The 45,109-nt window shown below is 42.0% G+C and carries 31 protein-coding genes and 1 pseudogene; 7 read left to right on the top strand and 25 right to left on the bottom strand.

All coding sequences use genetic code 11. The features are described from left to right. The 4 genes and pseudogenes from HMPREF1321_RS06330 to HMPREF1321_RS06315 form a co-directional block, all read right to left on the bottom strand. Positions 1-242, bottom strand: a pseudogene (locus tag HMPREF1321_RS06330) (hypothetical protein); the annotation flags it as partial. Between the two features lie 26 nt (positions 243-268). After that, complete coding sequence (locus HMPREF1321_RS06325; RefSeq protein ID WP_009417366.1) at positions 269-592, bottom strand: type II toxin-antitoxin system YafQ family toxin; 324 nt, start codon at positions 590-592, stop codon at positions 269-271. Beyond that, positions 585-842 (bottom strand): flagellar motor switch protein FliM, encoded by a 258-nt coding sequence (locus HMPREF1321_RS06320; protein WP_015782214.1) that lies wholly within the window; start codon positions 840-842, stop codon positions 585-587. The genes HMPREF1321_RS06325 and HMPREF1321_RS06320 overlap by 8 nt, the downstream gene beginning before the upstream one ends. A gap of 62 nt (positions 843-904) precedes the next feature. After that, a complete protein-coding gene (locus HMPREF1321_RS06315) occupies positions 905-1,627 on the bottom strand; it encodes a tRNA1(Val) (adenine(37)-N6)-methyltransferase (RefSeq protein WP_034575800.1) in 723 nt (240 codons plus the stop codon). Positions 1,628-2,372: 745 nt separating this feature from the next. On the opposite strand from HMPREF1321_RS06315, the gene HMPREF1321_RS06310 reads away from it, so the two are divergent. The 3 genes from HMPREF1321_RS06310 (at position 2,373) to HMPREF1321_RS06300 (ending at position 4,414) form a co-directional block, all read left to right on the top strand. Continuing rightward, positions 2,373-2,780 (top strand): hypothetical protein, encoded by a 408-nt coding sequence (locus HMPREF1321_RS06310; protein WP_009420164.1) that lies wholly within the window; start codon positions 2,373-2,375, stop codon positions 2,778-2,780. Beyond that, entirely contained in the window at positions 2,780-3,292 is a 513-nt protein-coding gene (locus HMPREF1321_RS12400; RefSeq protein WP_009410997.1) for a J domain-containing protein, read from the top strand. The genes HMPREF1321_RS06310 and HMPREF1321_RS12400 overlap by 1 nt, the downstream gene beginning before the upstream one ends. 201 nt (positions 3,293-3,493) lie before the next feature. After that, complete coding sequence (locus tag HMPREF1321_RS06300) at positions 3,494-4,414, top strand: acyltransferase (protein WP_009421840.1); 921 nt, start codon at positions 3,494-3,496, stop codon at positions 4,412-4,414. 12 nt (positions 4,415-4,426) lie between these two features. Here HMPREF1321_RS06300 and HMPREF1321_RS06295 read toward each other — a convergent pair whose 3' ends face one another. Continuing rightward, positions 4,427-4,636 (bottom strand): twin-arginine translocase TatA/TatE family subunit, encoded by a 210-nt coding sequence (locus HMPREF1321_RS06295; RefSeq protein ID WP_009421854.1) that lies wholly within the window; start codon positions 4,634-4,636, stop codon positions 4,427-4,429. A gap of 102 nt (positions 4,637-4,738) precedes the next feature. Here HMPREF1321_RS06295 and HMPREF1321_RS06290 point away from each other — a divergent pair, with 102 nt between their 5' ends. Then, entirely contained in the window at positions 4,739-5,599 is an 861-nt protein-coding gene (locus HMPREF1321_RS06290) for an oxidoreductase (protein ID WP_009421835.1), read from the top strand. Positions 5,600-5,789: 190 nt separating this feature from the next. Here HMPREF1321_RS06290 and HMPREF1321_RS06285 read toward each other — a convergent pair whose 3' ends face one another. Continuing rightward, entirely contained in the window at positions 5,790-6,023 is a 234-nt protein-coding gene (locus tag HMPREF1321_RS06285; protein ID WP_015782219.1) for a twin-arginine translocase TatA/TatE family subunit, read from the bottom strand. Between the two features lie 129 nt (positions 6,024-6,152). On the opposite strand from HMPREF1321_RS06285, the gene HMPREF1321_RS06280 reads away from it, so the two are divergent. Genes HMPREF1321_RS06280 through HMPREF1321_RS06270 form a run of 3 tightly spaced genes read left to right on the top strand, consistent with a single transcriptional unit; the run spans position 6,153 to position 8,291 of the window. Then, complete coding sequence (locus tag HMPREF1321_RS06280; RefSeq protein ID WP_002675822.1) at positions 6,153-7,127, top strand: M23 family metallopeptidase; 975 nt, start codon at positions 6,153-6,155, stop codon at positions 7,125-7,127. Between the two features lie 36 nt (positions 7,128-7,163). Beyond that, the gene (locus tag HMPREF1321_RS06275) at positions 7,164-7,943 is read left to right on the top strand and encodes a DUF695 domain-containing protein (protein WP_009421829.1); all 780 of its coding nucleotides are present in this window, start codon (positions 7,164-7,166) and stop codon (positions 7,941-7,943) included. Between the two features lie 15 nt (positions 7,944-7,958). Then, positions 7,959-8,291: a MerR family transcriptional regulator gene (locus HMPREF1321_RS06270; protein WP_009411004.1), complete on the top strand. Its 333-nt coding sequence runs from the start codon at positions 7,959-7,961 to the stop codon at positions 8,289-8,291. Between the two features lie 332 nt (positions 8,292-8,623). Here the strand turns inward: HMPREF1321_RS06270 and HMPREF1321_RS06265 are convergent, their stop codons facing one another. The 19 genes from HMPREF1321_RS06265 to HMPREF1321_RS06175 all read right to left on the bottom strand — a co-directional run bounded on the left by HMPREF1321_RS06265 (position 8,624) and on the right by HMPREF1321_RS06175 (position 44,708). Continuing rightward, positions 8,624-10,690, bottom strand: a complete 2,067-nt coding sequence (locus tag HMPREF1321_RS06265; protein WP_009421828.1) for a beta-galactosidase — start codon at positions 10,688-10,690, stop codon at positions 8,624-8,626. A 43-nt stretch (positions 10,691-10,733) separates the two neighbouring features. Then, on the bottom strand, positions 10,734-14,777 hold the full coding sequence (locus tag HMPREF1321_RS06260; protein WP_009421851.1) for a hybrid sensor histidine kinase/response regulator transcription factor: 4,044 nt from the start codon (positions 14,775-14,777) through the stop codon (positions 10,734-10,736). 627 nt (positions 14,778-15,404) lie between these two features. Further along, a complete protein-coding gene (locus tag HMPREF1321_RS06255; RefSeq protein WP_009421837.1) occupies positions 15,405-18,464 on the bottom strand; it encodes a glycoside hydrolase family 2 TIM barrel-domain containing protein in 3,060 nt (1,019 codons plus the stop codon). A gap of 24 nt (positions 18,465-18,488) precedes the next feature. Then, on the bottom strand, positions 18,489-20,801 hold the full coding sequence (gene bglX, locus HMPREF1321_RS06250) for a beta-glucosidase BglX (RefSeq protein WP_009421844.1): 2,313 nt from the start codon (positions 20,799-20,801) through the stop codon (positions 18,489-18,491). A gap of 147 nt (positions 20,802-20,948) precedes the next feature. Next, on the bottom strand, positions 20,949-22,361 hold the full coding sequence (locus HMPREF1321_RS06245) for a cellulase family glycosylhydrolase (RefSeq protein WP_009421834.1): 1,413 nt from the start codon (positions 22,359-22,361) through the stop codon (positions 20,949-20,951). 93 nt (positions 22,362-22,454) lie between these two features. Then, positions 22,455-22,844 (bottom strand): hypothetical protein, encoded by a 390-nt coding sequence (locus tag HMPREF1321_RS06240; protein ID WP_009421842.1) that lies wholly within the window; start codon positions 22,842-22,844, stop codon positions 22,455-22,457. Positions 22,845-23,045: 201 nt separating this feature from the next. Continuing rightward, entirely contained in the window at positions 23,046-23,534 is a 489-nt protein-coding gene (locus tag HMPREF1321_RS06235) for a hypothetical protein (protein WP_009421836.1), read from the bottom strand. Between the two features lie 942 nt (positions 23,535-24,476). After that, on the bottom strand, positions 24,477-26,933 hold the full coding sequence (gene galA, locus HMPREF1321_RS06230; RefSeq protein WP_009421839.1) for a beta-galactosidase GalA: 2,457 nt from the start codon (positions 26,931-26,933) through the stop codon (positions 24,477-24,479). Further along, positions 26,934-27,719, bottom strand: a complete 786-nt coding sequence (locus HMPREF1321_RS06225; RefSeq protein ID WP_009421833.1) for a glycoside hydrolase family 16 protein — start codon at positions 27,717-27,719, stop codon at positions 26,934-26,936. A gap of 154 nt (positions 27,720-27,873) precedes the next feature. After that, positions 27,874-29,430: a DUF1735 domain-containing protein gene (locus HMPREF1321_RS06220; RefSeq protein ID WP_009421838.1), complete on the bottom strand. Its 1,557-nt coding sequence runs from the start codon at positions 29,428-29,430 to the stop codon at positions 27,874-27,876. 140 nt (positions 29,431-29,570) lie between these two features. Further along, positions 29,571-31,271, bottom strand: a complete 1,701-nt coding sequence (locus HMPREF1321_RS06215; RefSeq protein ID WP_034575798.1) for a RagB/SusD family nutrient uptake outer membrane protein — start codon at positions 31,269-31,271, stop codon at positions 29,571-29,573. Positions 31,272-31,275: 4 nt separating this feature from the next. Further along, the gene (locus tag HMPREF1321_RS06210) at positions 31,276-34,029 is read right to left on the bottom strand and encodes a SusC/RagA family TonB-linked outer membrane protein (protein WP_009421852.1); all 2,754 of its coding nucleotides are present in this window, start codon (positions 34,027-34,029) and stop codon (positions 31,276-31,278) included. A 24-nt stretch (positions 34,030-34,053) separates the two neighbouring features. Beyond that, a complete protein-coding gene (locus HMPREF1321_RS06205; protein ID WP_009421850.1) occupies positions 34,054-35,802 on the bottom strand; it encodes a RagB/SusD family nutrient uptake outer membrane protein in 1,749 nt (582 codons plus the stop codon). 12 nt (positions 35,803-35,814) lie between these two features. Next, complete coding sequence (locus tag HMPREF1321_RS06200; protein ID WP_009421832.1) at positions 35,815-39,099, bottom strand: SusC/RagA family TonB-linked outer membrane protein; 3,285 nt, start codon at positions 39,097-39,099, stop codon at positions 35,815-35,817. Positions 39,100-39,851: 752 nt separating this feature from the next. Next, positions 39,852-40,310: a CopD family protein gene (locus tag HMPREF1321_RS06195; protein WP_009421831.1), complete on the bottom strand. Its 459-nt coding sequence runs from the start codon at positions 40,308-40,310 to the stop codon at positions 39,852-39,854. Between the two features lie 19 nt (positions 40,311-40,329). Beyond that, positions 40,330-40,896, bottom strand: coding sequence for an aminoacyl-tRNA hydrolase (gene pth / locus HMPREF1321_RS06190; protein WP_009421849.1), 567 nt, complete (start codon positions 40,894-40,896; stop codon positions 40,330-40,332). A 27-nt stretch (positions 40,897-40,923) separates the two neighbouring features. Then, positions 40,924-42,225 (bottom strand): 30S ribosomal protein S12 methylthiotransferase RimO, encoded by a 1,302-nt coding sequence (gene rimO, locus HMPREF1321_RS06185; RefSeq protein ID WP_009421848.1) that lies wholly within the window; start codon positions 42,223-42,225, stop codon positions 40,924-40,926. Between the two features lie 106 nt (positions 42,226-42,331). Beyond that, the gene (locus HMPREF1321_RS06180) at positions 42,332-43,516 is read right to left on the bottom strand and encodes a hypothetical protein (protein ID WP_009421846.1); all 1,185 of its coding nucleotides are present in this window, start codon (positions 43,514-43,516) and stop codon (positions 42,332-42,334) included. A 7-nt stretch (positions 43,517-43,523) separates the two neighbouring features. Then, positions 43,524-44,708 carry a hypothetical protein gene (locus tag HMPREF1321_RS06175; RefSeq protein WP_009421843.1) on the bottom strand — a complete coding sequence of 395 codons (1,185 nt, stop codon included), beginning with the start codon at positions 44,706-44,708 and terminating at the stop codon, positions 43,524-43,526. Between the last annotated feature and the right edge of the window lie 401 nt (positions 44,709-45,109).

Genomic DNA, 45,109 nt, shown 5'->3' with positions numbered 1-45,109 from the left:
GAGCCAGCTCCTCTATGATCAATATCAGTACTTTCGGTATCGTGAATAGAAAACGAAAAGTTGAGGTTGCGTAAGGTGAGTAAGTCGAGAATAAAGCGTTCGGGCAAGCTCTTGAATATAGCCGAGAGACGTGCGATATCAAACTTATAGCGTGAAGCACCAGGAAGTGCATTGAGGTGCACGCCACGACGGTTACCCACTTTCAGTTTGTTTTGCAGAGCAGTAAATACTTCTTGGTTCATTTTTCAGTGCTAAAAGAGGAAGTGTTTTATTTCTTGTTTTTATAGAAAAGTTCAGAATGGCTACCTATTCTTTGAAGTATAATAGCCATATTTTCATCGTTTTGTTCCCAAATTAGTAACAAATCAGACTCTATATGGCATTCCCAACAACCTTTGTAATTTCCTGTTAAGAGATGTGGAAGGTTTTTCTTGGGAATACCTTCAGTTCCTTTGTACATCAGGATTTTTATAATTTCTTTTATAGCCTTTTTCTTAGCTTCCTGATTAGAGAATTTTTTGTATTCTTTTTTATAGGTAGTTGTTATAAAAATAGAATATTTAGGAATTTCTTCTTGCTCTGTATTATTCATTGTCTAAATCACTAAATAATTCATCAAGATTTTTATAACCTTTTAGTAGTCCTTCTCTATACTCTCTTCTTCCCTCCTCAATAGCTCTTATAGTTTCCTCGTTAGGAATATACTCCTCTACGGGTTCTGCTACTACAGTAGGTTCGGCAATTACATTGTATTTCTTGAAAAGTGATTCAAACATAGGAGCATTTTCCTTAGGAATACTCACATTATAATTAACCATTTCGTTATATTTTACAGTTCTCATATTTCTTTTTTTGGCAAAGATAAAGCATAATTATCAAATCACCAAATTACTCCCCTTAGTCCTTAGTCCACTTCATTTCCTAAATTCAAATAAAAATCCTTTGTGAGCGACCTGTACGCCTCAGTATAAACCCCACGTTCCTTCTCAATAATAAGCATATCGATAGGGTAGGAGGACAGCTCTTTTCTACTCAGTAGTAGCATACTCCGTTTTAGTTCAGCCGTAGCATTGCCTCGTGTATGAGTGATTTTCTGAGGAAAAAGACCATAACCCGACGCAAGAGCGATAAACCCTTCGGTTTCACTATAAGGCAAAATAACACTGAAAACACCCTCGTCCGACAGTAATTGGCTTACCCCTTCTAAGAGCTCCGAAAACGAAAGCGTATCAGTAAACCGAGCTGTGTTGCGCGCTTTTTCAGCTGTTTTATAATCAGCGGTATAGAAAGGCGGATTAGAGATGATAAGGTCGTACACTTCATCTATCTCCAAAGCAAATTCCTGAAGCGAAGCGTGATAGCAAAACAAGCGGTCGCCCCATTGGCTCTCTTCGAAGTTCTCCGTGCATTCTATATAGGCTTTTTCGTCTATTTCCACGGCGTCAATCACAGGAGCGTCAGAGCGTTGAGCTAACATTAGCGACAATAAGCCCGTCCCCGCCCCAATATCCAGTATACTTTTAGGATTCTCAATAGGCGTCCACGCCCCCAATAGCACTCCATCGGTGCCTATCTTCATCGCACTTTGTGCTTGCTTTACGTTAAATTGCTTAAACTTAAACATCATATTTTCTTTACTCCTTCCTCCGAGGTTATCAGAACTTTTCACAGATACTCCGGTTGACTCCTATTCTCTTTTCTGTTAAAAACTGACAAAAGTTTCTTGATTTTTTATGATTTCACTCATAATCTTCCTGTTTTTAATACAAAAAAGTCGTTCTACCCCTTTTTCAACCTCTTTTTTTTAATTCAAGCAAAGATACAAAATAATTACCAACCAGCAACCCCCCTCCGAATATTTTTTTGACTTTCAGAGTTGGCACCAGTCACATAGGAAATATATTCTACCTATCTACCAATAAAGCAGAATATATTACCATAGAATCTCCTTTTTATAGATTCCCACCTTTCAAAAAAGCACCTTTTATCCTATACCAATCGTCCAAGATTCGTTCAAGGTTCGTATAAGGTACCTATATCATAGTATATTTTTCTTTTTGAAAATCCCTATTTTATTTTTCTAATTTCCCCTTACCTAATCGCTTTTTCGTCACCATTCCTAGTGCCTGTGGCCTATGGTCTGAGGCCTCACATTTAATTTCCCAATTTCCTAATTTTCTAATTTCCCAATTTTCCCCCTGCCTATGGCCTAAAGCCTCACATCTATCGCTTTTTCGTCGCCATTCCTAGTGCCTGTGGCCTATGGCCTGAGGCCTCACATTTAATTTTCTAATTTCCCAATTTGTATATTAAAAATTGTTTTTGTAGTTTTGCACCCTCAGTGAAGAATTATATAATAAAATAAGCATACAATGATATATTATTCTATTCTCACAATAAGCGTAGCGTACCTCATTTATATACTTGTAATGCAGGCAACTACCAACTTAAAAAGAGAAAAATCCATTGAAGAAAAACGCCAAAAATGGCAAAATGCTTTGGTAGACGAAGAAGATACCAAAGACAGAATTATGGAACTCATCAAAAGTGAATACGGTGAGCCCACCACAAGTTCCGTCGAAAAAGGCGTATATACCGAAGGTATGCCCGACTTTTTGGTGAAAATGGCGCTCGGTAAGCCGTTAGAAGTCCAAAGTGCAGGATTCAAAGGCTCTACTACCGAACGTTGGCATTACAAAACCCTTACCCTCACATTCCAAAATAACAAACTTATCGGCTGGGAAAGCCACGATAACACCTCTCAAAAACCAAGATTATAATGTTAAAGGATTACTACGAAATATTAGGAGTTAGCCAAAAGGCTTCTGACGACCAAATACGCGATGCCTACAAAAAGCTCGCAAAAGCCTATCACCCCGATAAACATCAGGGTGACGATTTCTTTGCCGAAAAATTTAAAAGCCTACAAGAAGCTTACGCAGTCCTTTCCGACCCCGAAAGTCGTAAAGACTACGACGCCGACCTCGCCGCTGAGTTAAAAGGACAAAAGAAAACCGAAGAACCTAAAAAACAAGCTAAAAAGAAAACCTCACAAAAAAATAGCGCCTCCTCAAAAGCTCGTACCGTAAAGGATTTGCCCTCTTTGATAGATATTTATTTCGAACAGAAAATCGCTACCGTAAAAACCCGAAAAGAGTACGACACTTTCTTAGCATCTCCCAAAAAACAGTACTCCTCTTGGGTGAAAATTGTGCTTGTAGCCCTTGTCATCATTCTAAGCACCATCTTGCTAAACCCTTCTTTTGGTCTCCTAAAAGGACTTTTGCCTTAATTAAGCACAGTTGATAAATATAAATTGAATAATCAATAAAATTTGCGATATACACTTTGCCAAAGTGCTAAGCCTTTGATAAAGTCTATCAATGAGTCAAAAACTTAATTTTTTGATTAATTTCTATAGCCCAAGCGATACTTCACTTTAACGAACGACAAAATTCAACTATCAGCAAACATAGATTTTACAGCTGTTGCCTTGGATACTTTTCGTTATCAATACGAAAACAACGAGGTATACCATCGCTTTTGTACCCTATTGAACTGCCTTCCTAATAAGGTAAACACACTCGAAAAAATACCTTTTCTTCCTATCGAATGTTTTAAAACTGAAAAAGTGTATTGTGGCAATGCGCCTCACCAGCAAATCTTCACCAGCAGTGGTACAACAGGCGCACAAACCTCCCGACACTATGTGAAAGACCTTAGCTTGTATGAACAAAGCTTCCGTAAAGGCTTTGAACATTTCTACGGCAACGTTGAAGATTATGTAGTTTTAGCCCTTCTTCCCTCGTATTTAGAACGCACCGGCTCTTCCCTCATCACTATGGTAGCCGACCTCATTGAGCGCTCAGGTAGTGAGTATAGCGGTTTCTATCTCAATGAATACGACCTCTTAGCTGAGCGTTTGCAAACCCTCGATGCTTCGGGCAAGAAAGTACTGCTCATAGGGGTATCCTTTGCGTTACTCGACCTTATAACCGAGCATACTTTCTCTTTGAAAAATACGATTGTAATGGAAACTGGCGGAATGAAAGGTCGTCGCAAAGAACTCGTGCGCGAAGAATTGCACGCGCTCCTCTGCAAAGGCTTTGGTGTCGAAATGATTCACTCCGAATACGGAATGACCGAACTGCTCTCGCAAGCCTATTCTGCTGGTAAGGGAATTTATAAGTGTGTACCTTGGCTCAAAGTCCTTATACGCGATACGAATGATGCACTTAGCTATCTGCCTACTGGCAAAACCGGCGGACTCAATATCATCGATTTGGCTAATAGAGAGTCGTGTAGTTTTATTGCTACTCAAGATTTAGGCAAACTATACCCCGATGGTACTTTTGAAGTATTAGGACGCTTCGACAACGCCGATATCAGAGGTTGCAATTTGCTCATTAGCTAATTTGCCAATTTGCTAATTTTCCAATTTCCCTATCGAATCTTTCATTTTTTCAATTTCTTTTTGAGTCTCTTCTACGATTTTAGTATCTACGCCTGCCTTTTCAGCACCCCGTTGTATTTCGGTTTTAATCTCATCGGTAGCATCGCGCAGTTGGCGCATTGCCTTTCCTAAACCACGCGCAATACTTGGGAGCTTATCAGCCCCAAAAAGCATTAAAACCATATCAAATTTAACTTCAACAGAATTTTAACATTGCTTTAACTTGCTAAGAGAAATCTAATTTATATCTTTGCTTCATTATTAAAATTATAATTTAATTACAGAATGAAAAAAGTGTATTTTATAACAGGAGCAAGCAGTGGTTTAGGTAAAGCAATTGCTTTGCAAACTTTGAAAGAAGGCAATGTAGCAGTACTTGCTGTTCGCAATCCAGAAAAAGTAACTGATTTAGTAAATACTTTTAGAGAAAACACATTGGTTGTCTCATTAGAAATTACTAATGAAAAAGAAAGACAAGAGGCAATACAAACAGCTATAGCTAAATTTAGTAGAATAGATGTGTTAGTAAATTGTGCAGGAAGAGGCGATTTAGGAGCTTTGGAAGAATTTTCAAGTCAGCAAATACGTGCTCAAATGGAAATCAATTTCTTTGCAACTATTGAGCTTACTCGTTTGGTATTACCTATAATGCGCCGACAAAAAAGTGGTAATATTGTAAATGTATCAAGTATTGGAGGACGCGTAAATATTGGTGGATTTTCACTTTATGGAGCTGCAAAATATGCTTTAGAGGGCTTTTCTGAAGCACTTTACCACGAAGTAAAACCTTTAGGTATCAGAGTAACAATAGTAGAACCAGGAGCTCTTAGGACTCATTTTGCTGGAGCAGGTAATTTACGCCCTGAAAATCATATTGTTGATTATGACGATACTATTGTACCTCTGCGCAATTATCTTTACGGAAGTGATGGAAAACAACAAGGAGATCCAGAGAAAGCAGCAAAGGTTATTATCAAAGCTATCAATGATAAGGAACCTCCTTTGAGACTCGTATTAGGAAAAGATGCTTATGACCTTTTGGAAGCTAAAAGAACAGAAGAAAAGGAAGAACTTAATAAATGGCGTCCTTTAGGTGAAGCTATAGCTTTTGATGATGCTGAGTTTGTTGCTATTGGTAAAAATTAAAGTTATTTATTGATTATTATAAAAGCCCTTTCTTAATTTCTAATAAAAAGGGCTTTTATAGTATCTTATCCTTATATTGTGAGAAATTCCACAAATATTGAGTTTGTAGGAGTCTATTGTTTATATTATAAAAGTTTCATCTCACGCCTTATATCTCTTAGAGATTTTCTAAAAAACTCAAAAAAAACTTCTAACCCTTAAAATCTTCTTTCATTTTTTCAATTTCTTTTTGAGTCTCTTCTACAATTTTAGTATCTACACCTGCCTTTTCGGCACCGCGTTGTATTTCAGTTTTAATCTCATCGGTAGCATCGCGCAGTTGGCGCATTGCCTTTCCTAAACCCCGCGCAATACTTGGGAGCTTATCAGCCCCAAAAAGGATTAAAACCATAAAAAGTATGAATATAATTTCTGAAAACCCCATAAAATCAATTAACAATTGATAATTAACACTATGGCCTATGACCTAATGCCTATGGCCTATTCACTGCAAAATTACATTTTTTTTGTCATAAAACAGCAAATATCATATTTTTTTTATACTTTTGCCCGTATGAAAAAGGTAAAATATTATTACGACCCCGATACGCTTTCGTATAAACGCATCCTCTCCCGAAAGCGTACAAAGGTGCGCAATGCTTTGATTTTTCTTACAGCTGCTGCACTCTTCGGGATTTTATTCTCTTTTATAATGATTAACTCGCGTTTGTTTTTCACCCCTCGCGAGGTGGTATTGGCACGCGAGATTAAAACCTATGAAACCAACTACCAAATCCTGAACAAAAAGATGGAATTGGCGGAAGATGTGCTTGCCGACCTTGAAGAACGCGATAATAATATGTACCGCCTTTACTTCAATGCGCCTATTATCCCCGATAGTGTTCGCAAAAGCCTCAAAGACCCTAACCGCTATAAAAACCTCGAAAAATACGGAAACTCCAAACTTGTTGCCAATACAAACAAACGCTTAGATATATTGCGAAAACAGTTGGTCGTACAGTCGAAATCGCTAGATGAGATTGCTAAACTTTCTAAAGCAAAGGAAAAATTCCTGTCTTCTATTCCTGCCATTCAGCCTATTAATAATAAAGATTTAAAGCATATGGCATCGGGATATGGTTGGCGTATCGACCCTTTTACCAAAGCGCGTAAGTTCCATTATGGTATGGACTTCACTGCACCCCAAGGCACTCCTGTATATGCTGCGGGCGATGGTGTAGTAGCACGTGCCGATAGCAATGCCTCAGGTTATGGTAATCACATTCGCATCGACCACGGTTATGGCTATGTAACTCTCTACGGACACCTTTCGGCTTACAATGTGCGTGCAGGACAACACGTCAAGCGTGGCGACCTCATAGGAAGGGTAGGAAGTACCGGTCGCTCCGAAGCTCCACACTTGCACTACGAAGTGATAAAAAACGGCGAACACATCAACCCGATACACTTCTATTATGGCAACCTCACCCCGAGCGAATACACCGAGATGCTACACGTTTCTACCCAAGAAAATCAATCGCTTGACTAAGATGATTGGAAATAGTATTTTGTTAATTAAACCCATATGACTCACCATAATCTTCCCCAGAATTGGGACTTCTTTATGTGCCATATCGAAGGCGTCCCAGCTTCTATACGCACCAATTTAGCCTTGTTTGAGCTTGCTCCTCTCGAGGGCTTATCGCAACGTTTACAGTTTTATATAAAAATGAAAAATCCTACTCCTGATGGATTTCCTTCAAAGGAGGAGTATCCTATCCTCTGTGATATAGAAGATGCCATAAGCGAGAAAGCCGAAGCCACAGGAGCAGTATTGGCAGGTGTGGTAAAATCCGAAGGCTTTTTAGAGCTTTGGTTTTACTGTAATAATGCGGAAGTTTTAGCACAGACTTGCGAAGAAGCGTTACAAGCTTTTGAGGGGTATAAATCGGGATATAATACCGCTGAAGATGCCCAATGGGAAGATTATTTCGACTTCCTTTATCCTGATGAGTTTTCTTATCAAACGATGCAGAACAGAAAAGTGCTAATGCAACTTGAGAAGAAAGGGGATAAGATGGAAGTGCCTCGTGAAATCGACCATTTTATCTACTTCAAAAGTGAGGCACAACAACAAGGTTTTGCCGAGAAAATAGCCGAAAAAGGCTATAAAGTGCGTTTGAGTGATGAAAAAACAGTAGAGGAACGAAAATCCGAAGGTCATACTTTCCCTTACACCGTCGAAGCCACACGTGAGGACAGCCCGTTAGATATCAACAATATCGTATGGGAACTGATAGAGCTCGCTTCTTCTTTTGAAGGAGAATACGACGGCTGGGGCTGTGTGAATGTAACTGATAACTGATAATTTCTTAGAGAAATGGATATTGTATTACCCGATAAACTGTATTACACCATAGGAGAAATAGCCAAGGCATTCAATGTGAACGCTTCTCTTATTCGCTTTTGGGAAAAGGAATTTTCTATTATCAGCCCGAGAAAGACGAGTTCGGGAAGCAGGAAATTCTCTCCCGATGATGTTAAGAAACTCCAGCTTATCTATCATTTGGTAAAAGAACAAGGCTACACCCTTGAAGGGGCGCGTCAACGTCTTAAAGAAGACAAGCAGAAACCTCTTACAAACCTTGATGTGGTTACAAAGTTAGAGCGTGTAAAGCAAATGCTTATCGATATCAAAGAAAATCTTGAATAATGTCAGTTCGATATATACAATATTGATTTACAATTATATTTTGTATTACAATCTGTGTAAATCTCCAGTAGCAAAGCTACCAATCCGTGCGCATCACAACTGATAATAAAAGAGATTTATCTGTGTCAAATCCGTGTAATTCGTGAAATCTGTGCGAGACATTTAAAACAGCAAAGCTATCCATTTGTTTGATTTTTTTAAGATTTGTAAGATTTCTGTAGCGTAAGCTACACTTTTCTAACATCGAATTCACATTGAATAACAAAAAAGCTGTACGATGTAACTATACTCGTACAGCTTTTTTAGGAAAAAACATCAATATTAATTTGTATCTATTTCCAAAGAATCACCAACGTTTCTTCAGAGGATAGGCGTGCGGTATTAGCTGTTGCACTTCCTCCCTTATCGGCAAAAACGACTGAAGGATTTACTCCTTTGAGGCAACGCAATGCCACTGAGGTAGTTTGTGGACGTTTGTTGATGAGGATAGTAAGGTATTGATTGCCTTTTTGCATCGTATACATTTGCACTCCTTTTTGGTAAGATTCAAACTGAAAAGGAACTACAGCTTGTACTTCGGCGAGTAGCAAACGCGAAAGCGCTTCCCCTTTGTCACTTCGCAAAGCGCCCAACCCCAATAGCGATGGAAACCAAAAAGTCTCTCCCCTCATAAAGCGATGTTTCGTTGCCAACACACTATTCCCCTCTTGGGCGACTATTTGTCCTTGGGTATTGTAGATACTTCCTTTCCAAAGGTGGGCGGGCAGGGGTGCGTTTTGGTAATTTACACTGAAATCGGGAGGGAGGCATTTTACTTCTTTCAGCGCTCCCCCCAATACATCTTGTAGCGGAAATCCCGTGTGATGTAGGGCAAACATATTTTCGTCGTAGAACGCGCTGAGTCCTTCTATTATCAGTTTGCCACCATTGCGTACAAAGTTGCGCAGGGGTTCCCAATAACGCGATGGGAGGCTTATTTGTCCTGATAAAATAATCGTTTCGCCTTTGTAAGAGGGTTTGTTCCAGTTGAACTCATCAAAGCACTGAAACTGACTATTGATACCGTTTTCAAGAAGGGTTTCGTACATTGCAAACGCCGATTTCATAGCTCCTCCCATGTTTCTGCCCTCGTAATCATTGTTGGTATTATCATTTAGTTGCGCTTTCTTTTCTACCCAAAGAGTTTCACGGGTATAGAGGATATGAATGTTAGCTACTACAGGTTTAAATTTGCTGCTGTTGATTTTTCGGAGTGTTTTGGCAACTTCAGAGGCAGCAGTGAGTCGGTCGGTGGGTTGGTTTTGGAAATCTACGAGCGCCCATTCGCCTGCTTCATCACCCACAGCACGAGGGTTTAAGCACCAAAATAAGATGTGTTCAGCACCATTGCCAATGCTCGTCCACAGCCATTGGGTGATTTCTTCTTTGGTAGGGCAGAAGGCTTTATAACCGCTGTAAGTGTTGTTGCCTCCTTGCAATTCGGTTACCCAAAAAGGCAATTCGCCTGCTCCCGAACGTATGATAGCACAATTTGCCGCCAAAGCCGTAGCGTACTGATTTCTGTGAAGCATAGTGTAATGCCAACTGGGGTGAGCTGAAGCACCTAACGAATTGAGGAAGTTGCGCCAAGCGGGGAAGTTGTATTCGGCAATATTGCTGAATATTTGGTGAGAATTGACGTGCAAATAGGCATTAGGGTCGTATTTTTTTACCTCGTTGGCAATCCATTGCAGGTACCAAGTGTTGTAGTGCAGCAAGAATTGTTGAGGGGTGAAATCTACTATTTGTGGGTAGCCTTTGCTGTTGTAGGCAGTAGGTTGTAGTGTTTTGAGCCATTCACTTTTTTGGGCATTGGCAAAAGCATCGTTAGGCACCCAACCCCCAGTGCCAGGTTCGTTCATTAGCACCCAACCATAGAGGGCGGGAGAGGTTTTGAAATGGGTTACTACTTGCTTGATATAGGTAGCAATTTCTTGTAGATGTGCCTGCGAATAAGGGTGCTTAAAGCCACCTAATGAATTGTCGGGGGCAGCGGGGAAGAGCGTGCCTACAATCTTTACATTGTACCGCTCTGCTGCTTTAAAAGCCTTGTCGAACAGCGAGAAATCCCAAGTACCGTCGGGGCGCTTCATATAGTTTTCGAACATACGAATACGACAACAGTTCATTTGGTGCTCGCTGAGGAGTTTGAACCAAGTATTTATCTCCTCATCAGTTTGCCCAGGTTCGATAAATACCTGTGCACCAATGGGAGATACATAGGGTTGCGCTTTCACAGTGGTAGTGATGGAGGCAACCCCAAGTAATAAAAGCCATATATAACTTCTTAAAAACATACAAATACTTTTTTGGTGGTACATTTTGTGGTGCAAAGGTAAGACAATAAAGTCTTTATCCACTTATCTTTTCTTTTAGAAAACTTATCAAATTAGCTTATACGCTTCATATTTCACTTTCCCCTTTCAAATACTCTCTCGGTGAGGCATTGTAGAACTTCTTAAACGAGCGACTGAAGTTCGATAGTTCTTGGTAACCCACCTTATAGGCTACTTCCGAAATGTTCAAATTGCCTTGCTTCATCAGTTGGGCAGCAGCGGTCATACGTATTTGTACAATCACGTTGTAAGGGGTGGTGTTCATAATGGCTTTTACCTTTTTGAAGAGTTGGTTAGTGCTCATATTTAGGGCATCGGCGAGGGCATCGATACCAAACTCGGGGTCGCTGAGGTGTTCCATTACAATGTTGTTCACTTTGTCTACAAACTCTTTTTTCCAAGGTTGCCCGATGAGTTTTTCGCGGTATACATTCAGGTTAGGGGAGGAGCTGTACTGTTCCCACAGTTTCTTGCGCGAAAGCAGTATATTTTCGATGCGCTTGCTGAGGATTTTAGCCGAAAAAGGTTTGGTAATATAGTCTTCCACCCCCAAACTGTAGCCCTCTACCACTTGCGATTCCTTGTCTAAGGCAGTGAGCAAAATGATAGGGATATGGTTTGTTTTTTCGTTGGCACGCAGTTCTTTTACCATTGAAATGCCATCGCGTTTAGGCATCATAATATCCGATACGATAAGGTCGGGGATGTGGGCGATTGCCAATTCTAAGCCCTCTTCGCCATCGCGTGCCAATAGTACGTGGAAATGCTCGTTGAGAATGTGCTGTATATAATCGCGCATATCGTCGTTGTCTTCCACTACCAAAATAGTCTCTTCCTTGTCGGTCGGATTTTCTTGTGGAGCTATTTCTCTTACCGTTTGGGTAGTGTCTATCTGTTGCAAGGTGATAGACGCCTCGTCGTGGAGTTGTGGCACATCTAAGATAGGCAACAATACCGTGAAGGTAGCCCCTTGTTTTTCTTCACTTTCCACCTCTATATGTCCTTGGTGTAGGTCGACGAGGTCTTTGGTGAAGGCGAGCCCTAAGCCAGCCCCCTCGTTGTGGAGTTCTTTTTGGCGTTTGCCTTGCAAGAAAGCGGTAAAGAGCTGTTTTTGTTCTTCTTTGGAGATGCCAATGCCTGTATCGGCTATCTTTATTTGCAAAAACTTCTGTTGGTTTTGCATCACAGTGGCAATGAGCACCGTGATTGCGCCTTTTTCGGGGGTATATTGGAAGGCATTTCCGATGAGATTGTAGAGAATTTTGTCTAATTTATCGGCATCAAAAGGCATCCACAAGCTGGGCATTGTACTCTTGATAGTGTATTGTATTTGTTTTTCTAAAGCGAGATAAGCAAAGGTTTCACTCACTCCTTTCACAAATTTCACCACATCGTCGTATTGCAAATTCAGCTCTAATTTGTTCTTTTCTAACTTTCTAAAATCAAGTAATTGGTTGATGAGGCGCATCAGTTTTTGGGCGTTGCGCAACATCATTGTATATTTCTCTTTGTGCTGTTTAGGAGAATTCTCATCATCTACCATTTGGTTTAGCGGACCTACAATCAGCGAAAGCGGTGTTTTGAACTCGTGAGAGATGTTAGAGAAAAAGTTGGTTTTCATCTCGTTGATTTCGTACATACGCTGTGCTTCCAATTGCGAGATACGCAGGTTCTGCTTGTCTCTTTCCTTGATGGTGTAATACTTCACGATAAGCACAAGCAAGCCCACTCCCAGCAAGGCATAGAGGATATAAGCCCAAGTTGTTCGCCAAAGCGGAGGGGCTACTATTATCTTAACAGTAGTAGGTTTTTCGCTCCACACCCCGTCGTTGTTAGTGGCTTTTACTTTAAAAATGTAAGTACCTGGGTTGAGGTTTGTATAGGTAGCGATGCGCTCAGAAGTGTCGTAAATCCAATCGCTGTCGAAACCTTCGAGCATATAGGCGTATTGGTTTTTGAAAGAAGCGCGGTAGTTCAATGCCGAAAAACGGAACGATATTACCGATTGCCAATGTTTGAGGTGAATGCTTTGGGTCTCATCTATTACCTCAGTAAGCACCCCGCCTTCTTCTGGTCGTACCGATTTGTTGAATATTTGAAAATCGGAAATTACTACTTTGGGTTGGGTTTGGTTAAGGGTAAGCTGTTGAGGATAGAAAGTATTAAAACCGTCTTTTCCTCCAATAAGCAGTTCGCCGTCTTTGGCTTGTGCAAAAGCTCCTAATTGAAAACCCGAATTTTGCAAGCCATCGTACTCGTTGAACACCTGAAACTGTTGGTTTTTTGGGGTGTATTTCAGTACTGCCGAAGGGGTACTCATCCACAGATTGCCCTTATTGTCTTCTGCCAAACCGAAAATAGGGTCACCATAGTCGGTGCCTTTACGGCGAATGAGTTCAAAGCGTTCGGTTTTCTTGTCGAACTTGTGTAGCCCTCCTTTGGTGCCTATCCACAAGGAGCCGTCCTTGCTCTCGTGAATAGCCGTAATAAAGTCGTTGCTCAGGGCGTGTGTGTTGTTTTTTAGGGCTGTATAGGTGTGTTTGAGTTTTAGGTCGCGGGTGTAACAACGCAAGCCTTTTTCGGTGCCTATCCACAAAAGAAGGTCTTGGTCGCGGTGAATTACGTGGGTTTTATCTTCGGGGTAGATAATGTTTTTACTTTCGAATAGCGGGGTAAAAACCCCCGTAGCGGGCTGGTAGTTGATTGCCCCCAACTCGGTAGCAAGCCAAAAGGAATTATCCCAATCTTTGGTAATTTGATAAACGTTGCGGTAGGTGTAGTTCGTACCGGTAGACACTGGAATGGGTACTTGACTAAAACTGTTGGACGAAGGGTTGTACTTAATGAGGTAATTGGCGTAGTTACCTATCCAAATATTGCCTTCGGCATCTTCACAAAAAGCCTGATAGAGCTGAGTATTAGGGTTGTAGGATTGGTTGCTAAAAGCAGTGAGTGTCTTTCTGTCGGGATTGAGTTTATCAATATGGTTTAAGCCTCCTATCCAGAGGTTGCCTTTGCTGTCCTTAAAGATAGCGCGCACTTGTTTTTCCGAAAGAAAATTCTTGTACCTCACCCATTTGAATTGGGCAGGGGTAGGGCTAAAATAGTAAATCCCTGAGGCGGTACTCACCCACATCAGCTGACTTTTATCTCGGTAGATGTGATTCACACTTTCATTAGCGAGTTGCGGGTTTTGCAAGTCGGTAATGGTGTGAGTGTTTTTGTTGAGGAGTTTGATGCCTTCGTTGGTCTCTATCCAAATGTTGTGCTGACCGTCATCGGCTACCGAAAGCACATTTACATTATGCGTGCAATGGGTCGCGTCACATACGGCATAACGTTGGTAGTTTTTCGTTTTTTCATTTAAGCTATACAAACCACCGTGAGCCGATGATACCCAAACAGTGCCTTCTGGGTCTTTGTAGAGATTGAAAATGTGCTTGCATACCTTCTCATCAGTGTCGTTTGTATGCCAATAAGGGTGTAGCTCAAACTGTTTTTCCTTGCGGTTAAAACTGTACACCCCGCCACCCCACGAACTGAGTATGAGCGTGCCATTGGTCGCTACCATACCCGTAAGGGCGTTGTTCAGGGGTTGGGAAGTGCCTTTTTCTCGAATGTCGTAATGAGTGAAAACTCCTGTTTTTGGGTTGAGCATATCCAGTCCGCCACGGTCTACGGCTATCCAAATCATACCCGCTTCGTCCTCTACTATGCCCGCTACATCGTTATAGCTAAGGCTATTACTCCCTTTTTGATGTTTGTAGGTGGTGAAGATACCCGTGCGCAGGTTCAGTTTGCTGAGTCCTTCGCCTTTTAAGCCAACCCAAAGGTTGTGCTGACTGTCTTCAAACAAACACCTGATAGAGTTCCCTGCTAGGCTGTTTTTCTGGGTGCTATTGTGCTTATACACAGTGATATCATAGCCGTCGAACTTGTGCAAACCGTCATCAGTGCCTATCCATATAAAACCTTTTGAGTCTTGCAGCATACTGGTAACCTCATTGCTTACCAATCCGTTGTGGGTAGTGATTTTGGATAGATACGCCCAGTCCTGCGCTGAGAGCAACGCAGGAAATAACGCCCATATTATGTAGAGTAGTTTTCTCATTTCCAAATTTGCTAATTCTCTAAATTCTCTCCCCCTTTTCCTTCATACTCCGCCCTATTACCTATGACCTAATACTTCACACCTCCCCATTTTCTCATTTCCAAATTTGCTAATTCTCTAATTTTTCTTCCCCTTTTCCGTCCCTACACTCCCCCTCTCCTTGGGAGAAGTCTCCGAATAGGAGAGTATGTGAACGGGGTGAGGATTCTTTTTCTTTCGCCTCGAAACCCTATTTTTGGCATTTTTGACACTGTTGTATTGTGCTATTAATCAACTTTTTACATACCCTTTCTATACCAATCGTCCAAGATTCGTATAAGCTTCCTATAAGCTCTCTATAAGCTAACCCCACCCTCCTTACAGTCTTTTTTCACCAAAATTCCTCTCAACTCTCTTCCGAACTTTTCCGTTTCCTTCCGTATGACTCAATCCTCCCATTTGCTATTCAAATCACTTTTGCGGTATACACTTTGCCAAAGTTTCAAACTTTGGCAAAGTTAATGTTCCAAAAAGTTACTCCACGGGGTAAAGCCTTGATTTGAATAATTAACCGTCGTGCTACGACTGCCTGTATAACTGGCACCTCCTCATTTTCTCATTTCCCCATTTTCAAATTTCAAAATTTTCTCATTTCCCCCCTACCTGAATGCTAAATTCGTAATGATAATACGGTTGGTTGAGCAAAAATTCTTTATGTACGCGTGGCGACCAACTGTCGTCACCTCCTACACCCATTTGAGCCTCATCGATGTGCAAATAAGTGTGGTCTCCACGGCGCAGTTCTTGGGTTTCTTTGGATTGGTTCAGCGCGTCGTCTGAATAGTCTTGCACGTTGAAATTAAAGAGTTTAGGAGCACTGATATACAGTTCGGTAGTACCCGAAAGGAGTTTGAGCCAACGGGTATCGGTATGGTTGCCGTTTTCAGAAGGCATTACATAAGGGAAGTGCATATCCTTTACTGCACCGCTGTGAATACCCACAAAAGCCGATTCTTTTCTATCGGCATAAGTTTCATAAGGACCTTTGCCGTACCATTCCACTTTGTTAAAACTCTTGTCGAGCGTTAGGAGCATTCCCACTCTTGCCAAAGGAGGCATAGAGGCAGGTACTTCCACATTTGTGCTGATATCTATACGTCCGTCTCCATTGATGAGGTAAGTTACTTGTTGGCTGATATTGCCCGCTTTGGTTTCAATGCGGTTGTGTGTTACTATCTTCACTTGGGTTTCCCATATTTGCGTAGCTTTCATTTCGGTAGCTGTTACCGCAGCTTCTTTTAATCCCGCTTTGCGCCAAGCTGAGGCATAAGAGTGTTCAAAACCACCTTCATCGTTATCGGTAGGCACACGCCAAAAAGAGGGCACCATCGCTTCTGAAAGTAGGTTTTTCCCTTTATGCGTAAATTGACTTAAACCGCCCGTTTTTTTGCTGAATACGACTGTAAAATCGTCGCCTTTTACGGTGAAGTTTGTCGCTTCGTCAGTAAAGGTTAGTTTTTTATCGGAAGGCTTGGTGAGTTCTCTCTCAACACGGTTAGGAAAGGCGAGTTGTTCTTTGGCTACTTCAAAATCTTTTGAAGCCCAAGCAGTAGCTTTTTTATTCTTAAAACGGAAGTTCATAAAGTATTCCTTGCCGTTTTGTACTAATTTTGTTTTGAAAGGTATTTGTAGGGCTCTTTGGCTTTGTGGGGCTATGTTCAAATCGTTGATTACCCCATTGGCGATAGGCTTACCATTCTCGATAAGTTCCCATTGCAAATACACCTCGTCGCTATTTACAAAGTAGTTGCTATTGCTGATGAGCACCAAACCTGTGTTGATATCAATATCTTTTATATTGAAATACTGATATACCTTTTTCAGTTCGTGCATTTCGGGTTGAGGAACGCCAGTGGCATTTACCAATCCGTCGTTCACATTCGCCTTGTCGATATGATTGATGATGTTCCAATACTCTTTGCCGTTCTTATCTTTGCAACGCAACGCTTGATCTTTCCAGTCCCACGTAAAACCCCCTTGGTAGCGCTCATTGGTAGCAAAAAGCTCCCAATACTTGCGGAAGTTGCCTAAGCTGTTCCCCATAGAATGGGCGTATTCGCAGATAATCACAGGACGTTTAGGGTCTTCGGTAAAGAGATTGTTTAGGTGGTTGAGCTCGGTGTACATATTAGAGATGATATCGTAATGCGAGAGCACGCCTGCATAAGCAGGATTTTTAGATTCGTAGTGTACGGGGCGCTTTTGAGGGTCGAGAGCTTTTATAGCCTCGTAAGCCGCATCAAAGTTCTTGCCCCAACCCGATTCATTCCCCATCGACCAATAGATGATACAAGGGTGGTTCTTGTCGCGAGCAACCATATTCACATTGCGCTCCACGATATCTTTTTGCCACTCAGGGCGTTCGCCTATATAGTAGCCACTCTCCCACAATCCGTGGCTCTCGATATTAGCTTCGTCTACCACATATAATCCATATTCGTCGCAGAGGGCATACCACTCAGGCTGATTGGGGTAGTGAGAGGTGCGCACCGCATTGATGTTATGCGTTTTCATCAGGATAATATCGTCAATCATCGATTGGCGGGTGATGGTGCGACCATTATAAGGGTCGAACTCGTGACGGTTCACTCCTTTAAACTTCACAGGTTTGCCATTCACGAGGAGTAATCCGTTTGTTAGTTCAACTTTCCTGAACCCTACATTTTGAGTAAACGATTGTAACACTTTGCCTTTGGCGGTGAGCAAACTGAGTTCCACTTTGTAGAGGTTAGGGGTTTCGGCAGTCCATTTCAACGGATTTTTTACGGCTATTTGGGAGCTAACGGTAGCTTCTTTTCCCGCAGCAATATCCGCAATAGAGGCTTTTTCAGTGCCTATCACATTGCCTTTACTGTCTTTAAGGGTGGTTTGTACCACAAGGGCATCGCTTACTTTTTCGCCTAAATTCTGTACCTCTACTTGCACCTGCAAGGTAGCATCGCGGTATTGCGCATCGAGCTGAGGATATACTGTAAAGTCACGTATACGCAACTCGGGGGTAGCAAAGAGGTATACATCGCGATAAATACCACTGAGTCGCCAAAAATCTTGGTCTTCTATATAACTGCCGTCCGACCAGTTCAAGACTTTTACATATAGCTCGTTTTTGCCTTTTTTGAGGTAAGGAGTGATGTTGAACTCGGCAGGCAACATTGCATCTTCGTGATAGCCCACTTGCTTGCCATTGATGAACAACTCCATCGCCGATTGCACTCCCGCAAAGTGAATGAACACTTGTTCGCCTTTCCATTTGCTGGGCAAAGAGAATTGCGTTCTATACACTCCCGTAGGGTTGTAGTCCTTAGGGGTGTAAGGAGGGTTCATCTCAAACGGATATTTGATATTGGTAAAAACAGGAGGGTCATATCGGTTGCTTTGCAGTTGCCAATTTGAAGGCACTTTTATAGCGTCCCATTGGGTAATGCCTTTGCCCAAAAAGAAATCGGCAGGCACTTGTGAAGGGTGCTTGAAGTAGGCAAACTGCCAATTGCCATTGAGGAGTATTTTCCCAGCCGGCTCATAGTGGCTATGGCTTTTTTCGGTGTTGATACTGCTTACTGCTAAGTTTTCCCAATTGTGGGTTTGCGCTATGCTGAGGCTACTCGCCAAGGCAAAAATGAATAAGAATAGGGTATGTTGTATTCTCATAATCGTTTATTATTTTATGGTTTGTTATTCTTCTATTGTAAAATGTTGTTCGTTATTATTATCGGCAGAATGTAAGCCCACCCACAGCAAGCACTCGCTAGGCTCAGTGTCTTTTTTTCCATTGATACCGTAAAAGGCAAGAGCTTCGGAAGGCAGTTCAAAACGGACTTGTTTGCTTTCACCTGCTTTGAGAGATATTTTTTGAAACCCTTTCAATTCCTTTACGGGGCGACTAACACTTGCTACTAACTGTCGGGTATAGAGTTGTACCACTATTTCGCCCTCGGTTGTTCCTGTATTCTGCACAGAGGCATTTACTATAATGCTATCGTTATAACGTTTCAAACTTTTTTTATTCAGATGCACATTACTAATAGCAAAGGTAGTATAGCTGAGTCCATACCCAAAAGGATAAAGAGGCGTAATGGAACTATCCAAATATCCTGCGTTGTAATGAGGGCGGTGGTCTACTTCTTCATTGTTTGTATGTACAGGTCGCCCTGTGCTCTTGTAGTTGTAGTAAATAGGAATTTGCCCTACACTGCGCGGGAAAGACATCGTTAAGTGTCCCGAAGGATTCACATCGCCTGCTATCACATCGGCAATGCCATAGCCTCCTTGCGTACCAGGAAACCACGCTTGCAAAATAGCTTGTACATTCTCGTTTTCCCAAGAAAGGTCGAGCGGTCGTCCGCTAAAAGTAATGATAGCTATAGGCTTGTTTATGGTTTTTAGTGCTTCGAGCAATTGGCGTTGTGCTTGAGGCAAACGAATGTCGGTGCGCACCGCCGATTCTCCTGACCAGCTACTTTGTTCACCTACGGCTACTAATACCCTATCGGCTTTGCGAGCCATAGCAACCGCTTCTTTGAGTTGTTCTGTTGAAATAGTTGTAAAACCACAGCCTTCGGCATAGAGAAGTTTTACGTTTGTAGCCTTGTATTTCTCGGTAAGCCCTGTGAGTAAACTCACGCTTTGTTTGCCGTCGCCTAAGCACGTCCAACTGCCGTTAATATCACTTGTGTTGTTCATCATAGGGCCTATTACAGCAATCGTTTTACCGCTATCTTTTTTGATGGGTAACACTTCAGCTTCATTTTTCAAGAGTACTACTGAGGAAGCAACAGCTTGTCGCGCTACTTTCAGATATTTCTCAGTAAAAGTATTTTCTTTGGCACGGGTTTCATCTAAGTATCGGTAGGGGTCATCAAAAAGCCCTAAAAGGAACTTTATTTCCAATATATGCCTTACTGCTTTATCAATTTGAGCTTCGGTTACTTTGCCTTCTTTCACTAAGGCACTAAGGTATTTAATAAAGGTTGCCCCGTTCATATCCATTTCTATTCCTGCATTGGCTGAGAGGTTTGCCGCTTGTTTATCATCTTTGGCTACCCCGTGTCGTACCAACTCGTTAATACCTGTGTAATCACTCACTAACAAGCCGTTAAAGCCCCATTCTTTGCGGAGCACCTCAGTAAGCAACCACTTGTCGGCGGTGGCAGGCACTCCGTTTATCTCGTTCAAAGAAGCCATTATACTGCCCACCCTTGCGTTTAGGGTCGCCTCATAAGGAGGTAAATATACATTGCGCAAGGTGTGCATAGAGAGTTCAGCTGTATTATAGTCCTTGCCTGATTCAGCAGCTCCATAGCCGGCAAAGTGTTTACCACAAGCTAAAAGCGTGTGAGGGCTACTCAACATTTGCCAATTGTCACCTCCTTGAAATCCTTTTACGCGCGCTTCGGCGATGAGGCTTCCTAAATAAGGGTCTTCGCCTGCGCCTTCCATTGCGCGTCCCCAACGAGCATCGCGGGTAATATCTACCATAGGGGCAAACGTCCAGTTGATACCATCGGCACTAGCTTCACGGGCAGCGAGTTCAGCTGTTTTGCGCATCAATGTCAAATCCCACGAGCAAGACTCAGCTAACGGAATGGGAAAGATAGTTTTATAGCCGTGTATCACATCTTGACCAAAGAGGATAGGAATACCCAAACGCGTTTGTTCTACCGCTATTTTTTGCAAATTTCGTATACCTGCAACCGAAGTAGCGTTAAAAATACTTCCTACCAAGCCTTTTTCGAGGTAAGGTTGGTACTTATCAGCCATTACAGGGCCTGTAACCGACCAATCGGCTGAGAATTGCGTCATTTGTCCGATTTTTTCTTCAAGAGTCATCAAACGCAGTACCGAATCTACACGCTGTTCTATGTGTTTATCGCCACTGAAACTCTTTTGGGTGAGTTTTTCATTATCAGATTTTAAGATAGCGGGTGTTGCGCAACCTATCATAAGTAACGAAATAAGCGTTTTAAAGATGTGTTTGCTATATCTCATAGATACATTAACGTTTTTATAAAAAACACCTTCCTGCCTGTACCCTTCCCTTAAAATGAGAATTACATATTGCTTTGTTTTTATAATTTTGCCCTTTGCTCATCTATCAGGGCAGTAAGAAAACTAAGGAAAGAAGACAGGAAGATGCTATGGGTTTTCTAATACCACTACTATCGAACGCTTGAAGGCTGGAATCAATGCCTTTCCGTCATACATAGGCATATGTCGTTCCCATTTATCCGTCCAAGGGTCGTAAACACTGTAATGAGTATATTTTATATTTATAAAGTTGAGTGGTATTTCGAAATCTCGTTTCATTTGGGCAGGACGCCCCTCACGCAACTCTGTTTTCCAATTGTTAGCGAGGTCTCTGCACCACAATATCGTTTTTGTCTTGCCTTTTAGTCCGTAACAGGCTACGGTATTTCTTTTGAAATAGAAGGGTTGCATCGCTTCTTTCACGGGGTCAATTCCTTCAATAGCGTTTTTGAAACGCCCAAAGTGATACCACAGTTGGTTAGGCTCGATATAATGATCCCAATGCCAAGTATTGCCCGAACCTGCACTACCTCCAAAGAAAGGGGCAAAGATAAAATCGTGTAACAAAACGCCCTCTGTGTCTTTCGGATAAAGCGACGAAGGTCCTGCGTGGTTGGGGTTTACAGCTCCTATCTCATTGATGATAACAGGCTTGGGGTCGTTTTTGGTAAATGTCAAGCCCATAGCTACGGCATCGGTTGCTAAAGCACTCACAGCTCCTTTTACTATGGGGTATTGATGCCACTTGTCGCCCTCGTCCAAATAACGGTGAATGCTCAAAAACTCGTTGTCAGGTATTACTGCTAACTTCTTGTAGTAGTCGTCCATATAAGAGGCGTGCATGCTGCCTAAGGTTTGGGTAACCAACTGATTAGGGCATAACTTTTTCACCTTACCGAGCATCTCTTTGGTAAAAGGTAGCCACTCTGCTTCGGGTACAGCTGAATCCATTTCGTTCCACAACTCCCACCCATATACATACGGGTGGTTTTGGCATTTTTTAGCAATCGCTCTGAGGCGTTTTAAGTAGGACTTTTTGCCTTTTTTGCTACTTACATACTCGCTTACATTCTTGAACTTGGTAGCTAGTGAATAGCTGTTACACCAAGAAGCCTCAGGTGAGACGTTATTAGAGATAGTACGCAGGTGATGCAGGGTGAATTTAAGGTAAATATGATACTTTTCGGCGAGTTGTAGCAACTGTTCTATACGCGCTAACTTCTCGGGATTGTACTTGCCTTCTTTTTGGTCTTCTATTTCTAAGAACTCAGTGCTTATCCAGATGCGCATTGCATTTCCGCCATTCTCGGCAAAGTGTTTAAAGTACTTTTCTACCTCTTCAAAATTATGCGATGGTAGATAATTGGTGCTAATAGGAATCCACGTCGCACCATTTTTTTCAAAATAGCGCGGGTGGGTTTTGCTTACCGTTATATTTGCTTGTGCCAAACATAGCAGACTGCTTAGGCAAAGCATTAAAAACAAAGCACTTCTTAGTGTTTTATGTAGGGTTATGTTCATTTTAAATCAAGTAATAGGTAACAAGTTTTAAAAACGTTTTTGTTTTCATATGTAATAGTCTTTTTTATTACTTATTGTTTTATGAGAGTCGTTTTATAACACTTCTATTTTAGTTAAAGTGATATGATTATAACTATAAATTGCTGGGTGAATCCATTTTTTACAAAGAGTTTTTACCTCTCCTTGAATTTTTACTTTTATAGTAGTGCCCTCTTCCTTATATTTTAAATCTCTTATTTTTTGAGGTAAAATATCCTCATTGCAAACTATAAAAAAATGAAATCCCTTGCCTATCCAAAATGTGTTAGGATAATAAGTATTTTGATTGTTTGCATAACTTATTTCTTCTTCAAGAGATTCTTTAATAGTCCAAACAGTAGGACTATTGCACTCACAATCTTCTTGTGGAGAAGTCTCTTTTTTTGAGCAACCGCACCCCACTATTGCCAATAACAGTAGTGCTAAAAACGTTTTTGTTTTCATAATGCTTTATTTTTATAAGTCGTGTTTTTATTTGTCTTACGAAATTCAATCGTACAGAAAGCAGGCAGGTTCTTCGGATGAGCCTCTCAGAGTCCCTCCAACAAACCTGCTAATAATCCCGTGTGACTCACACCCTCATTTGCTCATTTCCAAATTTCCTAATTCTCTAATTTTCCCACCTGTCTTGCTACGACCTCGTGCCTAAATATCTTTGTTCACTTCAAGAGGCAACACTTCTACGGTTACAGTAGCGTTTTCAGGTAGTTTTTGTACTACCGCACCGTAGTATAACACTACTGGTTCAAATAGTCCAAGTAAGTCGAGGTCTACTGTAAGCACGTAGCTATTATTGTTTTTCTTGCTAAACCTACATTTCGCCTGTGCCATTTCAGAAAGCCCTTTTCTTCCTATGATAAGAGTCTGAGTACCGAAATCAATATCCTTAAATTCCTTTATAGTACTGAGGTCAGTATTAGGAAAGAGCGCTTGTAGGGCTTCTTTATTTTGCACAACTCGGTAACCATCTTGGGTAAGGGCAAAATTCACAAAACTATGCTCAGGAGTATTTGCTACAGTCGCAAAACTCTTAACCATTACAGCCTCAGGAAATGTTGTTTCCTCTTCTGTTTTAGAACAACCACAAGCTGTTATCACCAATAACAACATTGCTAAAAATGCTTTTGTCTTCATATATAATTGTTTTTAAGATTACTTACTGTTCATTTCAATTCCTACACCAAAGCATTTTCTATTATAAAAATACTCTTTGGCAGAAAGTCTTCTTTCGGGATTATCGGCAACAACCGAGTATGTATATAAGGAGATGTTTTCACCACATTACCTTCATCTTTCCCATCACTACATTCCCCCTTTTTCGTTATACTCCCCCTAGTGCCTATGACCTAAGTCCTAGAACCTCCCACTCCATTTGCTAATTTTCAAATTTTCTAATCCCAACCTGCCTATTCTCTTTCCGTCGCTATATCCCCCTCTCTTTGGGAGAGGGTCGGGGTGAGGATTCTCTTTCTTTCGTCTCGAAACCTCGTTTTTACCATTTTTTGCATCGCTGTATCATACTATGAGTCAACTACGTATACAACCTTTCTATACCAATCGTCCAAGATTCGTATAAGCTTCCTATAAGCTCTCTATAAGCTAACCCCACCTTCCTTACACCCTTTTTTCATCAAAACTTCTCCCAGTCCTCTTCCGAAACTCTCCGTTTTCTTCCGCACGACTCAACCCTCCCCCATTTGCTAATTCTCTAATCTGCTAATTTTCTCCGCCCGTCGTGCTACGACTGCCTGTGCGGCTCGCACCTTTGGCAAAGTTAATTCTTTCCGCTGGATTACAAGGCACAGCCTCATTCCTCTAACACAACCTCACTCCCCATTTACCAATTCCCTCATTTTCTCATTCCCTCATTTTCTCATTCCCTCATTTTCTCATTTTCTCATTTTCTCATTTCCTAATTCACACCACAAAGTTATAAAATATTTGTCAATACAGCAATATGCTCTCTCTCTTTTCACTCTAAGTCAGTTTTTCCCTTTATTTATTTTTCGTTCAAGCTTTAACTTACTTTTTACTGACGTACCCAGCTGTGAACCCTCTCTGGCTTTACCTTTTACCTTAATTCATTCTCACCACCGCCTCTTTCAGTCCGTTACTTGTAGCGCGTAGTTGTACCTTTCCGCCTTTTTCACCTGAGCGGATAATCACTTGGCATTTGCCATTGAAAAGTTTGCGCTCTACACGCTCTCCTTCCGCAAAAGTATCTTTCTCGTGCGAACTGGGGTCGCCGTTTCCTACTCCTATAATGCGAGCATCTCCTGTAAGCTGAAACTGTATAAGAGCATCGGCATCGGGTACTTCACGTCCTTTTTTATCTACTACACTCACGTTCACTACTACGGCATCTTGCTTACCGGCTTTCAGTTGTGTTTTATGAGGAGAAAGCACAATCGCAAAGGGTTTTTCGGTAGTAGTTATTTCGGAGGTAATCCGCTTCCCATTCTTAGTGCCTACGGCTTTCAGCGTGCCTTTTACGTAAGGTACTTCCCAATATAAGTGTCCAAAAGCAGGTGTTTTTTGTTTACCGAGCGTCTTTCCGTTCAAGAAAAGTTCCACTTCTTCGGTATTGCTATATACCCACACTTTTACCACAGTGTCTTGGGGCAGATTCAGATTCCAATGAGGGGCTATGTGCAATACAGGCGATTCACTCCAATGGGCTTTGTAGTAGTAATACACGTTCTTAGGGAAACCACACACGTCCATTACCCCAAAATGCGAACTGATATTAGGCCACGCAAAAGGGGTAGGTTCTCCGCGATAGTCGAAGCCCGTCCATACGAAACCGCCCATAAAACGAGAGTCGTTAGCAGTCGTGCTGTACCACTGTTGTGCTTGTGATGCCCAACTCGGGTAACTCTTGTCTTGGTCGAGCAGATAAGCGCGTAGGGTATCAGCTACAAAATGACCACTGTAACCCCCTGCTTTGTCAAGTACGATTTCCGGCAGATACACCCCTCGAGTACCCACGGTGCTGGCTACTTCGGTACCGATGATAGGTTGATTAGGGTGTGTTTTTTCATAGTCGGTAAGTCCATAGAGGTTGTAATTGAAGCCTCGTACGGGTATGGCAGCACTCACGCCTTCATTTTCATTACCTACGTTGGCGCCATAAGTGCTCACGCGTGAAGGGTCTAAATGCCGTTGTAAGCTCACTAATGTACGAGCGATGCGCTCTCCAGTTTCGGTGCTTTGTATTTTTTCTTCTTCATTCCCGATACACCACATAAAAACGCTAGCGTGATTGCGGTCGCGCTTGATAAGGTCTTCAAACTGCTGACGGTATTCTCGTCCGCTGTTTAAGAGTCGGGTTTCGTCCATCACTAATAAACCCAAACTGTCGCAGGCTTGTAACACGGCAGGGCTATGAGGGTGATGGGCAGTGCGGTAGGCATTGGCGCCCATCGCTTTGAGTAACCCGATACGATAATACTGCAATTCATCTAATAGTGCAGTACCTACTCCGGCGTGGTCTTGATGTACGCACACGCCTTTTATTTTCATTTTTTTGTCGTTGAGGTAAAAGCCGTCGGGTTGATAACTAAAAGTGCGTACCCCAAAGCGGGTGTGAATAAGGTCGGTGGTCTTTCCGTTGGAAATGATTTTCGTTGTTAAGGTGTACAGATAGGGGTGCTCAGTGTCCCAAAGCTGGGCATTAGAAATGTTAAGGTTACTCTTTACAGTTACTTTTTCGTTAGGAGCAAAAGTAGTATTTGCAGATTTGTGAGTAGCTATTACTTTCTTTTCACGGTTAAGAATAGTCCATTCCACCTGAAAAGTTTGTGAGCTTGTTTCTCGGTTATGCACAGTGGCTTCGGCGTGCATTTCGGCTTGTTTGCCAATGCTTTTGGTATAGATAAAAACCTCTTCGGGGGAAGAGTGAACAGGGCTGTAAGAGTTCAGCCACACGTGCCGATAGATACCTGCGCCTTCGTAAAACCAACCTTCGTTTTGGGTAGCGTCTACCCTTATGGTAATCACGTTGGGTTTGCCAAAATGCACCAAATCGGTAATATCGTACTTTATTCCTGTATACCCGCTGAGGTGATGCCCTACATAAATGCCATTTACCCAACACCGACTGTCCCTAAAAATACCGTCGAATTGCAGTTCGATGCGTTTGCCTGCTTCGGATTTGCTGAGGTCAAAGGTTTTTCTATACCAACCGATACTGTGCTCGGGGAAGGTACTGCCTAAGGTTTTATACCCGTGTGACCAATCACCTTTTTCACTGAAAGGGAGAGTTACTGCCCAATCGTGAGGGAGGTCTACGGTTTGCCACGCGCTATCGTCGTAGTCTATGCTCGAAAAGTTAATGCCTTTGGAGAGCGTTTTGGAGAAGTCGTTATACACGCGGTAATACAAATCTTTAGTAGGGTCGGTAGCGTGCCCTAAGCTGAATTTCCAACCGTTATCTAACAATATATGCTCCCTAATGGCTTGCCCATAGATGGGGTGAGCAAGCCATAGGAGCATACCGATGAGAAAGGGAAGAAACTTGTATGGATATCTCATTTACTTTTTAGGTACATATTTGTATACCTTTACCCAATCTACTTGTAGTTTGAGTTGTTTGGTGAAAGGTTTGTTAATGTCTTTTTCAGTTTGGAAGCATAAATGGTGAGGTGATTTAGCCATTGCTACGGGATCTTTAAGAGTCCATTCGAGTTTACCGTCGATGTAAATCTTTATGTACTCAGGAGCCCATTCCATTGCCACAATATGCCAATCACTTTTGTTGTAGTGGAAGCTCTTTTGGTACTGTTGATCTTTACCAGATACTGCGTAATGGATATAGGTATTCCAAGCGTTGTCCTCGTGATTTGTTTCATAGATGTCGTTTTCGCCATCGTCAGGCCATTTTTCACTCTCAGGCCAAGTAAGTCCTAAACCGCTAGAAGACTTATGAGGGTCTTCGTCCATACGAATTCTGAACTCAAACTTGCCGTATTTGTAGTTCTTCTTATGAGCTATTCCACCTGTTATAAACATTCCTTCGCGTTTATAATCTCTGTCGATAAGGCAATTCAAGAAGCCGTCTTTCACTTCTATGGCATAAGTACGGCGCGTATTCTCGGGTTTGAGTTTGCCTTCTTTTTCGAGGTACTCATTGTCGTACACTGCCCAATTGTCTGTGTTCAAAGCATTCCCGTCGAAGTTGTCTTGGAAGTCTAACACCCACTCAGTAGGGGTTTCAGGCATAGGGTTGTCTTCAATAGGAGCGTCTCCTCCCGATTTGTCACAGGCAGTAAGACCACACAATAGCATTGTAATAAAACTAAAGGTTGTTGCGTTTTTCATATGTTTTTTATTTAATTAATAATGTTTACTCTTTGGTATTATCAGGGTGTCTGAAAAGTCTTAATTATCTCTTTTGCGTCATTACAGCTCTTTCTCTTGTAATGGGCTTGGGAGACTTTATTATAACTTTTAGATAACCTCAATCACCTTCTTTTTAAGGCGCTTTTTTAATAAAGATATCCGAAAAAGTCAAGTCTTCGTAATTGTTATCCCAGCTACCTATCTTTATCACAAAGTATAGCTTACCACTTTTAGTAGCGGTATAAGTCTTTTCACCTGAAGCTAATTCCGACATCGGTCCGCTTTTAGGCGTTTTGATTTCTCCTGATAGATCAAATACTTTACCATCGTTGAAGTCTTTGCCTTCTTCAGGTTCCCACTGACTTATGTACACTTGTATCCAGCCCCACGCTTTGCCTTTGGCGGTGAGCGTCATATCGTAAGTATAAGTTTCTCCTCCAGTTACTTCAATAGGTTGATAGATCACGTGGTTGAACTTCTTGCCTTCGGTACCTGAGGTGTAATGAATATTACCGTCGGTAATGGTGATATCGGCTTTTTCTGAAAGACCTCCATTGATGCCTTGTAACAGTATTTTCCAAGCGTCTTTCTTGATGCTGGTTTCTACAGCAGGTTTAGGAGGCTTAGGACTGTTATCTTTCTTGAATACGATATCAGAGAGGGCTAAATCCTCAAAGTTGTTGTCCCAGCTACCTATCTTTATTACAAAGTATAGCGTACCGGTTTTACCAGCGGTATAGGTTTTTTGGTCTTGGATAGCTGAAAGTTCGGCAAATGAACCACTCATAGGAGAGGTGATGTTGTTTTGGAGCTCTAATACCTTGCCATCGCCGAAGTCTTTGCCTTCTTCAGGTTCGTGTTCACTCACATACGCTTGTATCCAACCCCACGCTTGCCCTTTGATTTCCACGTGCATATCGTAAGTGTAAGTCTGTCCTTTTTCTACGTTTACGGGTTGGTAAATCACGTGGTTGAACTTACCACCCACTTTACCAGATGAGTATTGGATATTTCCATCTACGATATTAATCTTAGCATCGGTTGTAATTTTTCCGTCTATACTTTGTTTTAGAATCTTCCAAGCGTCTTTTTTAATCATATTTTCCACAGGAGGCTTAGGAGGTTCAGGTGGAGTAGGCAAGAACTTCGCCCCGTCAATCACAACAATAGTAGTCGCTTTGTTTTGGAGGATTCTCTCATTGCCATAAATGCTTACTGCCAAAGCAATGCGATTCTTGTAGTAATCGGGGTGGTCGGTAAGGAGCTTTTGCACATCTATGTCCAAGTAAAACGATTCTTCACTTTTACCAGAGGCAACGCTTACGCTTTCAGGCAAAGTGTAAGAGCCTTCGGGCAGTACTACAGCAGGTTTTTTCTCGTCGTTTTTGTACTTTTCTACATAAGTGTTAGTGGCTTGTGCGTCTACTTTTACTTTTACAGCAAATCCATCGGTAGAGAGACCTGAATTTTTCACGCCGAGCACTATTTTCAATTTCTTGGTAGTCTCGTCAAATGTGTAGTTCTCGGAGTTTCCGCCGAAAGGTACATTGTATTCATTACCTCCGTTGTTCAAGGAGGCTTGTGGCATATAGATATTGTTTATACCAGGGTCTTCAAACACATCGTCTTTTTTACAAGCGATGAAGGCTACGAATAGGAGTAGCAATAATGTAATGTTTTTTGTTTTCATATATAAGAGTTTGTCCTCACCCCCTCCCCTTGGGGGAGGGGGAGGGAATCCGCAAAAGCAATGAGGTTTGTTATTCAGTTATTTTTTTTCAAGAAACGGTGCACAGTGTAGCGACGTCATTCGTCATTCGTCACTCGTCACTACCAACCTGGGTTTTGTTTTACAATTCCGTTAGATTTATTGATTTCGCTATGAGGAATAGGGTAGAAGTACATCTTTTCGGTAAAAGTGCGCTTTTCTACTTCTTTTACTTGATAGCTGAAATTATTGCCGTTTTTGGTAGCTTGTACTCCCGTAAGTGGCTGATTGAGCACGGTAGCAGCCTCTTTCCAGCGGCGCAAATCCCAATAGCGGTGTTCTTCAAAAGCGAGTTCTATACGGCGTTCGTGTTTTACTTTCTCTCTGAACTCCTCTTTTGATGCCGTAGTAATCGCAGGCATTTCCACACCCGTTCTGCCTCTCACCAAATTGATAGCCTCTTTGGCAGTGAGAGCATAACCATTGTTGGCATCAGGTCCGTAGGCTTCGTTCATCGCCTCGGCATAGTTGAGGTAAATTTCAGCCAAGCGGAAAACTACCCAAGATCGGAGTCTTTTCTCATCTTGCACTAAATCGAGGTTGTCATTCAAAAACTTTTTGAGGTAGTAGCCCGTGCGTGAAGCGTTTTTGGCGTTGTAGTTGTCAGCACCACCTGCGTATATTTCCATTGTGCGTCCGTTCCATTGACTGTTGTTGGTTACTATCGTATAGCCGAGTCGGGGGTCGCGATTGGCGTATATATCATTAGGGTCGGGGGTGCCTTTGTACTCATAAGCACTCACTAAATTATGCGAAGGCGTGATGCCGCTGTTACCTCCTGCCGTGCCAATGGGGTAGTTTTTCCTTTCCAAATCATTGGTGGCGCTTTGGCGAATCACAAAAATGGTTTCAGAGCTTTTGGCACTTCTGTCGCCGAGGAACAAATCGCGGTAGCTATTGTCGAGGCTGTAGAGATTTAAGCTGAGGAGCTCATTGGCAGCACTAGCAGCTGCTCTCCACTTGTTCACATCGTTAGTGGGGTTGTACAACGGACTTGCCGCATAAAGCAACACTCTGGATTTGAGGGCTAAGGCAGCACCTTTGGTAATACGCCCGTCTAAGCCAATATCAAAATCTCTTCCCCAATTGGTAATCAAGCTATCTTTGGAAGCATCGATTTCACTCACAATATAGTTCACTACCTCGTCCACTGTGTTGCGAGGCAAAAGCGTGTTACTATCGGCGGAAAGACTTGTTTTTACAAGAGGCACCCCTCCGTAGCGTTTCAGTAGTTCGAAATAGAAATAAGCTCGCAACACACGGTTTTCAAAGCGCAAAGCCCTTATGCTCTTCACATCGCGATTGTAGTTGTTGATGTCGTTTTGAGTGATAAGGTTGCGGTTCTGCTTTAAGAAAGAAGCATAGTTAGGGAATTTTTCCAAGAAATAAGTAGCCGCTTGTATGCCTTCGTAGTTGTAAGCATACGTATTATCGGGGTTGTTGGTGCTATTCCAGCTTCCTTCGTTAAAAACTTGAGTGTTTGAAGGCGAAAGCGTATATTCAGCCTCGTCGCTCACTGCCGCAAACAGATTGCCATCGATGGCATTAAAGCGGTTTTGCAAACGCGTATAGGCAGCATAACCAAAGTCGTACAACACTTGGTAATTGGTTTTTATCTGCTCGTCGGTATCGTAAATATCTTCTTTGGTGTCTAACACATTACACCCGATGAGTGCACTCATCAGCGCAATGCAGCTCACTACAAAGATTGTTCTGCTCGGTTTATTACTCTTTAACATAGCGATATATTTTCGGTAGTTCATTTGTTTAAAACTTTAAAGACACACCCATAGTAACCGATTTGAGGGCAGGGTAACCCGATAGTACTTCGGGGTCTAAGTCGTAATCGGTAAGCAGTGATGAGAAAGTAAACGGATTGGTGGCATTCACGTAAATGCGCAATTTGCTAACGCCTATCTCGTCGAGCATTCGTTTAGGAATGCTGTAACCTAACTCTATGTAGCGAACTCTTAGGTAATTAGCTTTCTTTATCCACAAGGAGGAAGGCTGGGTGTTATTGTTATTGCTCAATAACGACAAACGAGGGTACTGGGCACTGCTACGGGTATCGATGCCTTGTGCAGGATAGTAAGCCCAGCGGTTTTTGGCGATAGCATACACATTGCCGTTGTTCTCGAAAGCAACTGTTTTTTGGCGTGCATCGTCCAATAAATTCACTTCTCTGCCTTGTACTCCTTGCACAAGCACGCCAAGGTCAAACCCTTCATAACCAAGGTTGAGCGTACCAGCATACGTGAGTGTAGGGAGGTAACTTTTGCCTATTTCGGTTTTATCGACAGGGTCTATACGGTTGTCGCCATTTAGGTCGCGGTATTTCACATCACCAGGGGCAACGTTTCCAAAGGAAGGTTTAGGGAGTGAAGGTAGCAGGTTGCCATTGCTGTCAAAATCGTTTATGTCGTAAAATCCAGCAGCTTCATAGCCAAAGCGCGTGCCGATAGGTCTGCCTGTTTGAGCTGATCTCTCGCTAGTAGCATCGTACTCAGCCATATAGTCTATTTTGTTTTTAGCATACGAAGCATTAGCGCCTATACTATAAGTGAGTTTTCCTGCTGCATTGCTGTAAAGTGTACTCACTTCAAAACCTCGGTTAGTTACCTTTCCTATATTTTTATAGGGAGGGGTAGCCCCAAAAACACTTGAAATACTGTAATCAGGGGTGATAATACCTTCGTGTTTGTTGAGGAAAGCCTCTATCATCACATCCCATTTGTTGAAGAATTTAGCTTCCACGCCTATGTTGTACTTATAGGCTTTTTCGGCAAATATATGCTCATTAGGCACGTATTTTAGTCCGATAGCACTATGCCACGACGGGTCATCGTTTCCTGTGGCAAAACCGCCTCCTCCGTAAGAACCGTAATAGCGTTCGTATAAGTAGCGACCTTCGTTGTACACATCGTTACCGGTACTACCTACCGAAGCGCGCAATTTTAACCGATTGATATTGGCATTCGCCGAAGGGTGTTGCTCATTGAAAACCTGATAGGCTGCTGAAAGGGCGTGATAAAAACCAAACCGATTGCCTTTCTTGTAGTTATCCGAGCCACCGAAGGCAAAACCAAATTCAGCCGATACGCGTTTGTTCCAATCGTAGAACACACGTCCGCCGATGTTCTGATAGGCGTAGTTGTTGTTCAAACCCGCTTTTCCGTTGAGATTATCGTCTATATTATAAACGTATTGAAGGTAATTTACCGCTGTTTGGAAAGTGTTTTGTCCAAACTCACGGGCATAACCTGCACCCAACAGAAACTGCAAACGGTTCCATTGGTTGGTACCCCAGTCGTCGTCTACTTTGTAGTTGCTATCGCGATGAGTGGTTTGTGCTGCCCCATTGAACATACGAGTGTAATCTCTACTTACAATGCGTGTGCCTCGTGTCCACGAACTGAGCGATACGCCTTGTTGTATGTATAAACCAGGGGTGATGAAGTCTAATTTCTCTTTTAGGTTGAAATTAGCCCCTAAAGTGCGGTCGTGTAGGGTTTTGATACCTAAGGCTCGGATAGAAGCGTAAGGGTTATCGGGGTGGATAGCTGTACCAGGGAACGACCCATTGGGGTTTTGCGCCGGATAAATGATATTAGGGTAGCTCGCCAAGTTTTGCCAGAGCTTATACTCGTTGTAATTAGGCGATTTACGGTCTTCTATACGCCCGTTGATATTTACATTTCCTTCAAATATTTTGAGCATACTGAAGTCTAAATTTGCCTTTACGAGATATTGGTCGAATCTTCCGCTGGAATGCGAATCGTCGTTCTTAGAGGCGTACAAACCACTGTTGCCAGCGTGCCCTAATAGCACAAAATACTTGGTAGTAGCCGAGCCTCCGCGTATGCTCACATCTTGTCTATCAAACAAAGCCGACTTTTTGAGCACTTTGTCGTACCAATCGGTGTTGTATTTCACATCGTTAGGGATATTGTAAAAGCTCGTCCAAGCACCTGCATCGTTGCTGTAAGCCTCGTTGTATAGCTGGGCATACTCGGTAGCCGATAGCGGTTTGCTCAGTACCGTAGGCATTTGTACGCCCGTTTGGAAATCTACCCCTACCACGGGTTTGCCTTCTGCACCGCGTTTGGTGGTAATCCACACGATGCCGTGCGCTCCTTTCATACCAAATGGCGCTAAAGCAGCCGCATCTTTCAAAACCGTAATCGACTCGATTTCGGAAGGTGATAGCAGTATAAAATCACTTTGGTAACCATCGATAAAATAGGTAACCGAAGGGTAGTTGTAAGAACCCAACCCGCGGATATTTAGGCTGGCATTGTCCATTCCTCCGCCTTGCAATACAGTGAGCCCAGGTAGCACCCCAAACAAACTGTTGGTAAAGTTAGTTGTGGGCATTTTTAAGAGTTGTTCTCCTTTTACAGATGAGGTAGAAAGCGTAGACAATTCTTCGGGTACGTTCAGAGGGCTTTGTGCCTGCACAGCACCTGCCCAAAGCATACAGCCCACAAGGCTACAAAATAATATGTTATGTTTATATTTCATTTCAGTTGTTTTATTAATTGGTTATTAGTACCCTGGATTCTGTATCAAATAGCCTTTGTTCACTTCCGATTGAGGGAAAGGCTCTAAATACTGACTGTTGTCCCAATACCCTGTATAGACAGGCTTCACAGCATAAGAAGCGTAATCCCACGCATTCCACCCTTCCGATTTTCCTGGAGCGTACTCAAAAACTACTCCTTTCTTTTCCCCTCCAATGATACCATTAGCAATATCGGTGAGTTTCCAGTGTTTTACATCGAAATAACGGTGATTCTCTTCGTAGAACTCTACCGCCCACTCTCTTTGTACAATTTTGCGCAAAGCCTCTTGTCCTGTTTCAGTAACATTGGGTAGCCCTGCACGCGAGCGGATAACGTTTAGGTTTTGCAAAGCCTGAGCAGGATTGCCTGCTTCGTTATAGGCTTCGGCGAGATTTAAATAGAACTCAGCCAAACGGTACAAAGGGAATTCAAACCAATCGCGGGTATCAGCCATATAGAAGAATTTCACACGGCGTCCTGCGCCTTCACTGCCTGCCCTCTTTTCCCAAGTAGAAGCATTTGCCAAACTCTCACTTGACCAATAATGCGAGCTTGGGTTGTTCCACGCTTGTTGTCCTGCAATCGCTGCAGAGGCTTTAAAGCGGGCTTCTAACTCGTTGCACTTATTCACATAAGTAGCGTAGCTTTCCCAATTTTCACCCGTCCACGTTTGGTCAGTTCCATCAGTTTTGTAGTATTGGGTAAGTTGCAAGTAACTCATAGAATTTGCTCCTCCTGGTTGGCTGTGAGGGTTGTAAGCCTCTATAAAGCTTTGTGATTTAAAGGCGAGGAGTACTTCTCGGTTGTTAGGGGTTGCTACAGCTGTACCGTAATCGGCTAAGGGGTTGCCCGTATTGATGATTTGATAACCATTGGCAGTTGCCCAGCGTATCACTTGTTCATTAGCCTCTATGGCTTGTTGCCACAACGAAGCATCGTGTGTACCAAAACAAATCAGGTTGTTATTGCCACCCAAACTCATATAAGGCGTATTGCTATTGAACAGCGGACGCGCGGCGTACATCAATGCTTCGGCTTTGATACACATTGGGATACCTTTGGTTACACGTCCTTTTTCCGAAGCGTTGTAGCTATCGGGCAGGTCGCTAATAGCTTTGTTGCAAAGGGCAATAATATGGTCTAAGGTAGCGCGCAAGGTAGCGCGAGGGATATTTAGGTCGGAATCTACTGAAAGTGTACCCTCTATAATAGGTACCCCGCCGTAACGTTTAAACATCTCCTCATATCGGTAGGCGATGAGGGTATACATTTCGGCTTTGATACCTTTCTTTTGTACCTCAGTAAGATCGGGGACTTTATCGATATTCTCAATCACCAAATAGCACTGACGGATAGACTGGTAGTTGAACACAAAACCATCGGAGCTAAGTGCTTTGCCATCGGAATCGCTGGCTACCATTCCAGAACGTTGAATTTTATAGGTGTCTTCCCAACTGAATTTCACATCGTTCACTTCTCCCGATAGGTGAGAGAGCGTTCCCGCTTTTAGCCCGCTAATGCGCCCGTTGTCGTAACGCAAGGTAATACCCGATTGCAGGCTCATAGCGTAGGCTTGGGCAATAGCCGAGAGAGATTTCTGTTTGCTCGAAAAGATAGAATCGACATTCACATCGCTCCCCAGACTCTTTTCGAGGAAGTGGTCTTCTAACTTACAAGAAAATACTTGTGAGAAAAAGACGAGGATTAAGGTGGTATAAATGAGCTTTTTCATTGGTTGTATTTTTTAGAATTGAACGTTGAGCCCTACGCTATAAGTGCGGGTCATAGGGTAGAGATATCCAGAGGCAGCGCCGTTAGAATCTTGTTGTTCGGGGTCGTAACCATCGTGCATTTTAGACCACGTATAGAGGTTGTTACCGCTCACCGATAGTTTCACCGATGAGATACCTGCTTTATCCAACCACATTTTCTTTTGCAAGAGATAACTTACTTCTATGTTTTTCAGCTTGATATGGTCGGTAGAGAGCAACCAGAAGTCGCTAAACAATCCGTTGATATTGTCGCCGGTGCGCATAGAAGCACGTGGGAAAGTAGGGGTAATGCCGTTTTGGGCTTTTTCAGGCGTCCAACGTCCGTCGTACTGATGTTGGAAAGCAGCCCCTGTACCCATATAGAAAGGGTTGCGTGTATAGAAATCCAAAGGCATAGAACCTTGAGCTGTGCCGGTGAACAACACCGATATTTCAAATCCTTTGTAACCTACATTGAGGTTTGCCCCAAAAGTATAGCGAGGGAAGTTCGCATAACCAATAGGCACACGGTCTTTCTCGTCGATAACGCCATCGCCATTCACATCTACATAACGGAGGTCACCAGGTTGTACTTTATTGCCATCAAAACGCGAATAAGGGCGTTGCATTACTTCTTGCCAAGTGTTGTAAAAACCATTGGTGAGATAACCTCTGTACTGCCCGATAGAATAGCCCGTTTCATTCATCCAAGGGTGAGGGTTGTTAGGCTCATCGCGGTAGTCAATTTTATTTTTAGCATAGGATACATTCCCCCCGATACCATAAGTGAAATCACCTATCTTGTCGCCCCAGTGCACTTGTATTTCGTAACCTTTATTGGTTACCTTACCTATATTGCTCGCAGGAAGGTCAGAACCTACAATACCAGGCACTGTACCTCTGTTCCACAAGATGTTGTCGCGTTTTTCTTGGAATACATCGGCATTGATAGTAAGCCTATCTTTAAACATATTCAGGTCGATACCTGCATTGCTTTTTTTGGCGCGTTCCCAAGTAACATTGGGGTTCCCTACACGAGTTTCCCAAGCACCAGTATAGAAAGGGTCTTTGGTAGTACCATCACTACTACCGAAATAGTAACCTCCTGCACCATAACCATCGTTGCGGTAACCTTCATAGCCATAGCCCCAAGTACTAGGCAAGTATAGAAAACGGCGACCACCTACTTGGTCATTTCCTACTTCGCCATAAGAACCTCTGAGCTTTAAGTAAGTAACAATATTGTTTTTAGGGAAGAACTTTTCGTTAGTAACTACCCAACCCAATGAGAAGGCAGGGAAGAACCCGAAGCGTTTGCCAGGAGCGAAATTTTCGGTACCATTATACCCCATATTACCTTCAATAAGGTAACGGCGGTCGTAGTCGTAAGTAACCCTACCTGCGAGCCCCATAATACCAGCAGGCACGTTAAACTCAAAACCAGGGTCATACGTTTTTTGTCCGTTAGCCAAAAGTAAGGCAGTGATATTGTGTTTTCCGAAAGAGCGGTCGTAGTTAGTAGCTACTTCAAAATAGAGGCGACGCCACTTGCTAGATTTAAAGCGGTCGGTAAGGGTAGTGTGTTTGAGTCTGCCACCAAAGAAGAGTAGTTCAGCAGGGTTTTTAGGATTGCGAGTTACGCTATACGAAGGGATAGAGCGTTCTCTTTTTACACCTTTTCTATACAAATCGTTGTAAGAAAAAGTACCCGAAATAGAAAGACCCTGAGTGATATAATCGAGTTTGTGTTTCAGTTTTAAGTTTAGGTTCAAGTCGGTTTGATAGGTAGTAAGATAAGGTCGCCAGAGCAAGCTGGACAACACCGAATAACCTGTACCTCCTTTGCCTACTAAAGGATTTACGCCATCTACATATCCATCGATTAAACGTCCGTCCACAATACCAGGACCTGCAAAAGGTGTATTTGCCAAAATGTGTACTAACATCGACTTTTTGCGGGCTGTTTCGCTGTTTACATCGCCGTCTTGCTCACTACCCAAAATACCTCCTACCTTTGAAGATACAGCAGCAAGGTCGAGTGTGAGGTTGGTGCGGTCGGTAAGTTCAAAATCGAAGTTAGAGCGGAAGTTGTAACGCTGGTATTTAGAGTTTACATCGGCGTTGTGGTAGTTAGTTTCTTTGAAAGTACCTCCTTGATAGAAATAACCCAAAGAAGTAAAGTAACGCGTTTTCTCACTTCCCCCTGATACGTTTAAGTTGAATTGCGTTTGAGGAGATACCCCGCCAAAAGCTTCTTTGAAATAATTATGACTGGTATAATATAGCGCTGGGCTATTCAGTAGGGCTTGTTTTTGTTCAGGAGTGAGGTTCATCGCTTCCACCTCTTGAGGTGTATAGTCGCGATTGTTCTTGAACTTCCACAACTCGTTATGGAAACCGCTTTCACTGAACAGCTTATCGAAGTTACTAGGGTCGTTGTCATTACGAATAGCTTCGTTGCGGAAACGAGCATAATCATAAGAACTGAGCAGGTCTAACTGAGTAGCCAACTGACTCATACCAAAATTATAAGTAAGACTCACTTTAGGAGCGCCAGAGCGACCTCTTTTGGTAGTTACTACCACCACCCCGTTAGCGCCTTTCACGCCATAGACAGCTGTAGCTGAAGCGTCTTTCAGCAAGTTGATACTTTCAATTTCATAAGGATCCATTGCGTTTACCGCATTCATAGAGCTTTGGATACCATCTACTACCACCAAAGGTTCTTGGCTACTTGCATTGAAGGTACTCACCCCGCGAATACGAATAGTGGTAGCATTCCTACCTGGCTCACCACTGGACTGAGTGGAGGTAATCCCTGGCATACGCCCAACCAGCGCATTGGAGACATTGGCAACTGCATTTTCTACGAGTTTGTTACCTTTCACAGAAGAAATAGCACCCGTTACAGTTTCCTTCTTTTGGGTACCATACCCTACCACCACCACTTCTTTTAGTTCGGTGGTTTCGGGCAAGAGCTTTACGGTGATGTTGTTGCGGTTTTGCACCTGCACTTTGGTACTCTTATATCCCATAAAGGAAATTTCTAAGGTAGCATTTCCGTTCTTCAAGCTGAGTTGGAAGTTACCGTCGAAATCGGAGGTTACGCCGTTTTTAGTACCTGCTTCCAATACGGTAGCACCCATCAGAGGCATATTGTCTTCATCAACTACTTTCCCTTTTACTGTTTGGGCAAACAGGGATTGTGCTCCTACGCATAGCCCGAACAGCCAAGCGAGCATCAGTAGTTTGGTTTTGTATGAATGTAATCTATCCATAATTTTGGAATTTTAGTTATATGGAAAATGTCTTATTTCGTTGGGGCAAAGGTAGGGTGTTATAGTTAAAGGGTTGTTATCATTTCTTTTCGTTTATTTATCAAATTCTATCTACTGTAAGAAATATTAAAGTAAAGGAAATGTTTAGGTATTTGTTATATTGTGTTTATCAAAGGTTTATAACAAAATACTTTTTTCTTTGACAAGTGCAATATTACATATTTTAAAATAAATGAACAAATAGAGGTTTTACAGTGGGTCTACAGTGGGTCTACAGTGGGTCTACAGTGGGTCTACAGTGGGTCTACAATGGAGACTAACCGAAGATTAATTGAATACTAAACGAACACTGATTGGATTTAGAATGTTACTAAAACCAATCGAGGGTGGGAAATAAGCAAATTAGAAAATGAGAGAATTAGAAAATTGGAGAGGTTCGGAAGAGGTAATTCAAGCAAAAGATAAGAATAAAGTGGGTGGGGTTAGCTGATAAGAAGCTGTATAAAGAAGAGAGATTTTTTTTGTTATGATACAAAAATGCAACTTAAAGAGCTGGTGTAACCCATAACAACTGATTTCGACAATTGGTTTGTAATCGGAATCAGATAAAAACCTTAGGTGTGAGTGAAAATGGAAAGTTAAGAGGGGTAAAAGCAGAATTTAACCAGTTGGGAAGTTTGAAGAGAAACAATCCGCGTTTAAATCTTAAAGAAAAGAGGGCTAATGGAAGTTTATTAGTTAGCTCTTTAATATTATTGTATTCCACCTATTCTTACTAAGCTACCCAGTACTACCATTACTACCCCTATGAGGGTTACACAGATAATATGCACCGCCATTTCGGGTAACTTGTTGAGCTGACCTTTGCGCAGTTTGGGCAAAACGCGCGTTTGTGCCGAAATAGCAAAACAAATAGAGGTGAGCAAACAAATGAGTTTTAGTGATACCACGCGCTCAATAGGAGTAGCGAAAGAAAACCAAGAACTCAACCCTGCGTTGTAGTCGTAAGCCATTAGGATACCCGTAATGACTAATACGGCAAGTGATGGCATTCCTATGGGCTCGTAAGTCTTCTCGAAATTGCCTATATAGCTAAAATCTTTGCGTTTAAGAGCTTTTGGCAAAAAGCCAATAGCCAATACTAAGTGTCCGCCTACCCAAATAGTGGCAGCAATGAGGTGCAGAATGAGAATGAGGTGATGTGTGTACATAGGTATTAGGGGGTAGGGGTTACTTGTTATTAAACGTATTCATTGTAATATTAAGCCCTGCTAAGCCAAAAGAAAGAACGGCTTCGGCACATTTTTCTAAGCGTTCGGGGAGGAGGGTTTGCTCTTCGGGAGTCCACTCACCGAGTACATAGTCTATTTGCTTGCCCGATTCAAAATTACTGCTAATGCCAAAGCGCAAACGCGCATATTGTTGGGTGTTCAGTTGGGCTTGAATATCTTTAAGTCCGTTGTGACCCCCGTCGCTACCTTTGCCTTTGATTCGGATAGTGCCAAACGGAATATTCAAATCGTCGCAAATGACCAAAAGGTTTTCCAAAGGGATGTTCTCTTTTTCCATCCAGTAGCGTACCGCTTTGCCACTGAGGTTCATATACGTGGAGGGTTTCAACAATATAAAAGTACGTCCTTTCACTTTAATTTCGGCGAGGTCACCAAGCTTCTGAGTAGTAAAAGAAGCATTATGGTCTTTCACCAATGTATCGGCTACAAGGAATCCTATATTATGGCGTGTGTTGGCGTATTCAGCCCCTATATTGCCGAGGCAGGCGATTAAAAATTTCTTCATAGTGCAAAGGTAGTAATAATTTGCGAATTAGCACGGCTCTCCATACAAATCGTAATCGGTAGCCTCGATAATCTTTACAGTAGCAAAATCACCTATTTTTACGTAATGTTTTTTGGCATCGATAAGCACCTCGTTGTCTACATCGGGCGAGTCATACTCGGTGCGACCTACAAAGTAGGTGCCCTCTTTGCGGTCAATAAGGCAACGAAAAGTCTTGCTTACCTTTTCTTGGTTGAGCTCCCACGATATTTGCGATTGTATCTCCATAATCTCGTTAGCACGTGCAAGTTTTACTTCTTCCGGCACATCGTCTTCGAGCGCATAGGCGGTAGTGTTTTCCTCGTGACTATAAGTAAAACAACCCAAACGTTCGAAACGCATCCCTTTTACAAAGTCTTTAAGCTTTTGGAAGTCTTCTTCCGTTTCTCCTGGGTACCCCACAATAAGGGTAGTGCGTATAGCCATTTCAGGTATCGCTTCGCGGAACTTTTTCAGCAGTTTGGTGGTCTTCGCTTGGGTAGTACCGCGCTTCATACTTGCGAGGATAGAGTCAGAAATATGTTGAAGCGGAATGTCTAAATAGTTACAGATTTTAGGTTCAGTCTTCATCACCTCCAATACGTCCATCGGGAAGCCTGTAGGGAATGCGTAGTGTATGCGTATCCACTCGATGCCTTCGACTTTTACGAGGGCACGCAGTAGGTCGGCAAGGGCGCGTTTTTTGTAGAGGTCAAGACCGTAGTAAGTAATATCTTGGGCGATGAGTATAAGTTCTTTCACCCCTTTGGCAGCCAACTTCTCCGCTTCGGTTACGAGAGCTTCAATAGGGGTCGATAGGTGCGCCCCGCGCATTAGCGGAATCGCACAAAAGCTACAAGGGCGATCGCAACCTTCCGATATTTTGAGATAGGCGTAGTTCTTAGGGGTAGTAGTGAGACGCTCGCCTATGAGCTCGTGCTTATAGTCGGCACCGAGTACTTTCAAAAGTGCAGGCAGCTCACTGGTGCCGAAGTATTGGTCTACATCAGGGATTTCTTTCTCCAAATCGGGTTTATAGCGTTCAGAGAGACACCCCATCACAAACACCTTATCTACCAATCCTGCTTCTTTCTGTTGCACATAGTCCAAAATAGTGTTGATACTCTCCTCTTTGGCATTGTTGATAAACCCACAAGTGTTAATCACCACAATATTCCCCTTTTGTTCGTGCACCACCTCTTTGCCACCCGCTTTGAGTTGCCCCATCAGCACTTCGCTGTCATACACATTTTTAGAACACCCAAGGGTTACGACGTTTATAGTGTTTTTCTTTATACTTCTTGTTCGCATTTGTTGTTAGTTTCAGGGGGCAAAAGTACGACTAATTTAGTAATTAGCAAATTGTCCGCCCTCACACAGTGAGGGCGGACAATTTGATTTCTGCTTTCAAAGTCTATTAGTAATTGAGTTCGTAATGGGTTACTAAATGAGGTTTGAATGTTATATTCATTTCTATTTGCGACAACTTTTTCTGATTATTTTCAGTGATATATCTGAAAGTATATTCACAGATTTTATCTACTATCAGGTTAAGTGGTTTACCATTGCTATCTTTCTCTACTTTTATAGGAATGGTAAATTGAATTACACGCTCATTTTGTTTGTTATTGATGACTTTATAACTCTTACCGGTAACTGTTCCGTTATCAATCTTAGTCATAAGATCTTGCAAAGTGTTTGACATAGTTGTAGCATCAATATCTCCATAAGAGGGATTTTGATAATAAGCTCCTACTGAAGTTCCAGTTCTTAAATACTCGTTTTCGCTAATGTTTTTCACAAAACCATCATTATCAAAAGTGTAAGCAAGTTCTATGATTTTGTTTTCTATTTCTCCATTGTAGCGAGAAGAGGGAATTACTACTTTCTTAGGCAAATTTTTAGGAGATGCACCAATTATCAAAGCGATAGGCATTTCGAAATAATTCATAAAACTTCTGCTTTCTCTACTGAAATCAAAAGAAAAAACGTTAAATTTGTTCTTATTCTCATTGTTGTAATAAGTTAAGACAGTTTCGAGAATTTTATTTCCTTCTCTATCATCTTTGCTAATAATTTTGGTAATATTGTCATTCTCCCAAGTAATAATCTCGTCACCTACACTTTTGAGTTGTTGTTTTTCGTTGTACATACCAAACCCGAGTGTATTACCTGCTGCATTTAGTCCATACTCTACCGCTTGAATATCGTATTGACCATTCACTTCGGTATCATAAGGAGCGGTAATTATTACCGAATAGTCCTTATAGGTAAAAGTTCTTACATCTTCAGGTTTTCCTCCTTGTTTTATGGTAACCTTGTTGATTCTACCCATATTGTCGTATTCGTATAGGTATTCGGCAGTACGTAAAGTATACGTTTGGTTGTATAATTCAGCTTCTAAATAACTGTTAGGACTATTAGTGTTGCTTGTAGTACCTTCATCAATATAAGTACAGCTTATACGTTTTACTCTTTTAGTAGGCAAATAAACTTGCTGTTGCTCCGATAGAGGCTTTGCAGGCGTAGGAGTGTTGTCGTCCTTACTGTTACACCCTACAAGTATAGCCAATGCCAAAAGGCTTAATAAAAATCTCTTCATAGTGGTATTAGTAATTTAATTCGTAATTCGTAATTATATCAGCATAGTAGGTAGCTTCCATACTGATGTTAGTAGCAGAAGTATTGTTATAAGATACGGTAAACTTACAAACTTTATTCACGTTCAGATTGATAGTTTTACCATTGCTGTCTTTTTCTACTTTTACAGGTACAGTAATCTCAAAAATGCGAGTACTACCATCATCACTGATGAGTTTGTAGCTCTTATCAGTAACCGTTTTATTCTCAATGTTTGCAATCAGTGTTTGTAGCTCACTCCAATAAGTACCAATTTCGTTGTTGCCATTGTTAGGAACGTATGAATATAACGAACCAGGAACAAATTTATTTTCTTTTTCAGCAATAGTTTTTACAAACTCATCGCCGTCAAAAGTATAACTGAAGCTCACTGGGCGCTCAAAACGACTACTATAAGAATCGTTTTCCTCTAAAGGAGTCGCTTCTATAGGTAAGTTTTTAGGAGCTGCTCCTTTTATGATAGCAATCGAAAGTGCAAAATATTCCTGATAGCTACGGATATCATCCCCTGTATGATCAAGTAAGTAAAATTTATTTTTATTAGTAGCACTATTGTAAGAAAATTTCACTCCTCTTTCTTTAACCACCCCATTTCTCGTTACTTTTCTACTGATTTTAGTGAGGTTGTCGTTTTCCCAAGTAAAAGCTCCTGCACTCATAGAGTTTTTGAGTTGTTGTTTCTCGTTGTATACCCCTAAGCTTAATATGTTACCAGAAGAATTGAGTCCATATTCTATAGAGCGAGGCTCTCTAATCCCATCATAAGGAGGAGGAGACGTAATGGTTACCGAAATATTTGAATAAGTGAGGGTACTTACAATATCAGAGTCTCCCTCTCTTTTAAAAGTAACCTTAGTGATTCTACCTGCATTGTCATACTCATAGAAGTACTCCATAGTTTTCACTGTAAACTTTTGTCCCTGATTCAACTCAGGTTTTAAAAAGTCTTTGTATTGTACGGAAGGGTAAGAACCATTTTCATAATCAGCCTCTACATAAGTAGCTGTTACGTGTTTTACTTTTTTAGTAGGCAGATAGTTTTGCTGTTCTTTTGTGAAATCAGGTCTCTGAGGAGGGGTAGGATTATTATCGTCCTTACTACCACACCCTACAAGCGTAGCCATTGCCAAAAGGCTTAATAAAAATTTCTTCATAATGCTAGTATTTAAATTTTGGGGCAAAAGTAATGCTTTTTTTTTATTCTCTACTATTAAAAGAATGTTAAACTTTTACACAATGACAAAAAACCAACCTCTTTCAGAGTCCCTTCGATTAATCACACTTCTCCTTTGCTAATTTCCAAATTTGTTAATTCTTTAATTATCCCTTCTCTTTTCCGTCGCTATATCTCCCTCTCCTTGGGAGAAGTCTCCGAATAGGAGAGTATGTGATCGGGGTGAGGATTCCTCTTTCTTTCGCCTCGAAACCCTCTTTTCACCATTTTTTGCATCGCTGTATTATACTATGAGTCAACTCTTTATATACCCTTTCTATACCAATCGTCCAAGATTCGTATAAGCTTCCTATAAGCTCTCTATAAGCTAACCCCACCCAT

The organism is Capnocytophaga sp. oral taxon 412 str. F0487, from assembly GCF_000271925.1.
Lineage (GTDB): Bacteria > Bacteroidota > Bacteroidia > Flavobacteriales > Flavobacteriaceae > Capnocytophaga > Capnocytophaga ochracea.
The sequence above is the reverse complement of the archived record's forward strand: the minus strand, read 5'-3'. Positions and strand labels throughout refer to the sequence as shown.

Coding starts and splice junctions, on each gene's coding strand:
- galA (WP_009421839.1), bottom strand. CDS start 26,933: ATGAGATATCCATACAAGTTTCTTCCCTTTCTCATCGGTATGCTCCTA.
- HMPREF1321_RS06225 (WP_009421833.1), bottom strand. CDS start 27,719: ATGAAAAACGCAACAACCTTTAGTTTTATTACAATGCTATTGTGTGGT.
- HMPREF1321_RS06200 (WP_009421832.1), bottom strand. CDS start 39,099: ATGGATAGATTACATTCATACAAAACCAAACTACTGATGCTCGCTTGG.
- HMPREF1321_RS06235 (WP_009421836.1), bottom strand. CDS start 23,534: ATGAAGACAAAAGCATTTTTAGCAATGTTGTTATTGGTGATAACAGCT.
- HMPREF1321_RS06285 (WP_015782219.1), bottom strand. CDS start 6,023: ATGGGGTTTTCAGAAATTATATTCATACTTTTTATGGTTTTAATCCTT.
- HMPREF1321_RS06220 (WP_009421838.1), bottom strand. CDS start 29,430: ATGAAAACAAAAAACATTACATTATTGCTACTCCTATTCGTAGCCTTC.
- HMPREF1321_RS06205 (WP_009421850.1), bottom strand. CDS start 35,802: ATGAAAAAGCTCATTTATACCACCTTAATCCTCGTCTTTTTCTCACAA.
- HMPREF1321_RS06210 (WP_009421852.1), bottom strand. CDS start 34,029: ATGAAATATAAACATAACATATTATTTTGTAGCCTTGTGGGCTGTATG.
- HMPREF1321_RS06245 (WP_009421834.1), bottom strand. CDS start 22,361: ATGAACATAACCCTACATAAAACACTAAGAAGTGCTTTGTTTTTAATG.
- HMPREF1321_RS12400 (WP_009410997.1), top strand. CDS start 2,780: ATGTTAAAGGATTACTACGAAATATTAGGAGTTAGCCAAAAGGCTTCT.
- HMPREF1321_RS06240 (WP_009421842.1), bottom strand. CDS start 22,844: ATGAAAACAAAAACGTTTTTAGCACTACTGTTATTGGCAATAGTGGGG.
- HMPREF1321_RS06180 (WP_009421846.1), bottom strand. CDS start 43,516: ATGAAGAGATTTTTATTAAGCCTTTTGGCATTGGCTATACTTGTAGGG.
- HMPREF1321_RS06315 (WP_034575800.1), bottom strand. CDS start 1,627: ATGATGTTTAAGTTTAAGCAATTTAACGTAAAGCAAGCACAAAGTGCG.
- HMPREF1321_RS06280 (WP_002675822.1), top strand. CDS start 6,153: ATGAAAAAGGTAAAATATTATTACGACCCCGATACGCTTTCGTATAAA.
- bglX (WP_009421844.1), bottom strand. CDS start 20,801: ATGAGATATAGCAAACACATCTTTAAAACGCTTATTTCGTTACTTATG.
- pth (WP_009421849.1), bottom strand. CDS start 40,896: ATGAAGAAATTTTTAATCGCCTGCCTCGGCAATATAGGGGCTGAATAC.
- HMPREF1321_RS06255 (WP_009421837.1), bottom strand. CDS start 18,464: ATGAGAATACAACATACCCTATTCTTATTCATTTTTGCCTTGGCGAGT.
- HMPREF1321_RS06325 (WP_009417366.1), bottom strand. CDS start 592: ATGAATAATACAGAGCAAGAAGAAATTCCTAAATATTCTATTTTTATA.
- HMPREF1321_RS06275 (WP_009421829.1), top strand. CDS start 7,164: ATGACTCACCATAATCTTCCCCAGAATTGGGACTTCTTTATGTGCCAT.
- HMPREF1321_RS06195 (WP_009421831.1), bottom strand. CDS start 40,310: ATGTACACACATCACCTCATTCTCATTCTGCACCTCATTGCTGCCACT.
- HMPREF1321_RS06320 (WP_015782214.1), bottom strand. CDS start 842: ATGAGAACTGTAAAATATAACGAAATGGTTAATTATAATGTGAGTATT.
- rimO (WP_009421848.1), bottom strand. CDS start 42,225: ATGCGAACAAGAAGTATAAAGAAAAACACTATAAACGTCGTAACCCTT.
- HMPREF1321_RS06270 (WP_009411004.1), top strand. CDS start 7,959: ATGGATATTGTATTACCCGATAAACTGTATTACACCATAGGAGAAATA.
- HMPREF1321_RS06290 (WP_009421835.1), top strand. CDS start 4,739: ATGAAAAAAGTGTATTTTATAACAGGAGCAAGCAGTGGTTTAGGTAAA.
- HMPREF1321_RS06175 (WP_009421843.1), bottom strand. CDS start 44,708: ATGAAGAAATTTTTATTAAGCCTTTTGGCAATGGCTACGCTTGTAGGG.
- HMPREF1321_RS06295 (WP_009421854.1), bottom strand. CDS start 4,636: ATGGTTTTAATGCTTTTTGGGGCTGATAAGCTCCCAAGTATTGCGCGT.
- HMPREF1321_RS06215 (WP_034575798.1), bottom strand. CDS start 31,271: ATGAACTACCGAAAATATATCGCTATGTTAAAGAGTAATAAACCGAGC.
- HMPREF1321_RS06260 (WP_009421851.1), bottom strand. CDS start 14,777: ATGAGAAAACTACTCTACATAATATGGGCGTTATTTCCTGCGTTGCTC.
- HMPREF1321_RS06310 (WP_009420164.1), top strand. CDS start 2,373: ATGATATATTATTCTATTCTCACAATAAGCGTAGCGTACCTCATTTAT.